The sequence below is a fragment of the Streptomyces sp. KL116D genome (assembly GCF_030766975.1).
GTDB classification, from domain to species: domain Bacteria; phylum Actinomycetota; class Actinomycetes; order Streptomycetales; family Streptomycetaceae; genus Streptomyces; species Streptomyces longispororuber_A.
Genome location: NZ_JASERH010000064.1, coordinates 56,006 through 110,502, shown reverse-complemented (window position 1 = coordinate 110,502; position 54,497 = coordinate 56,006). Strand labels below are relative to the sequence as shown.

Below are 54,497 nucleotides of genomic sequence, written 5' to 3'. Positions count from 1 at the left end.
ATCCGGTCGGTCACCCGCACCGCACCCCACAGCCCGGAGAAGACGAGCAGCGAGCGCGCCGCCCGCTTCTTCGCGGCCGCGTCCAGCGAGGCCAGGTCCAGGGCGTCGTACAGGACGCCCGTGTAGATCTCCCCGGCGGGCCGGGCGCCCGCCGTCCGCAGGTCCAGGTTCTTCGCGACCTCGCCGCGCAGGCCCTCGCTCAGGCCGAGCACCTCGCGCGCCTTCTCCTCGTCGGCGGCGCACAGCTCGACCAGCTCGTCCAGGACCGCGGCCCGCGCCTGCGCGAGCCCGGGCAGCGAGAGGCCCTCCGGCTTCAGCGGCGCCCCGCGTCCGGAAGCGGCCTTACCCTCCGACGGCGGCAGCAGCACAAGCACGGGGCTCTCCTCAAACACGTACGGGACGACAGTCGATCGTTGGCCAGCGTACGGCGTGCCGACCCCGCCACCGCGACCTACGCTGCTGCCATGCCCCGCCGCCACCTCCGCGTGACCGGCGCAGCGCAGGTGCCGCTCGGTGCCGTGCTGCGCGACCTGCGTACGAAACTGGACGTGCCCGGCGCGTTCCCGGCCGAGGTGCTCGCGGAGGCCGAGCGGGTCGCCGCCGCCCCGCCGCGGCTGCCGGACCGGGACGAGACGGCGGTGCCGTTCTTCACGATCGACCCGCCCACCTCGACCGACCTCGACCAGGCCATGCACCTGTCCCGGCGCCCCGGCGGCGGCTACCGCGTGCGGTACGCGATCGCCGACGTCGCCGCGTACGTGACGCCCGGCGGCGCCCTGGACGCCGAGGCGCACCGCCGCGTCACCACCCTGTACTTCCCCGACGAGAAGGTCCCGCTGCACCCCGCCGTGCTCAGCGAGGGCGCCGCCAGCCTGCTGCCGGACCAGACCTGCCCGGCCGTCCTGTGGACGATCGACCTGGACGCGGACGGCCGCCCCGAGACCACCGACGTCGTCCGCGCCCTCGTCCGCAGCCGCGCCAAACTCGACTACGAAGGCGTGCAGAAGGCCATCGACGACGGGACCGCCGAGGAGCCGGTCGCGCTGCTCAGGGACATCGGGCTGCTGCGCGAGCGGCTGGAGGTGGAGCGCGGCGGCATCTCCCTCGACGTGCCCGAGCAGGAGATCGTCGCGAGCGACGGCACGTACGAGCTCGCCTACCGCGCCCCGCTGCCCGCCGACGCGTGGAACGCCCAGGTCTCGCTGCTGACCGGCATGGCCGCCGCCGAGCTGATGCTCACCACGGGCACCGGCATCCTGCGCACGCTGCCCGCCGCCCCCGACGGCGCCGTCGGCCGGCTGCGCCGCACCGCGAAGGCGCTGCGCATCGAGTGGCCGCACCACGTCCCCTACTCCGACCTGGTCCGCTCCCTCGACCCGCACGTCCCGCACCACGCGGCGTTCCTCCAGGAGTGCACGACGCTGCTGCGCGGCGCGGGCTACACCGCCTTCAGCGGTGGCGAGACCCCGGCCCTCGCCACGCACGCCGCCGTCGCCGCGCCCTACACGCACTGCACCGCCCCGCTGCGCCGCCTCGTCGACCGCTACGCGTCCGAGCTGTGCCTGGCCGCCTGTGCGGGGCAGGACCCGCCGGACTGGGTGCTGACGGCGCTGCCCGGACTGCCGAAGGAGATGGCGGAGGGCACCCGGCGGGCCAACTCCGTGGAGCGCGAGAGCGTCGACGTCGTCGAGGCGGCGCTCCTCCGGCACCGGGTCGGCGAGATGTTCGACGCCGTGGTGGTCGACGTGAAGGAACGCGAACCGGCCGTCGGGACCGTGCAGTTGACCGAGCCCGCCGTCGTCGCCCGGATCGAGGGCGGCGCCGCGGCGCTGCCGCTGGGGGAGCGGCTGCGGGTCCGGCTCACGCAGGCCGACCCGGGCTCGGCGAAGGTGCTGTTCGCGCCTGCGTGAGCCGCTGCGTCAGGGTGCGCGCGAGCCGGTCGGGCTCCTCGGCGTGCAGCCGCACGAGGCGGATCTCCTGCGGACGGCCCAGGAACGTGAAGTGCCGTACGGGACCGGTGAGTTCGAGGACGATGCTGGTCTGCGCCCCGATGTCGAGGTTCAGCTCGCCCTCGCGCGGCGTGTGCGTGTACTTGTTCTCGCGGCGCACCGACGCGATCCGCTCCAGCGGTATCCGCAGGTCGACGTGGGCGGCGCGGCGCACCCGCAGCGCGTCGGCGGTGACCACGTGCGGCCGGGTCACGGACGCGGCGTGCAGCCCGAGCACCATCAGCACCGTGTACACGTCGAGGAACAGGACGACGTGGTGCAGCGTGGGCCAGTTCCGCAGCAGCGCCCACATCCCGAAGGACTCGACGACGCAGACGAACGCGAAGGAGTACATCATCACGGCCTGCCCGCGCGCGTACGGAAAGGCGCTGGCGCCCGCCGGGACCCCGTGCCGCCGCCGCGCGACCCACCGGCCGAGACTGGTGAACACCCGCAGTTCGTGCCCGGCGATCCGGCGCACCCCGGCCGGGACCACCTCCCGGACGGCGGCCCGGCCGCCGCGCCGGTACAGCACGGCGAGCCCGCAGAGCTCGACGACGAGCACCGCGACGACCGCGGCCCCGATCGCGGGCGGCGGCCTGCGACCGGACAACAGGTAGCAGATGACGGTGAGTTCGGCGGCCAGCGCCGCGTAGGCGAGGCCCCGGAGCAGGGTCCGCGGTCTCATCGCCGGTCACCGCCCCCGCCGTCGGGGGCCAGTTCCATCACGCGTCGGACGACCGCGGCCTGGGCGGGGGAGAAGTCGGCGAGGAAGGCGTCGAGGAACGTGGTGCCGGTGTCGCCGCTCGTGTCGATCGTGGGCAGCCGGTCCGGCAGACAGGCGAGGATCGCCCGCGCCGTCTCGTCCACCCGGGGGTCGTCGGGGGCGGCGTCGGCCAGGGCGTCGAGGCGCGCGTAGACGTCGCGGGCCGCCGCCAGCGCCGCCGGGTCCGTCAGCGTCGGCAGCAGCGCCGCCATCAGCTGCTCACGGGCCTCGGGCGGTGCGGTCGTGTCGATGAGCGTGAGCAGCTCGCGATCCCGGACGGCCATCGGGGAGTCGACGTCCACCTCACCCAACTCGTGCAGGAAGGAAGCGAGTTGAGGCGAGACGGGTCCCTCGGCCGGCAGCCGTCCGTGCTCGGCCTCCGACAGCAGCGCCCGCAGCCGCGTCCGCCTCTCGTGGATCGCCGCCTCCTGGCGGGCCAGGTCCGCGTCGAGCTCGGCCAGCACCTCGGCCAGCTCGCGCCCGGCGTCGTCGGCCAGCACGTCGCGCACCTCGGGGAGGCCGAGGCCCAGCTCGGTGAGCCGCCGGATCCGGGCCAGCTCGACGGCGTGCCGCAGCCCGTACTCCCGGTATCCGTTGCCCAGCCGTTCGGGCTCGGGCAGCAGTCCGAGGTGGTGGTAGTGCCTGATGGCACGCGTGGTCACGCCGACGATGCCGGCCAGCTCTCCGATCCGCATGCCCTCAGTAGAAACGTTGACGCTACGGAAGGGTCAAGCGAGCCGCGCGGAGAGGACTTGACGGCTAATACTGTTAGCCGTACGGTTCTCCCATGGTTCGGCTAACGGTGTTAGCCGCTTGTGGCGGCGACGTCACCGACTCCCAGGGAGGCACCCGATGAGCACGACAGCACCCACCACCCGCACCGCCACCACCAAGCCGCTCACGGTCGTCCGCCGCACCGCCTGGCTGGTGAACGCACTCTTCTGGTCGGCCTTCGCGGTCCTGGAGGCCGTGAACCACGGCTGGCTCGCGGGCCTCGTCTCCGTCGTGTTCTTCATCGCGCCCGACCTCACGTTCCTGGTCGGCGCCGGCGAGGCGAAGGACCTCCGCAAGGGGCAGCTCCAGCCCCGCGCCGTGCCCTTCTACAACACGGCCCACCGCGCCCTGATCCCGCTCGCGCTCATCGTCGCGTACCCGCTGCAGCCCATCATCGACTGGGCGCCGCTCTTCGCGGGCTTCTGCGGCTGGCTCGCCCACATCTCGTACGATCGCGCCTTCGGCTACGGACTGCGGACCAAGGAGGGCTTCCAGCGTGCCTGAGGCCACTGACCTGCGGCGGCTCACGCCCCGCGCCACCGAGATCGCGGCCGAGGCCCGGACGCTCCTGGAGGAGTCCGGGCCCGACGCCCTGACGATGCGCGCCCTGGCCCACCGGCTCGGCATCAAGGCCCCCTCGCTCTACAAGCACTTCCCCGACAAGCAGGCCGTCGAGGTGGAGCTGATCGCACAGATGCTCACCGAGTCCGGCGAGGCCTGCGAGGAGGCGGAGCGCCGGGCCCCCGGCTCCCTCCCGGCCCTGACCGACGCCTACCGTGCCTACGCCCTCGCCCACCCCCACCTCTACCGCCTCGCCACCGAGCGCCCGCTGCCCCGGCACGCGCTGCCCGAGGGCCTGGAGGACCGGGCGGCGGCCCCGCTGGTGCGGGCCTGCGGAGGCGACGAGGACCTGGCCCGCGCCGCCTGGGCGTTCGCCCACGGCATGGTGATCCTGGAGATCCACGGCCGGTTTCCGGACGGCGCCGACCTGGCGGGCGCGTGGCGGACGGGGGCGGAGGCGCTGCGGTCCTAGGAACGGACGGTGAGCCCGACCCTGTGCCACGATCGGGGGAACGGTCCCCGATCTCGACGGCAGGAGATCTCCCGATGCCCCAGCGTGGCGAGCGACCGAAGGAGGAGCGTGACATGACCGCCATGGCACACGAGTCGCTCACGCAGGCAGACGTCCTGCTGGAGGGTTTCCTCGCGCTGGACACCCCGGAGGGATTCCGGGCGGAGCTGATCGAGGGGGAGATCGTCGTGACGCCACCGCCGGACGGGGACCACGAGGACTACATCGAACTGGTCGTCAGCCAGGTGTACCGGCGTTCCCGGGCCGACATGCAGTTCTCCGGGAACAAGGGCCTGAAACTGACGAGTGGGGGTGCCTGCCCCAAGAACCACGCGATCCCGGACGGCACTTTCGCACCCAGGGAACGCCGCCTGTTCCGGGGCGCCGACCCCTGGATGCCCTGTGAGGGCGTCGCCCTGGTGGTCGAGGTGACCTCCAGCAAACCCCAGTCCGACCGGGAGGCCAAGCGCCGCTGCTACGCCCACGGTGGCATCCCGCTCTATCTGCTCATCGACCGGGACGCCTCCTCGGTGACCCTCTTCAGCGACCCGAAGGGTGACGACTACCGGGAGCACTGCACCCGCCCCTTCGGCAAGGCCGTCGCGTTGCCCGAGCCGTTCGCCTTCGATCTGGAGACGGCCGAGTTCCTCTGAACCGGCAGGTAGGATGGCCGGACGGCAGACGAGCCGGGCGGGCGGCCGCGTGGGGTTCTTCGGAACCTCCCGAGGAACGTCCGGGCTCCACAGGGCAAGGTGGTGGCTAACGGCCACCCGGGGTGACCCGCGGGACAGTGCCACAGAAAACAGACCGCCGGGGACCGCAAGGCCCTCGGTAAGGGTGAAACGGTGGTGTAAGAGACCACCAGCGCCTGAGGTGACTCAGGCGGCTAGGTAAACCCCACCTGGAGCAAGGTCAAGAGGGACCGCCTCTTCGGAGACGGTCCTGCGCGGACGTTCGAGGGCTGCCCGCCCGAGTCCGCGGGTAGACCGCACGAGGCCGGTGGCAACGCCGGCCCTAGATGGATGGCCGTCGCCCCGACGACCGCGAGGTCCCGGGGAACAGAACCCGGCGTACAGCCCGACTCGTCTGCCGCTCACCTCACCGCCGCGCCGGCGGTGCCCCCAGCCCCGGTACGTGCCGCCGGGACGCCGCGATGAAGTCCTGGATCCCGGCGCGGGACGTGTGCCGCACCGTCTGCAGGGCGTCGCGGTCGGTGGCCGTCGGAATGCGGGCCACCGCGCCGAGCGCCTCCCGGCCCTGCGCGATCAGCGCCGCGTCGTCGGTGAGCAGCTCGACCCGGAACAACGCCTCCATCGCCGCCGCACGCAACCGCTGCGCCTCGCGCCGGAGTTCGTGCAGGTCGGCCGTGTCGTCGCTGCGGTCGTCGTGCAGCGGGAACCAGTAGTCGAGCTGCCCCCGGCGGTAGTTGGCCAGCGCGCCGCCGAACGCGCAGTACGCGTCGATCCGTTCCTGTCTGAGCCGCTCGCGCAGCGTGAACTCCTCGGCGCGGGTCGCCGTGCGCGACTGCAGCAGATGGCTCAGGCCCGCGCCCAGCAGGGTGCCCAGGACCGCGATGACGCTCGTGACGACGACAACCATGCGGTCAGGGAAGCACCTACGGGCGCACCGGCACCACCAGTGGGGCCCCGGTGCGCGGATGCGGGAGGACCTCGACCGGGTGCTGGTAGACGTCCGTGAGCAGCGCCGCGTCGAAGACCTCGGGCGGTGGTCCGACCGCCCGGACGCGGCCGCCGTGCAGCACCGCGGCCCGGTCCGCGTGCGCGGCGGCCAGACCCAGGTCGTGCAGGACGACGACCACCGCGTCACCGGCGGCGGCGCGCTCCCGGCAGATGCGCAGGACCAGTTCCTGGTGGCGCAGGTCGAGCGCGGCGGTCGGTTCGTCCAGGAGCAGCAGCGGCGCCGACTGGGCGAGGACCCGCGCCAGGGCCACCCGGGCGCGCTCGCCGCCGGACAGCGCGGAGAACGGGCGGTCCGTGAACGCCGTCGTGTCCGTCGCCGCCAGCGCCGCCGCGACCGCCTCGTCGTCCCGCTCCTCGTGCGCGGTGCCCGCCCACGGCGCCCGGCCCATCCGGACGACGTCGCCCACCGCGAACGGGAAGGAGAGCGTCGCCGACTGGGGCAACAGGGCGCGGCGCAGGGCCAGTTCGGCGGCCGACCAGGCCGACGCGGCGCGGCCGGCGATGCGGATCCCCCCGGCCGACGGCGCCAGGTCCGCCGAGAGAGCCGCCAACAGGGTTGATTTCCCCGCACCGTTGGGGCCGACCAGAGCGAGCACCTCGCCCGCGCGGACCGTCAGGTCGACACCGGACAGGACGGCGCGGCCGCCGAGTTCCAGGTGCAGGCCGCGGGCCTCGGCGACCGTGTCGCCGGGCGCGTACGGGGTGGGCAGCGTGCGGGAGCGCGGCCCCCGCAGGAGTGTGGTCCAGCGGGCCGTCATGCCCAGCCTCCCTGCTTGCGGCGGGTGCGGCGCAGCAGCCAGAAGAAGAACGGGCTGCCGGTCAGCGCCGTCAGGACGCCGATGGGGAGTTCGGCGGGCGACGCGACCGTACGGGCCGCGAGGTCGGCGCCGACGAGGACGACCGCGCCGCCGAGCGCGCTGCCCGGCACCAGGAAGCGGTGCCCGGGGCCGGCGAGCATCCGCAGCAGGTGCGGGATCACCAGGCCCACGAAACCGATCACCCCGGAGACCGCGACGGCCGCCGCCGTCAGGAGGGCGATGACGAGGATGAGGGTGATCCGGAGCTTCTCGACGTCGACGCCGAGGTGGCGGGCCGGGCGTTCGCCGAGCGCGAGCAGGTCGAGCCGGCGCGAGTACAGCGGGGCGACCAGCAGGCCGGCCGCCGCGCACGGCAGCACCGCGAGCACCTTCGGCCAGGTCGCCTGGGCCAGCGAGCCCAGCTGCCAGAACGTGATCTGGTTGACCGCGGCGGAGTCCGCGTAGGAGAGGAACAGGCCGATCAGGGCGCCCGCGAACGCGTTCACGGCGATGCCCGTGAGGATCAGGGTGACCACTTCGGTGCGGCCGGCCGAGCGGGACATGACGTAGACGATCAGGACCGTCGCCAGGCCCGAGACGAACGCGCAGACCGTGATCGTCCACGTGCCGAGGAAGTTCAGGCCGAGCGCGATGCAGGCGACCGCGCCGACCGCCGCGCCCGACGAGATGCCGATGACGCCGGGTTCGGCGAGCGGATTGCCGAACACGCCCTGCATCAGGGCGCCCGCGCAGCCCAGCGAGGCGCCGATGAGGAGGGCGAGGACGACGCGGGGGAGGCGGACGTTCCACAGCACCGACTCGCCGACCCGGTCGAGCGCCGTGCCGCCCAGGCCGATCCGGTGCTGCACCGAGGAGAGCACGTCGCCCGGCGGGATGTCGTAGGCGCCGATCCCCGCCGAGAGCAGCGCGAGGGCGGTCAGGGCCACGGCCAGGACCACCGTCAGCAGCCAGGCACGGCCCCGGCGCCGGCGTCCGGCGGGTGCGGGCGGGGCCTCGGGGGCCGTCGCCTCGGGTACGGTCGCCGTCACCTCACGCACCGTCCGTTCCGTAGAGCTGGTCGACGAGGGAGCGCAGCACCTGGTCGGTCCGCGGCCCGTAGTTGAGCAGGACCCCGTCCTCGACGGAGACGACCCTGCGGTCGACGCCCGCCGGGGTCTCGGCCACGCCCGGGATCCTGACGAGTCCGTCGACGCCGCCGACCGAGTCGAGTCCCTTGGTCATCACGAGGACGGCGTCCGGCGCGGCCTTCGCCAGCGCCTCGCTGGTGATCGCCGTGAAGTCCTTCCTCAGGCCCGACGCCGCGCCCGCGTCGACCGCCCCGGCCGCTTCCAGCAGCGACCGTGCGCCGGACTCGGCGCCGCCGATGAGGTACACGGAGGCCGAGCCGCGCAGGTAGAGGAAGGCGACGCGGGGCTTGCGGCCCTGGTGGGGCACGTCCTCGCGCACCTTGGTGATCCGGTCCTCGGACCGCTGCGTCAACTCCCGCCCCGCGGCCGGGACTCCGAGGGTGTCGGCGACGGCCTGGATGCGGGTGCCGACGTCGTCGAGTCCCTTCGCCGGGTCGATCACGACGACCGGGACGCCCGCGTCGCGGATCTGCCGCATCGCCTCGACCGGACCGGTCGTCGTCTCGGCCAGGATCAGGTCCGGCTTCAGGGCCAGGGCGCTCTCGGCGGACACGTCGTGGTTGCGGGTGACCACCGGCAGCTTCTTCGCCTGGTCGAACGTGGCGGTGATGTCGCGGGCGACGACGTGCTCGCCGAGGCCGAGCGTGAAGACGATCTCGCTGAGGCTGCCGGACAGCGGCAGGATCCGGTCCGCCTTGCGCACGGTGACCTCGTGCCCGTCGGCCGAGTCGACCGTGACGGGCAGTGCGGGCCGTGGGGTCGTGGCGAGCGGTTCGAGCCGGTTCGCCGTCGTGGCCGCCCCGGCCCCGGACGTCGCGGTGGCCTTGGTGGTGCCGCTCCCCGAGCAGGCGGTGGCGACCAGCGCGCAGGCCAGTACGAGTACGGAGATCAGCACGCCCGGGCGCCGGGAGCGGCGCCGGGGGTGCGCGGGGGCGTCGTGCGTCGGCACGCGGACACCGTCCTGTCGTGGTGAGAGGGGCTGTTGACGGAAGCGAGCATAGTTTAGGTTAGCCTTACCTAAGTCGCCAGGGTCCCTGTGGTGACGACTGGTGTTGGAGACCCGGAGGAACCGCCATGCCCCGACGCGCCCGGATACGCGTCCTCACCGTCGCCCTGTTCACCGCACTGCTCGCCACCCTGCTCCCGGTCACGGGAGCGCACGCCGCGGCCCGCACCGTGCAGGGCGGCCGGCTCGACTGGGGCGTGAAGTCCTCGTTCCAGAGCTACATCACCGGGCCCATCGCGCAAGGGGGTTACTCCCTGACGGGCGGCGCGGCCACCGTCGGCGCGAGCCAGTTCCGGTTCCACTCGGCACGCGGCGCGTACGACGGATCGACCGGCGCCTTCTCGTCCGCCTTCTCCGGCGGCGTGCACTTCGTCGGACACGAGAAGGACGACGGGACGTACGAACTCGACATGACGCTCAGCAACCCGTCCGTCCGCATCACGGGCGGCAGCGGGACGCTGTACGTCGATGTCGTGAGCCGGGCGAAGGGCACCGGGGCGGTCACGTCGTCCCACCAGGTGCCCTTCGCCACCCTCACCCTCGGCGGCATCGACATGAAGGGCGACGGCGACGCCGTGACCCTCAACAACCTGCCCGCCACGCTCACTTCACAGGGCGCCCGGTCCTTCGCCGGCTACTACACCGCGGGCACCGCCCTCGACCCGGTGAGCCTGTCCGCGGACGTCGCGCCCAAGAAGACCGCCGGACAGCCGAAGCCCTCGGCGTCCGCCACGAAGAAGAAGACGAAGGACGCCTCCGGCACGCTCCGGGACGGCGCCGTCGACTGGGGCGTGCGGCGCACCTTCCGCGAGTACGTCACCGGCGACATCGCCCAGGGCGGCTGGAAACTCGCCGACGGCGCGCGGGACGGCGGCGCACTGTTCCGCTTCCCCGACGGCGAAGGCTCCTACGACCGCGAGAAGCAGTCCCTGGACGCCGAGTTCACCGGATCCGTGCGGTTCACCGGCGAGCACGGGCTCGACCTGGAGCTGGCCGACGTGTCCGTCGCCGTCACCGGCGGCAAGGGCACCCTGCGCGCCGACGTGACCAGCGACGGACGGACCACGAAGGACACCGCGCTCGTCACCTTCGCCGCGAAGTCCCTCGCCGTGCGGGACGGGCTCGTACGCGTCGACGAGGCACCCACGGAACTCACCGCCGCCGGAGCGAAGGCGTTCGGCGGGATGTACCGGGCGGGCACCGCCATGGACCCGGTCTCCCTCGCCGTCGCCCTCGACGCGGACGCGAAGCTGCCCGCGCTGCCCGACCTCGGCAGCTCGGCGAGCCCCTCCCCGGGCCCGTCGGACACCCCGAAGACCACCACGCAGGACGCCAAGTCCGCCGCGGCGGCTCCGAGTTCGGGTCTGCCGGGCGGCGCGGTCGCCGCGATCGCCGCCGCCGCGGTGCTCGTCCTCGCGGGAGCCGGCGCCCTGCTGCTCCGCAAGCGGCGCCGCCCGTAACCCCCCTCCCACCCATCAAGGAGAACCACCCCATGGCCCTGACCACCAGACACCCCATAGCCCTCGCCGCCGCCACCGCCGTCGCCCTCGGCACCGGCGCGCTGAGCCTGCCCGCGTTCGCCGCCGACAAGCCGACCGCCGTCGAGCTGAAGGACGGCACCCTCGACTGGGGCGTGAAGGAGTCCTTCCGCAAGTACGTCACCGGCATCGCCGCCGGGACGATCGAGGCGACCGACGGGGCGAAGCAGGCCGCCGGCAACGGGCCCTTCACGTTCACCGACGGGACGGGCAGCTACGACACCACCACCCACGGCACGGACACGGCCTTCAAGGGCGCCGTCCGGTTCGCGTCCACCGCGCACGGCTTCGACATCAGGATCAGCGACGTACAGGTGGTGACCTCCGGCACGAGCGGGCACATCGACGCCGACGTCACCCTCAACGGCACCACGCAGAACGACATCGAGTTCGCCACGCTCGACCTGTCCGCGGTCAAGCCGGGCCAGGGCGCGGGCGGCGCCATGACCTTCAAGGACATCCCGGCCACGCTCACCGCCGCCGGCGCCCAGGCGTTCAACGGCATGTACAAGGAGGGCACGGCCCTCGACCCGGCGACGCTGACCGTCACCGCCGCCGCGTCCTCCCCGTCCCCGTCGCCCTCGACGTCGGCCCCGGCCTCCCCGTCGCCCACGGCGAGCGCCACCCCGTCGGGCAGGCCCAGCACCTCCGCCCCCGCGACCACCGCGCCCTCCGCGACCGGCTCCACCGGTTCCGAGGCGGCCTCCGGCGACATCGCCGACGGCACCCTGGACTGGGGCGTCAAGGAGTCCTTCCGTACGTACATCACGGGACCCATCGCGCACGGCAAGGTCGAACTGAGCGGCGGCGCCGCGAAGAACGGGGCGGTCTACCGGTTCGGCGACGCGAGCGGCAGCTACGACGCCGACGCCAAGTCCCTCGACGCGAAGTTCGCCGGCAAGGTCCGCTTCCTCGGCCACGAGACGGACGGCACGTACACCCTCGACCTGCAGTTCAGCGATCTGCACGTGACGGCGAAGGGCACCGGCGGCAAGCTCCTCGCCGACGTGTCCAGCAAGGACCAGAAGACCGGCAAGGTCGCCACCTACGACGACCTGACCGTCGCCACCCTCAAGCTCGGCTCCGGCGCCCTCACCGCGAAGAACGACATCGTGGAACTCGACGGCGCCGCCGCCACCCTCACCGCCGACGGCGCCAAGGCGTTCGGCGGGTTCTACCAGGCCGGTGCCGCGCTCGACCCGGTCACGGTCGCCGTCTCCCTCGACGAGAACGCCGAACTGCCCGCCGGCACCGGCGGCTCCGGCTCCGGCTCCGGTTCCACGGGCGGCGCCTCGGGCGGCACCACCGCCAACGGCTCGACCGGCACCGGCTCCACGACGGGCGGCGCCGGCGCGCTCGCCAGCACCGGCTCCGACGTCCCGGCGGGCCCGCTCGCCGCGGCCGCCGCGCTGGTCGTCGCCGCGGGCGCCGGCACGGTGTTCGCCACGCGCAGGCGCCGTACGCAGTCCTGACGACCCCGCCCGGCCGTCCGTCGCGTCAGATCAGCGGCGGGCGGCCGAGCCGCGTCATCCGCCACACCGTCCGCCACCGCATCGGACGCCGCTCGCCCGCCGGGGCGCGCACCCCCTCCACGAAACCGCCCGCCCACGCGCGCAGCCCGCCCAGCGACCGCGTGCGCAGCAGGGTCAGCAGCGTCCACGTCGTCAGGTACAGCGGGACGAGCGGGACCGGCAGCCGGCGGCGGGCCAGCCACACCCGGTTGCGCGCGGTCATCCGGTGGTAGACCGCGTGCCGGGCCGGCGACGTCTTCGGGTGCTGGAGCAGCAGCGACGGCTCGTACAGCACCTTCCACCCGGCATCCAGTGCCCGCCAGGCCAGGTCCGTCTCCTCGTGCGTGAAGAAGAAGTCGGCCGGCCAGTCGCCGGTCTCGGCGAGCATCTCCATCGAGAAGGCGTGCCCGCCGCCGAGGAACGCGGTGACGAGGCCGCGCCGCATCGGGTCCTTCGCGCGCAGCCGCGGCACGTGGCGGCGCTGCGTCTCCCCGTGCTCGTCGGCGATCCGGAACCCGACGATGCCGAGCCGGGGATCGGCCGCGTACAGGCCCTGGATCGTGGCGAGGACGTCGGCGTCGACGAGCAGTCCGTCGTCGTCCAGCTCGACCGCCACGTCCACGTCGCCGAACTCCCGCAGCCGGGCGAGCGCCACGTTGCGGCCGCCCGGGCAGCCGAGGTTGTCGTCGAGCTCGACCGTCGTGACCTCGAACGGGTAGCCGGTGTAGGCCGGCAGCACCGTGCCGTTGCCGATCAGGACGACCCGGGCCGGCGCCACGTCCTGCATGGCCACCGAAGCCAGCAGCGCGTCCACGTCCTTGGGCCGGTTGCCCATGGTGACGATGGCCACGCCCAAGCGGGGATGTTCGGTGGTTCGGCGCCTGTCTGTCATGGCGGCGATGGTAGTCGTTCACCTGACGGTCGTTGTCAGTGCGGGCGCCAGCCCGTCTCCGCCGCCCACCGCTCGGCGACGACCGCGATCAGATCGACCACCGGGTCCTTCACGTCCGCGTACGTGCCCGTGTCGTCGACGGCGCCGGCGAGGACGTACTTGAAGCGGGCGTACGCGGCGACGGCCTCCGGGGTGGCGCTCAGCCAGTCGCGGAACAGCAGGGCGAGCCGCTCGTTCGGTGAACCCGCCCCGCGCACGTGGAGGTTGACCGGGTGCGCGTCCCCCGTCCGGCGCGACCAGTACCGCTTGGCCCAGTCGGCGGGATCCTCGCGGTCCTCCCGCCCGGCCGGGACGTGGTCGCGCAGGAACGGCCTGCGCACGAACCCGAGCGCGGCCAGCGGCGCGTCGAACGCGGCGGCCGCGGCGTCCAGATCGGCGACGCTGATCTGCACGTCGTAGATGTCCTTGGCGGCCATCCCCGGCACGGCCGTGGAGCCGATGTGGTCGACGTGCAGCGCCAACGGCCCGAGGGCCGACCGCAGTTGGTCACAGAGCCGTCTGCCGCCCGCCGCCCACCCCGGGTCGTGCGGGACGACGACGGGCTTCTCCCGGTCGGACATTCAGACCTTCTCCAGCGGCCGGTGCGGCTCGGCGGGCAGCTCCACCCGGATCGCGTCCCCGGCCCTGACCGTCCCGCCCGACCGCACGACGCTCATGACCCCCGCCTTGCGGACGACGGCCCCGGTCTCCGGGTCCAGGCCCACGACCCGCTTGAGGAGCCCGTCCTGGAAGTGGTTGATCTGCCGGCACGGATTGCGCAGCCCGGTGACCTCGACCACGGCGCCGCCCCCGCCGAGGTGCAGGAGGGTGCCGGTGGGCAGGGCCAGCAGGTCGACGCCGCTCGTGGTGACGTTCTCGCCGAGCTCGCCCGGCCGGACCTCGTGCCCGTCCGCCGCGAGCTCCGCGAACAACTCCTCGTGCATCAGGTGGACCTGGCGCAGGTTCGGCTGCGTCGGGTCCTGCGCCATCCGCGAGCGGTGCTTCACCGTGACCCCCGCGTGCACGTCGCCCTCGACCCCGAGCCCCGCGAGCAGCGTGATGCCGTCCCGGTTCGGCTTGGTGAAGGAGTACGTGCCGTTGCTGCTGACCGCCGTGACGACCCCGCCGTCCGGAGCGGCGGGCGGGGTCAGGGAGCGCTCCGCGACCCTGGCCACGTGCGCGGTGAGCGCGCCGCGGGCGTCGGGGGTGAGGGTGCCGAGGGCCACCAGGGCCGTGACCACCACGTCGCACAGCTCAGACTCGACGTCCTGCCAGGTGTGGCTGACGCCCTTGCGCGGATTCTGGCCGACCGCGCCGATGACGGCCTCGGCGACCTCGCCCACCTCCTCCGAAAGTTTCAGCATCCGCAGGAGGAGGGCCTCCCGGCCGGGTCGCTCGTTGCTCCCGTCGAGCCAGGCGCGGAGCCGGTCGATGGTGGTCCAGAGATCGTCATCGCTCGTCACGTTCGGCGAGCCTATGCGCTGTCCTCCTCCTCGTTCACCCCCTTTTCCCGCGAGGTGTCCCGCGAGGCGACCACGGCGAGCGCCGCCGCGCCCGCCCCGACCAGCGCCGCCGGCACCATCCAGTGCCGGTCGAGGGCGTGCCCCAGCGCGTGGTCGAGGGAGTAGCGGCCGGCGCCGGTCACCGCGAGGCCCGCGGCGACGAAGCCGAGGAACGCCGGGTACTCGTAGCCGCCGTTCATGGCGAAGAACCCGTTCGGCGCGTGCACGGCCGCCGCACCCGCCATCGTCCCGGCCGCGGCCGCCCCGCCCACCGGCGTCGCGAGCCCGAGCGCGAGCAGCGCGCCGCCGCCCGCCTCGCCGAGCCCGGCCGCGAGCGCGCTCGCCTTGGGCGGGCGGTACCCCATGGCGTCCATGGCGGCCGTCGTCCCGGAGACGCCACCGCCGCCGAACCAGCCGAGCAGCTTCTGCGACCCGTGGGCCGCGAGGACCGCGCCGGTGCCCAGCCGCAACGCGAGCAGCCCCAGGTCACGGCGGTTCCAGCAGGACGTACGTGCCGTACGAAATCGTGTGCAGGTCATGTCTCCACCGTCCGGCAGATGCCCGGCCCGCACGCGGCGCACGGGCCCGTTCGGGTGGCGGGTGCCCGGGCCCGGTGCAAGTGTGGGCAGCATGCCTATCCAGACCGCGAAGCTCAGCGATCCGGCGGTCCGCGCCTTCGTCACGGCGCTGAACGCCCACGACCAGGAAGCCTTCCACGCCGTCCTCGCGCCCGGCGCGACCATGGCGGACGACGGCAGCGAACGGGACCTCGACGACTGGACGGCCCGCGAGATCTTCGACTCGAACGGCCACATGGAGGTCGAGAAGGAGACCGCGGCGGGCCGCGGCCTCGTCGCCCGCTACCGCAACGACGCCTGGGGCGAGATGCGCACCCAGTGGAAGTTCGACGTGGAGGGCGGCAAGGTCGTCCGGTTCGAGACCGGCCAGGCCTGAACACCCCGCTCGCCGCCGCCTGTTGACCTCGCGTGCGCTCCAACTCCTAGCGTCCTGCGGCATGGACACAGCGACAGGTACGTTCACCAGGACGCTCGGCAGGAGCGGCATCGAGGTCAGCGCCGTCGGCTTCGGCTGCTGGGCCATCGGCGGCGAGTGGCAGGACCCGGACGGCAATCCGCTCGGCTGGGGCAAGGTCGACGACGACGAGTCGGTGCGCGCCGTGCGGCGCGCCCTCGACCTCGGCGTCACCTTCTTCGACACGGCCGACGCCTACGGCACGGGACACAGCGAGCGGATCCTCGGCCGCGCGCTGGGCCGCCGCCGCGACGACGTCGTCATCGCCACCAAGTGGGGCAACGTCTTCGACGAGGCGACCAGGACCCTCACCGGCAGCGACGACTCACCCGAGCACGCCCGCCGCGCCCTGACGGCCTCCCTCGGCCGGCTCGGCACGGACCACGTCGACCTCTACCAGCTGCACATCTCCGAGGCCGACCCGGAGCGCGCCGCCCGGCTCCGCGACACCTGCGAGGAGTTCGTCCGCGAGGGGCTCGTGCGCGCCTACGCGTGGAGCACCGACGACCCCGACCGGGCCCGGGTCTTCGCCGCGGGCCCGCACTGCGCCGCCGTCCAGCACCGCCTCAACGTCCTCCAGGACGCCCCCGAACTCCTCGCCCTCTGCGAGGAGTCGGGGCTCGCCAGCATCAACCGCAGCCCGCTCGCCATGGGCCTGCTCGGCGGCGGCTACGGCGCCGGGCGGGCGCCCGCGGCCGGTGACATCCGCAGCGCCCCGCCCGCCTGGCTGCCCGGCTTCGCCGCGGGCGGCGGCGCCGAACCGGACTGGCTGGCCCGCGTCGACTCGCTGCGCTCCGTGCTCACCAGCGGCGGCCGCACCCCGGCGCAGGGCGCGCTCGCCTGGCTGTGGGCCCGCAGCCCGCGGACCGTGCCGATCCCCGGCTTCCGCACGGTGGCGCAGGCCGAGGAGAACGCGGGCGCGCTCGCCCACGGCCCGCTGACCCCGGCCGAGCTGGCCCAGGTGGAGGTCATCCTGGGCCGCGCCTAGGGCCTCCCGGCTAGGGGATCGGTACGGCCGTCCCGCTCACCCGCACCCGGGCGTCGCCCTCCCGCAGCGTCACCGTCAGGGTGCCGGGGCGGCCCATGTCGGCGCCCTGGTGCAGGGTGATCGCGGCCTCGGCCGGCACCAGGCCGAGCTCCCGCAGATACGCCCCGAACGCGGCGGCCGCCGCACCCGTCGCCGGGTCCTCGACCACCCCGCCGACCGGGAACGGATCCCGGACGTGGAAGGTGAAGTCGGCCTCCCGCCACACCAGTTGGACCGTGGTGAGGTCGAGCCTGCACATGAGCGCGAGCAGCCGGTCGAAGTCGTACGACAGGTCGGCGAGGCGCTCACGGGTGGCCGCCGCCAGCACGAGGTGGCGGGCGCCCGCGTAGCCGATGCGGGGCGGCAGGGCGGGGTCGAGGTCGGCCGCGGGCCAGCGCAGCGCCTCCAGCGCCTCGGCGAGGTCGGCGTCCGCCACGTCCTCGACGTGCGGTGCGACGCTGGTGAGGGTGGCGCGGAGCAGGCCGTCGGCGTCCTCGACGGTGACCGGGACCTCGCCGGCCGGGGTGTGGAACAGGTAGTCCCCGGTGCCGTCGCGCTCCGCGAGGGCCACGGCCGTGGCGACGGTGGCGTGCCCGCAGAACGGGACCTCGGCCTTGGGGCTGAAGTAGCGCACGGTGTAGGCGCGGTCGCCTCCGGCGGGGGGTGGGGTCACGAACGCGGATTCGCTGTATCCCAGGTCGGCGGCGATCTTGAGCATGTCGTCGTCGCTCAGCGCGGAGGCGTCGAGCACGATCCCTGCCGGGTTGCCTCCGGCGGGGTGGGCGGCGAAAGCGGTGTAGCGCAGCACGTTGGTCATGCTGCGCATTCTCTCTGTCCGCGCGCCCCGCGGTACCGATCGCGTCTGCCACGCGGGCCTTTCGTCGCGGACTCCGCCCCGGTGGGGCTTCTCGCGCAGTTCCCCGCGCCCCTGAAGGCATGCGCTACGCGCACCCTTCTCCCCGGGGGAGAAGCCGCACCGCAGGTGCGCATCCCAGGGGCGCGGGGAACGGCGCGAGAAGCCCCACGCACCCGCACCCCGCGACGAAACACCAACCCGGCAGACGCGGTCGGCCTTTCAGGGGCGCGGGGAACTGCGCGAGAAGCCCCACGCACCCGCAGACGACCCGGCACATCCGCCGGAACGGTCAACCGCGGCCGACGTACGGCATGTTCGTGGCGAGGACCGTCGCGAACTGGACGTTCGCGTCGAGCGGGAGTTCCGCCATGTGCCGCACCGTCCGCGCCACGTCCCCCACGTCCATCACCGGCTCCGCCGCCAGCTCCCCGTTCGCCTGGAGGATCCCGGACCGCATGCGCTCCGTCATGTCGGTCGCCGCGTTGCCGATGTCGATCTGGCCGCAGGCGATCCGGTACGGACGCCCGTCCAGGGAGAGCGACTTGGTCAGCCCCGTCAGGGCGTGCTTCGTCGCCGTGTACGCGATCGAGCGCGGCCGCGGCGTGTGCGCCGAGATGGAGCCGTTGTTGATGATCCGCCCACCCTGCGGCTCCTGCTCCTTCATCTGCCGGAACGCGGCCTGCGCGCACAGGAACGCCCCGTTGAGGTTGGTGTCGACGACGTGCCGCCACGCGTCGTACTCCAGGTCCTCCACCGGCACCCCGCCGGGACCGAACGTACCCGCGTTGTTGAACAGCAGGTCCAGCCGCCCGAACCGGCCCCGCACGGCGCCGAAGAGGGCCGCCACGTCGTCCGGGCTCGACACGTCCGCCCGGACGGCGAACGCGTCCGTGCCCGGGGCGAGGGCCACCGTCTCCTCCAGCGTCGCCGGGCGCCGCCCCGCGAGCGCCACCCGCCAGCCGGCGCGCAGCAGTTCCAGCGCGACGGCCCGGCCGATGCCGGAGCCCGCGCCCGTGACCACGGCGGTTCTCGTCTCTTCGGTTCGCGATGCGTCCATGAGGCCGCAGGGTACGGGGGCCGCGGCCACCTGGAGATCACCGATCCGCCATGTGGCTGTTGTGTACGTGACAGTCGGCCGTCGTCCCGGCCCACTCGAATTCCCCTGGCAACTACAGACATCAGCAGTCAGGGGAGGGGCTCCATGTCGAACGTACCGCAGCACGCACCCGAACTCCGCGTCGCCGCCCAGCACTTGGGCCGCCGTCGCTTCCTCACCGTCACCGGCGCCGCCGCCGCGCTCGCCTTCGCGACCAATCTGCCGACCGCCGGCACCGCGGCCGCCGCCGAACTCGACGCCCGCAAGATAACCAACGATCCGTTCACCCTCGGCGTCGCCTCCGGCGACCCGCTGCCCGAGTCCGTGCTGCTGTGGACGCGGCTCGCCCCGACGCCGTACGAGACCGGCAGCGGCCTGCCCGCCGAGCGCGTCGAGGTGAAGTGGGAGCTCGCCCACGACGAGCGGTTCAAGCGCGTCGTCAGACGCGGCACGACCACCGCGCACCCGGAGTTCAACCACTCCGTGCACGTCGAGGTCGACCACCTCGCGCCCGGCCGCGTCTACTACTACCGCTTCCGCACCGGCAGCTGGGTCAGCGAGACGGGCCGCACCCGCACCGCGCCCGCCGCCGGCCGCCACGTCTCGGACCTGACGCTCGCCGCGGTCTCCTGCCAGGCGTACCACGACGGCTACTTCACCGCGTACCGGCACCTCGCCCAGGACGACGTCGACGTCGTCTTCCACCTCGGCGACTACCTCTACGAGTACGCGGTCACGTCCGTCGGCGGCGCCCGCAAGTACACGGACCGCGTCCTGCCCGACGTGTTCAACCGCGAGACCGTGACCCTCGACGACTACCGGCTGCGCTACGCCCTCTACAAGTCCGACCCGGACCTGCGGGCCGCGCACGCCGCCCACCCCTTCGTCGTCACCTGGGACGACCACGAGACCGAGAACAACTACGCCGACGACACCTCCGAGAACGACGACCCGCCGGCCGAGTTCCTGCTGCGCCGCGCCTCCGCGTACCGCGCGTACTGGGAGAACCAGCCGCTGCGCCGCCCCCAGCTCCCGCACGGCCCCGACGCCCAGCTCTACCGCCGGCTCGGCTGGGGCCGCCTGGCCCAGTTCGACATCCTCGACACCCGCCAGTACCGCACCAACCAGGCCAACGGCGACGGCTGGAAGTCGCCCACGCCCGAGTCCGAGGCCGCGTCCCAGACGCTGCCCGGCTTCACCCAGGAGCGCTGGCTGACCGACGGCTGGCGGCGCTCGCACGCCCTGTGGAACGTGGTCCCGCAGCAGGTCACCTTCTCCCGCCGCAACAACCCCGCGGCAGGCGACACCACGCTCTCCATGGATTCCTGGGACGGCTACCCGGCGTCCCGCGAGCGCCTGCTCAAGGGCGCGGACGCGGCCCGCGTGGAGAACCTCATGGTGCTCACCGGTGACGTCCACGTCTCCTACGCCATGGACATCAAGCGGGACTTCGACGACCCGGCGTCGCGCACGGTCGGCACGGAGATCGTCACCACGTCGATCACCAGCGGCAAGGACGGTTCGGCGAAGCCGTCCAACTGGGCCGGCTACCTGGCCCGCAACCCGCACATGAAGCACTACAACGGCCAGCGGGGTTACGTCACCGTGGCCCTCGGTGAGCGCGAGGCCCGCGCCGACTTCAAGACGGTCTCCGCGGTCACGGTCCCCGGCGCCCCGCTCACCACGGCCGCATCCTTCGTCACCGCCGTGGGCGACCAGGGTCTCCGCCCGGCGTAAGGCCGGTGGGGGCTGGTCGCGCAGTTCCCCGCGCCCCTGAGATGCGCACTCCGTGCGCCATCTCAGGGGCGCCGCCCGATGGGGCTGCGGCGGAGCCGCATGCTCCAGGGGCGCGGGGAACTGCGCGAGAAGCCCCACGGGCCCGCAGCCGCCGACGCGACCCGAACCCGCGGCAGACGGGAATCCTCACCGCTCCCCGGGGTACCGCACCCCGACGGCCGCCCGCACCCGGTCCAGCGTCCGCATCACACCCAGCGACCCGTCCAACGGCACCAGCGGAGACTCCGTGTCACCCGCCCGCAGCCGACGCATGACCTCGACCGCCTCGTGCCGCATGGAACTCCGCGGCCCGTCCTCCGGCGCCGCCACGAACTCCTCCGGCTCCCGCCCGTCCCGGTGCAGCACGAACCGCTCCGGGTAGAAGAACCCGTCCGGCACGTCGATCCGCCCGGCGGACCCGGTGACGGACGCCGTGACGCCCGTACCGGCGTTGATCGCACAGTGCAGCAGCCCCCGCGCCCCGCCCGCCCACGACAGCAGCATCCCGGTCTGCAGGTCGACGCCCTCCTCGGAGAGCTCCGCGGACGCGGTGACCGTCTCCGGCTCGCCGAGCAGCAGATGCGCGAACGACACCGGGTACACACCGAGGTCGAGCGTCGCGCCACCGCCCTGCGCGGGGTCCCGCAGCCGGTGCGAGGGCGGGAACGGGCCGGCCAGCCCGAAGTCGGCCTGCACCGTGCGGACCTCACCGATCGCACCGTCGTCGACCAGCGCCTTGAGCCGCCGGACCAGCGGATTGCAGTACATCCACATGGCCTCCATCAGGAACAGGCCACGCGAGCGCGCCAGCGTCACCAGCTCCTCGGCCTCCCGCACGTTCAGCGTGAACGCCTTCTCGCAGAGCACCGCCCGTCCCGCCTCCAGGCAGAGCCCGGCGGCCTCCCGGTGCGCCGAGTGCGGCGTGGCCACGTACACCACGTCGATGTCCTCGTCGGCGGCGAGCGACGCCCAGTCGCCGTACGCCCGATCGATCCCGAACCGCTCGGCGAACGCCTTCGCCGAGGCGTCCGACCGGGAGGCCACGGCCACCACCTCCGCGTCCGGCAGATCGAGGAGATCCGCCGTGAACGACGCGGCGATCCCGCCCGTCGCGAGAATGCCCCATCGCACGCGCCCTTCGGCCATGCCTGCCACCCCTGTCCGTCTGGTGCTCACCGGTGCTCATCATCTGGTCTCGACCACACCGCCGAGCTGAGAGCATAGGTAATCGCACGTACGCGCGGGAGAGACGAAAGGGAACGAGGGACATCGGAATGGCGGAGAGCGGGAGCACTGCCGAGCAGACCAAGGCGGTCCGGGGCCGGGGCGGCGGACCAACCCCCGTACCGCGGGCGACCGTTCGCACCGGCTTCCTCGTCACCCTCGTGCTCGGCGGTCTCACCGCCGTGCCGGCGCTGTCGATGGACATGTACCTCCCGGCCCTGCCGGAGGTCACCGACGTCCTGCACACCTCGGCGGCCACCGCCCAGCTGACCCTCACCGCCTGCCTCACCGGCATGGCGCTCGGCCAGCTCGTGGTCGGCCCGATGAGCGACAAGTGGGGCCGGCGCAGACCGCTCATGGCCGGCCTGCTCGTGTACGTCGTCGCCACCGCCATCTGCGCCTTCGCACCGAACGCCGCCCTCCTCATCGCCTTCCGGCTGCTCCAGGGACTCGCGGGAGCAGCCGGCATCGTGATCGCCCGGGCCGTCGTCCGCGACCTCTACGACGGCGTCGCGATGGCCCGGTTCTTCTCCACCCTGATGCTGATCTCCGGCGTCGCCCCGATCGTCGCGCCCCTGATCGGCGGCCAGGTGCTGCGGATCACCGACTGGCGCGGCGTCTTCGTCGTCCTCACCGTCATCGGCGTCGGACTCACCGCACTGGTGTGGAAGTGCCTGCCGGAGACCCTCGAACCGGAGCGGCGGCACGGCGGCGGCACCGTCGAGGCGCTGCGCACCATGCGCTCCCTGCTCGCCGACCGGGTCTTCGCCGGGTACATGATCGCGGGCGGCTTCGCGTTCGCCGCGCTGTTCGCGTACATATCGGCGTCCCCGTTCGTCATCCAGGAGATCTACGGGGCCTCGCCGCAGACCTTCAGCCTCCTGTTCGGGCTCAACTCGGTCGGCCTGATCGCGACCGGCCAGCTCAACGGCAAGGTCCTCGTCGGCCGCGTCGACCTCGACAAGGTGCTCGCCACCGGCATCGCCCTGATCGTCCTCGCCGCCACCTTCCTGCTCCTGGTCGCCACCGGCGCCTTCGGCGCACCGGAGGACCTGGGCCTCGCCCCCATCGCCACCGGCCTGTTCGTCCTCATGGCGTCGATGGCCCTCGCCACCCCGAACACGAACGCGCTCGCGCTCATGCGCACCCCGCACGCCGCGGGCTCCGCGTCCGCCCTGCTCGGCACGTCCTCGTTCCTGATCGGCGCCGTCGCGTCGCCGCTGGTCGGCGTCGCGGGCGAGCACACCGCCGTCCCGATGGCCGTCGTCCAGCTCGCCTGCGGCCTGGCGGCGGCGGTCTCCTTCATGGCACTGTGCCGCCCTTGGCAGCGCACGGCGACCGCGCCGGCGGCAGGGGAGACGGGGGAGGTGGCGGACCGCTGAGCTCGCCACGACTGCGCCACGGCACACCGGAGCGGGCCGGCCTCGACGCCGACCTGCTGGCCGGTCTCGTACGGGACGTACGACTGCTCTCCGAAGGGTTCAGGCCCTGGTGCTCGGGGGCCGTCATGCTCGCCGGGCGCGGCCCGGTGATCGCCGCCGAGGCCGTCTGCGGCTGGGCGGTGCGCTACGCGGGGTACGACGCGGCGGCCGACCGCGGCGTCGAACTGCCGCCCGCCGCCCGCGTCCCGATGACCCTCGACACCCCCTTCGACCTGGCGTCCCTCACCAAGCTCTTCACGTCGATCGCCGCCGTGCAGCAGATCGAGCGCGGCACGCTCGGCATCGACGCGAAGGTCGGCGCGTACGTCCCCGAGTTCACGGCCGCGGCCCGGCACGGCATCACCGTCCGCCAGCTGCTCACCCACACCTCGGGCCTGCGCCCCGAACTCCCGCTGTTCGACGCCCCCGACCTGCCCGCCCGGCTCGCGCTGCTGCGCGCCGAGGCACCCTCGTCAGCGCCCGGCACGTACCTCTACTCCGACCTGAACATGCTGCTGCTCCAGCACGTCCTGGAGCGCCTCACCGGCCGACCGCTCGACGCCCTGATCCGCGAGGGCATCACCCGCCCCCTCGGCATGACCGCCACCTCGTACGGGCCACGGACCGGCGCCGCCGCCACCGAGGACCAGCGCCGCCCCTGGGGCAAGGCCGACCGGGGCATGCTGCGCGGCGAGGTGCACGACGAGAACGCCTGGGCGCTCGGCGGCGTCGCCGGGCACGCGGGCCTGTTCGCCCCCGCCCACGACCTCGCCGTGCTCTGCCGCACCCTCCTCAACGGCGGCTCGTACGGCACCGCCCGCATCCTCGGCCCCGACTTCGTCGACCTGATGCTGACGGCACCGGGGCTCGGCTTCCGGATCGACCAGCCCTCGTTCATGGGCGAGCTGGCGGGCCACGGCGCGGCCGGCCACACCGGGTTCACCGGCACGTCCCTGGTCCTCGACCCGACCACGGACACGTTCCTGGTGCTCCTCGCGAACACCGTCCACCCGCGCCGCCGCCCGGCGGACAGCACCCCGCGCGCCTCCGCCGCCACCCGCCTCGCCCGTGCGGTCGTCCCGCTCGGCTCCCTTTAAAATCTCCGGGTGAACGCCCCCACCCAGTCGCCCGCCGACACGCTCCGCTCGGCCCTCGCCGGCCTCCTCGACGGCCTGCCGCCCACCCAGGCGGCCCGCGCCGTGGACCGGCTCATCGCGAACTACCGGGGCACCACCCCCACCGACGCGCCGATCCTGCGCGACCGGGCCGACGTCGCGGCGTACGCGGCGTACCGGATGCCGGCCACGTTCGAGGCGGTCCGTGCCGCGCTGGCGGAGCTCGCCGAGGCGGCCGACTGGACGCCCGCCGGTCACCTCGACATCGGCGGCGGCACCGGTGCGGCGGTCTGGGCGGCGCACGACGTGTGGCCGGGGGAGCGGCCCACGACGGTCCTCGACTGGTCGGAGCCGGCCCTCGCGCTGGGCCGTGAACTGGCTTCGCGGGACGCCGGGTTGGCGACGTCGGTGAGCTGGGAGCGGGCCCGCATCGGCACCGGCACGCCGCCGGCGGCCGACCTCGTCACCATCTCGTACGTCCTGAAGGAGCTGACCGAGGCCGACCGTGCGACCGTGGTGGACGCGGCGGCCGGGGCGGCGACCGGTGCCGTGGTCGTCATCGAACCCGGCACCCCCGACGGCTACGCCCGGATCATCGAGGCCCGGGACCGGCTGATCGGGGCCGGCTTCCACATCGCCGCCCCCTGCCCGCACGGCGCGGCCTGCCCGATCGTCCCCGGCACGGACTGGTGCCACTTCTCGGCCCGGGTGGCCCGGTCCTCCCTGCACCGGCAGGTCAAGGGCGGGTCGCTGGCCTACGAGGACGAGAAGTTCGCGTACGTCGCCGCGTCCCGCTTCCAACCCGTCCCCGCCGCGGCCCGCATCGTCCGCCGCCCCCAGATCCGCAAGGGGCAGGTCCTGCTCGACCTCTGCGAGGCGGAGGGGGGTCTGGCGCGGGTGACCGTGACCAAGAAGCACGGCGCCCGCTACCGGGAGGCCCGCGACGCAACCTGGGGCGCCCCGTGGAACCCGCCGACCTGACGCCCCCTGTCCGCCGTCTGCGACCCCGGCGGGGGCATCTCGCGCAGTTCCCCGCACCCCGGATCACTTTCGTCTGCGGCCCGGTGGGGGCTGGTCGCGCAGTTCCCCGCGCCCCTGAGCGTCTGCCATGTGGCGGCCGGATCTTCGAGCGCGGGTCTCGTCGTGCTTGCTCGCGCAGTTCCCCGCGCCCCTGGAAGGCATGCGCTGACGCGCAGCCTTCCCCCACGGGGGAGAGCCCGCCCGAAAGGCGCACCGCTCAGGGGCGCGAGGAACTGCGCGCCCAGCCACGACGCACCTGCAGACAGCGACGGCAGATCAGCCCGTCGGCCCCCAGGGGCGCGGGGAACTGCGCGACGAGCCACGATGCACCTGCACCCCGAGACGAAAGCCCCGCCCGGCAGACGCAGTCGGCACTTCAGGGGCGCGGGGAACTGCGCGAGCAGCCCCCACGCACCCGCACTCACCGATGAACGGGTCCCCCACGGCGAGATGCCCCCCGTTCAGCGGAGCTCAAGCGTGCAGCACTTCACGCTTCCGCCCCCCTTCAACAACTCGCCCAGATCCATCCCCACGGGCACGAACCCCCGCTCCCGCAACGGCTCGAACACCCCCACCGCGGCCTGCGGCAGAAGCACGTTCCGCCCGTCCGACACCGCGTTCAGGCCGAAGGCCATCGCATCGGCCTCGGCCACCACGAGCGCGCCGGGAAACATCCGCCGCAACACCTCCCGGCTCCCCGCGGAGAACGCCCCGGGGTAATACATGACCTCGTCCGCCGCGTCGTCGAGGACGGCCAGCGCCGTGTCCAGGTGGTAGAAGCGCGGGTCGACCAGGTCGAGCCCGATCACCGGCCGCCCGAAGAACTCCTGCGCCTCCCCGTGCGACAGCGGAGACGCCCGGAACCCGCGCCCCGCCAGCACGTACGACGCGGTGACGGCGAAGTCTCCCTCGCCCTCGTTCACGTGCACCGGCTCGCAGACGTCGGCGTACCCGTGCGCCCGGAACCACTCCAGGTGCGCGACCGCCTCCGGCTCCCGCTCGCGATGGGCGAACCGGGCCCCGAGGACCCGCCCGTCGACCACGGTCGCCCCGTTCGCGGCGAACACCATGTCGGGCAGACCGGGGCGCGGGTCGAGCACGTCGACGCCGTGGCCGAGGGCGCGGTACCGGTCGCGCAGGTCTTCCCACTGCGCGACGGCGAGGGGGACGTCGACGGGTTTCGTCGGGTCCATCCAGGGATTGATCGAGTACGTGACCTTGAAGTGCGCCGGTGGGCACATCAGATAGCGCCGGGGTGTGGCGCGCCGTTCCACAGAACGCGGCTTACGCAATGAGGGCTCCTCACGACCGCAGGGGCTGTTGTCGCCCATGGTGCGGTCGGAGGAGCCCTCAAGGCTGTGAACCGAACGGGTGGTTCACCGTGGTACCCGGTCACGAGACGTCGGCCGAGCCGCGCTTCTCCTGCAACTTCCGCAACAACTCGCGCTTCTGTGCCACGGGATCGACCCCGCCGCCGACCTGCCCGCCCCGGCCGCCGCCCCGCAACGCCTTGCGGGAGAGATTGCTGCGGGTACCGCCGACGCCCAGCATTCCGCCTGCTCCACCTCGGGACATGTGCACTCCTCTTCAGCATCCTTGAACGAGACGTCTCGTCTTGTTCGGTATTGCGTCCACTCTGGACGAGACGGAGCGTCTTGTCAACCTTTTACGAGACGGGACGTCTCGGTTCGCCCGCTGCTACATTCGAACCATGTCAGCCACGACAGGCAGCACCGCCGCCAAGAAGACGCCCCCGGACTCCGCCCGCCGCAGCGAACGCTCGCGCCGCGCGATCTACGACGCCGCCCTCGCCCTCATCGGAGAGATCGGGTACGCCCGGACCACCATCGAGGGCATCGCCGCCCGCGCCGGGGTCGGCAAGCAGACGATCTACCGCTGGTGGGGCTCGAAGGCCGAGGTCCTGATGGAGGCCTTCATCGACCTCAACGAGCAGAACGCGCGCGCCGCCGCCGAGAAGCACCCCGGCGCACCGGTCGACGCGAACGGCTTCCCCGACACCGGTGACCTGGAGGCCGACCTCAAGCTCGTGCTGCGCGCCACCGTCGACGAGCTCAAGGACCCCCGCTTCGAGGCCCCGGCCCGCGCGCTCGCCGCCGAGGGCGTCGCCGACCCGCAGTTCGCCGCGGACTTCATCGAGAAGCTGCTCATGCCCGGCCTCGACCAGTACGCCACCCGGCTGCGCACCGCCCAGGACGCGGGCCAGGTCCGCGTCGACGTGGACCCCGAGATCGCCCGGGACCTCTTCGCCGCACCGCTCGCCCAGCGCTGGCTCCAGCTCACCGGCCCGCTCGACCACGCGTACGCGGACAAGCTCGTCGAGTACGCCCTCTACGGGATCAGCGCCCGCCCGAAGAAGTAGCCGCCGTCGCGGCCAGCAGCCCCGGCGCGTCCGAGATGACCCCGTCGCAGCCGAGCCGCAGCACCCGGTCCCGGTCCGCGGGCGTGTTCACGGTGTGCGCCCACACCCGCGGGACGCCCGACCTGACCGCCCGTACGAGATCCGCGTCGCGCGCCTTGTGGTCCATGTCCAGCACGTCGACGTACGGGGCCCAGGCCGCCGGACGGTCGCTCCGCATCTGCCGCGCCGAGCGCCAGAGCTGGGAGATCAGGCCGAGCCGGTGCGCGCGCTCGGCGACGGCCGGGTGGTTGGAGTTCACCAGGACCGAGCGGGTCAGGCCGCGCGAGCGGATCAGCCGCGCGAGCCCCTCCAGGCTGTCCGGGTCCTTGGCCTCCAGCATCAGCACGATCCGGCCGCCGAACCGGTCGAGCACCTCCGCGACCGTCGGCGGCCGCTCGGACCGCCAGCCGCCCGGCAGCGACGCCTCCGGCCGCAGCCGCACGCCCTCCCAGTCCCGCCGGTCCAGATCGCGCACCAGGCCGCCCGAGTAGGTCGTCCGGTCCAGGGTCGCGTCGTGCATCACGACGAGGGTGCCGTCGCGCAGCATCCGGGTGTCGAAGTCGAGGACCTGCGCGGTGCCGCGGTCGAAGGCCGCCGCGAGCCCGGACATGCTGTTCTCCGGCACCTCCAGGGCGCCGCCGCGGTGCGCCGTGTACGTGACGCGGGGGAGGGCGTCCACGGTCAGCGGGCCGCTGCCCCACTCCAGCGGGGGCGCGAACGCCAGACCGGTGAGGGAGAGGGCGCCCGCGAGGCCCATGATCGGTACGGTCCTGCTCACCAAAGTGACCATGGCGACCAAGGTAGGGGTACAAATACCCGCAAATACGGCAATGACACCCTGTGGCCTCTGGCGGCGCTCGATGGTGGGACCATGGTGGTCCGGGACCCACCGGCACTCGGCACGACGGCGATGGTGAGGGGATTTATGGGCGCGGAGCACAACGGCGGCAAACGCACCGGTCTGGGCAGGATCTCCCAGTGGCTGCAGGCCGCCCGGAGCCCGAAGGACACCGGAGCCGACGCCGACCGCGAGTCACTGCTGCTCGCCGCTGCCGCCGCCGGACTGCCCCTCGCCCCCGCCGCGCACCCCGCCGACTACCGATGTTCGTGCAACCGGATCGGCTGTCCCACGCCCGGCAGGCACCCCGTCTCGTTCGCCTGGCAGACCCAGTCCACGACGGACCGCTCCCAGATCGAGCGCTGGGCCAGGCACCAGCCGCTGGCCAACTTCATCACCGCGACGGGCATGGTCCACGACGTCCTCGACGTCCCCCTGGAAGCCGGCCGCGAGGCTCTGGAGCGGCTCCTGTCCACCGGCGTCGAGGTCGGCCCCGTGGCGGAGTCCGGCGGCGACCGGATGCTCTTCTTCACGGCGACGCGCGGCACGCCGGAGGACGAGGACGAGTGGTGGCCCTGCGAGCTGGACTGCCACCCCGAGACGATGGACGAACACCCCGGCATGCGCTGGCACTGCCGCGGCTCGTACGTCCTGGTCCCGCCGGCCCGACTGCCGGGCGACCGGGCGGTGGAGTGGGTGCGCGGGCCCGAGTATCCGCTGCCCGACCCGCTCACCCTCCTGGAGGCCCTGACGGACGCCTGCTCGCGCTACGCGGGAGCGGAGCCCGACTTCACGTCCGCCTGGCCGTAGGCACTCGCGGGCCGTAGGGACTCGTAGGCCGGCAGGACTCGTAAGGCCGTCGGGATCCGTCGGCCGTCACGACCCCTCGGCCGTCACGACCCCTCGGCCGTCACGACCCCTCGGCCGTCGTGATGCCCTCGACCCGGGCCAGCACGTCCACGTCCCCTGACCCCGGCGGGTCGAACGCCGCCTGGTTCGACACGTACCCGTACGTCGCGGACTGCTTGGGCTCGCCCGTCATCAGCGCCTTCACGCTCGCGCCGATCGCCGGCAGGTCCGAACCCGGCGACGCCGTCTGCTTCTCGTAGCGCCGCGTCGCGAAGAACACCAGCGCCCCGCCGTCCTCGGTGCGCAGCGCGACCGGTGCGTAGTCGCCGGAGACCAGCGGCTCGTCGATGTACTGCGTGGAGAGCCCGGGCCGGGTGCCGTTCTTCTTGCGGGACGCGCGCCACTGCGTGGTGTGCTGCCCGTCCGCGAACCCGTCGGCCGCCTCGCTCCTCGGGTCCAGGTAGTCCGCGTACTTCTTGCTGAGGTCGGCCGGCGGCACCGCCAGCCCGCCCGCGTCCGGGGTGACGGCCTCGCCCCAGCCGTCCCCGTCCGTCTTGAACTTCGGCACCTTGCCGTCGCGGAACAGCGTCAGGTACGACACCGCGAACGGCTCGCTGACGTCGTCGCGGGTGAAGACCATGACCCAGCGGTAGCCGGCCAGCCGGTTGTTGTCGGAGTCCGCGACGAACCAGCGGGGCCAGCCCGCCTTCTTGGGGACCGTGAAGCGGGTGTCGGTGAGCTTCAGCTCCGTGTGCTTCGGGTTGCCGTCCGGGTGGAGCGTGCGGCCCGCCTTCAGCTTGGCGGCGTCGATCGCGCCGAGCGCCCCGGTGACGTACTTGGCGTCGGCGGAGCTGTCGTAGGACTTCTCCGCCTTGTTGTACGCCGTCACGAAGGTGTCCAGAGCGCGCGCGGCCTCCGCCTTCGTGGACGTCGGGACGATCTCCAGCTCCCCGTGCACGGTCACGCACCCGCTCGCCGTGAGGGACAGCACGACCGCCGCGGCCGCCGTCACGGCGGGCCTGCCGAGCCTGTTCATGACCTTGCTCATGACGATGACTTCACCTTCCCCTTCCCGGGGGCGAACCCTACCGGGAAGAGGAAGCGCGCACTGCCTCGGCCCTGCGGGACAGCAGCCCGGCCGGCAGGAAGAACAGCGTCAGCGTCGGCACCAAGTACACGAACCAGACGACGACTTGGAGGACCGTCGGGTCGGGCTGGAAGTTGAAGACGCCCTTGAGGAGCGTGCCCAGCCAGCCGTCGGGGGCGATCGTCGAGCTGATGTCGAAGGCCAGCTCGTTCAGACCGCCGATGAAGTCGGCCTCCTGGAGGTCGTGCACGCCGTACGCGAGCACGCCCGCGGCCACGACGACCAGCATGCCGCCGGTCCACGTGAAGAACTTCGCCAGGTTGATGCGGAGCGCGCCCCGGTAGAACAGCCAGCCGAGGACCACCGCGGTGGCCAGGCCGAGCAGGGCGCCGGCCACCGGCTCCGTCGTGCCGTTGCTGGTCGCGTGCACCGCCGTCCACACGAACAGGGACGTCTCCAGGCCCTCGCGCCCGACGGCGAGGAAGGCCGTCACGACCAGGGCCGCCGTGCCCATCTGCAGGGCGGTGTCCAGCTTGCCGTGCAGTTCCGTCTTCAGGTGCCGGGCGGTGCGCCGCATCCAGAACACCATCCACGTCACCAGGCCCACCGCGACGATCGACAGCGAACCGCCGAGCGCCTCCTGCGCCTTGAACGTCATCTCCTGCGAGCCGAACTCCAGGCCCGCGCCGAACGCGAGCGCCACGAACACGGCGACCGCGATGCCCAGCCACACCGGCTTCAGGGCGTCCCTGCGCCCGGTCTTCACCAGGTACGCGACGAGGATGCAGACGATGAGGCTGGCTTCCAGTCCTTCGCGCAGCCCGATCAGATAGTTCGCGAACATCGCTCAGCTCGCCTTCCCGTCGAAGAGCCCGCGGCCCCACCAGTCCTTGTCGTCCCGCACTCCCGGCGGGACCGCGAACACCGCCGAACCCACGTGCTGGATGTACTCGTTGAGGGCGTCCGTCGCCAGGTTCCGCTGCACCGTGATGAACCCCTTGCGCACGTCCTTCTGGTACGCGAGGAAGAACAGGCCCGCGTCGAGACGGCCGAGGCCGTCCGTGCCGTCGGTGAACGAGTAGCCGCGGCGCAGGATCGTCGCCCCGTGGTTGGCGTCCGGGTGCGCGAGCCGCACGTGCGCGTCCGGCTTCATCGCCTTCAGGAACGGCTCGTCGCGCTCCTTCGCCTTGCCGACCGGCGCGCCCTCGCCCTTGTCCCGGCCGAAGACGTCCTCCTGCTCCTGCAGCGAGGTGCGGTCCCAGGTCTCGATGTTCATCCGGATCCGCCGGGCGACGAGGTACGAGCCGCCGCTCATCCAGTCGGGGCCGTCGGCCCACACGTGCCGGTCGAGGCGGTCCGTCTCGGTGCCCGCGATGTTGCGGGTGCCGTCCTTGAAGCCCATCAGGTTACGAGGGGTCAGCGCGTCCGGCGTGGTCGACGACGTCTTGCCGAAGCCGAGCTGCGACCAGCGGATGGCGACCTTGCCGAAGCCGATCCGGGCCAGATTGCGGATGGCGTGCACCGCGACCTGCGGGTCGTCGGCGCAGGCCTGCACGCACAGGTCGCCGCCGCTGCGCGCCTTGTCGAGGTTGTCGCCGGGGAACTTGGGCAGCTCCACCAGCGCCTCGGGCCGGCGGCCGGATATCCCGAACGCCTTCCCGTACTTCTCGAAGAGGGAGGGGCCGAAGCCGATGGTCAGCGTCAGCCGCGACGGCTTGAGGCCGAGCGCCTCACCGGTGTCGTCCGGCGGTGCCTCGGCGAGCCCGCCGTACGCGCCCTCGCCGACCGCGCGCCCCTCCGTCATCAGGGCGGCGGCCTTCGTCCAGTCCTTGAGCAGCTGGACGAACTCCTCGCGGTCCTCGGTCCTCACGTCGAACGCCGCGAAGTGCAGCCGGTCCTGCACCGCCGTCGCGATGCCGGCCTGGTGCGCGCCGTGGAACGGCACCGCGCCGCCCGACTCGGCGGCCGGCGCCATGTCGTCACCGCTGTCGGAGCGGGTCAGCGCGACCGCGCCGCCCGCCGCCGCCGCGCCGAGCGCGAGCCCGGCACCGCCGACGGCGAGCAGGGAACGCCGGGAACGCCCGGGCGCGGCGGGTGAGTTGGAGGTCTCGTCCGGCATGGCGGCCCTCTCCTCGTGGTTCGTGCTCACGGCTGCGGACTACTTGACGACCGCGGCGGCCAGCTTCGACAGCGGCTCCGCCAGCGCGTTGACCGCGTCCGACAGTTCCTTCTGGTCCGCCTTGCCGACCTTGTCGTAGGAGGTGAACTCGTAGCCGCTCTTGTCCTCGCGGTACTTGTCGAGCAGCGTGTCCAGGGCCGCGAACTGCTTGTCGAGCTCCTTGGTCAGCGCGGCGTCGTTCTCCGACGCGACCGGCTTGAGCAGCGTGTACGCCTTCTCGGCGCCCTCGACGTTGGCCTTGAAGTCGACGAGGTCGGTGTGCGAGTAGCGCTCCTCCTCGCCGGTGACCTTGCCGGTCGCGACCTCGTCGAGCAGCTCCTTGGCGCCGTTGGCCATCGAGGTCGGCGTGATCTCGGCCTTGCCGACCCGCTGCTGCCAGTCCTGGAGGTCCTTGTCGAGCAGATCGGCCAGCTCCTTCTCCCGCGAGCCGATCTTCTTGTCCGCCCACAGCGCCTTCTCCAGGCGGTGCCAGCCGGTCCAGTCCGTCTTCACGTCCTGGCCCTCCTCGAGACCGTCCTCGCGGACGTCGACCTTCGGGTCGATGTCGCCGAACGACTCGGCGACGGGCTCGGTGCGCTCCCAGCCGATCCGGGAGGTGGCGTACGCCTTCTTCGCGGCGTCCAGGTCGCCCTTGCGGACGGCGTCCGTGAAGTCCTTCACCTTCGGCAGCGTCTCGTCGGCCTGCGCCTGCACGTACTGCCGGTAGGCGGCGACGGCGGCGTCCAGGCGCGGGTCGCGCTTGGCCGCGGCCTTGCCGCCGGTGGCGGTGACGTCCTGGCGGTGGCCCTTGCCCTTCATGCCGGGGATGCAGGCGATGCGGTAGTCGCCGCTCTTCACCTCGGCGGTCAGGGTGTGCTTGGTGCCGGGGCCGATGTTCTCGCGCTCGGAGACGATCCGGTCGTCCGGGAAGAGGATCTCCACCTCGGTGACCCGGGACCCCTTGTTCTCGACGGCCAGCTCGACGTGCCCGGCCGGGAACTCGGTCTTCGACACCTTGCAGCTGTCGTCGGTGGCGGTCACCTTGATGGCACCGGAGCCGCCGGCTTTGGCGTCGCTCTTCTCGGTGCAGCCCGTGACGACGGTCAGGGCCGCCACCGTGGCGACGGCGGTGGCGACGGAGAAGCGGACGGCTCGCATGCGGGCTCCAAGGAAGTACACAGCTTGATCTGCTACGGCTCGGTGTTAGGCGGCCCTAACTTATATGAGGCTTACCTCAGTGCTACCCGTCCGATCCGTGATTCACCTCTCATGAAAACCGCCTGGTCGCGACCCGGATACGAGCGACCCTCGGACGACCCAGGGGTTGGTCAAAGGACGGTCAAGCGGCGCCTCGGGCGTGGTTCACTGCCCCCGTGAACGACATGAGTGGCTACGACGTACTGCGCGTCTTCTGCGGCCCCGACGGCCGTCACGGCAACGAGCTCGGCGTCGTACGCGACGGAACCCGGCTGCCCGGCCGCGAGCAACGGCAGGCGTTCGCGGGCAAGCTCGGCTTCAGCGAGACCGTCTTCGTCGACGACCCCGAGCGGGGCGTCATCGACATCTACACGCCGACCCTGCGGCTGCCCTTCGCCGGGCACCCCTGCGTCGGCTCGGCCTGGCTGCTCGACGTGCCCGAACTGGTCGTCCCCGCGGGCGTCGTCGCGACGCGCCTCGACGGCGAGTTCAGCTGGATCGAGGCGCGCGCCGAGTGGGCCCCGCCGCGCACGCTGCGCCAGTACGCGTCCGTCGCCGACGTGGACGCCCTGCCGGTGCCGCCGCCGGGGGAGTGGATCTACGCGTGGGCCTGGGAGGACGAGGCGGCGGGCCGGGTCCGGGCCCGGGCCTTTCCCGGCCGCGACGACGGGATCACCGAGGACGAGGCGACCGGAGCGGCGGCCCTGCTGCTGACGGACCGCCTCGGCCGGGCGCTCAACATCCGCCAGGGCCGCGGCTCCCAGATCCTGACGGCGCCGCAGCCGGAGGGCTTCGTGGAGGTCGGCGGGCGAGTCCGCCTTTCGAGCCCCTCCGCCCCGTGAGCCCCTCCGCCCCGTGAGCCCCTCCGGCGATTGAGGAGCGGGGTCCGGGGCGGAGCCCCGCGGCCCCGGCCCCGGCCCCGGCACGGCTCAAGACCTACGCGGCCGAGGAGAACTCCTCACCCAACGCCCTGAACACCCCCGTGTTCAGGGCGAAAGCCCGCTTGCACTCGGCCACCACCCGCTGCTTCTCCAGCTCGTCCACGCCGATCCGGTCGAGCAGCTCGCGATACCCCCGCTTGAACGCCGCCGGGTTCCCCACCCGCTCGAACACGTAGAACCGCACCCCGTCGCCCTTGCGCGCGAAGCCCCAGGTCTTCTCCGCCTTGTCGCGGATGATCTGGCCGCCCGACAGGTCGCCCAGGTAACGGGTGTAGTGGTGCGCCACGTATCCGGCGGGCCAGCTCCGGACGCACTCCTCGACCCGCGCCGCGTACGCCGCCGTGGCCGGCAGCGCCGTGGCCCGCTCGCGCCAGTCCGCGCCCCGCAGATGTGCCAGATCGCGCTCCAGCTCCGGCACGCGCAGCAGTTCCGCCTGGAGGAACGGGCCCGCGACCGGGTCGTCCGCGAGTCGCTCCGTGCCGTCCTCAAGTGCCTTGTAGACGAACCACAGTTGCTCCGTGTACCGCGCGTAGGCGTCCACGCCCAGCGCCCCGCCCAGCAGGTCGCTCATGAACGTCGACGTCTCCGCCTCGGTGTGCTGCTCGTGCGAGGCAGTGCGGATCAGAGTGGAGAACGGGGTGTCCATGGGGCCTCCGCCGGCGAGTTCTAGGTAGGTTAGGCTTACCTAACATAACAGCTTCCCGACATCCTGTCGGTAAAAACGTACCCGGATTCCCGATCAAGGGAACGTAAAGAGGAACGCAAAGAGAAAGCCCGCCCCTCGAAGGGGGCGGGCTGTGTCGGCGGGCGGGCCGGGACCAGGGACTGTCGGCCCTAGGGCAGCGTGAGGATCTCCGCGCCGGTCTCCGTGACCACCAGCGTGTGCTCGAACTGGGCCGTGCGCTTGCGGTCCTTGGTCACGACGGTCCAGCCGTCGGCCCACATGTCGTACTCGTACGTGCCGAGCGTCAGCATCGGCTCGATCGTGAACGTCATCCCCGGCTGGATCACGGTCGTCGCGTGCGGGCTGTCGTAGTGCGGGACGATCAGGCCGCTGTGGAACGAGGAGTTGATGCCGTGGCCCGTGAAGTCACGCACGACCCCGTAGCCGAAGCGCTTGGCGTACGACTCGATGACCCGGCCGATGATGTTGATCTGGCGGCCCGGCTTGACGGCCTTGATGGCGCGGTTCAGCGACTCGCGCGTCCGCTCGACGAGCAGCGTCGACTCCTCGTCGACGTCGCCGACCAGGTACGTGGCGTTGTTGTCGCCGTGCACGCCGCCGATGTACGCCGTCACGTCGAGGTTGATGATGTCGCCGTCGCGCAGCACCGTGGAGTCGGGGATGCCGTGGCAGATGACCTCGTTGACGCTCGTGCACAGCGACTTGGGGAAGCCGCGGTAGCCGAGGGTGGAGGGGTAGGCGCCGTGGTCGCACATGTACGCGTGGGCGATCCGGTCCAGTTCGTCCGTGGTCACGCCCGGCGCGATGGCCTTGGCCGCCTCGGCCATGGCCTGCGCCGCGATCCGCCCGGCGATCCGCATCGCCTCGATCGTCTCCGGGGTCTGCACCTCGGGGCCCTTGTAAGGAGTCGGCGCGGGCTTGCCGACGTACTCGGGGCGCCGGATGTTCCCGGGCACGGTGCGGAGGGGGGACTGTTCCCCCGGTACGAGGAGCGCGGGCGACGACTGCGACTGGCCAGACATGCCAGCGAGTGTAACGAGCGGCAGTGGGGGACCATGGCCATGAGCGTTCTGAGGAGAGGAGTCGGTCGTGGCCCTGTTCAAGAAGCGGACCGTCGGGAAGCCGGGCGAGTGGTACTACTGCCTGGAGCACCAGAAGGTCGAGGAGGGGCCCGAGTGCCCCGCCAAGGACCGGTTCGGACCGTACGCGTCCCGTGAGGAGGCGGAGCACGCGATGGCCACCGCCCACGAGCGCAACCTCAAGTGGGAGAACGACCCGCGGTGGCACGACGTCGCCGCGCGCGGCGAGGACGACGACGCCCGGGACTAGACAGGACGCGGGGGCGGCCGGCGCGAAGCCGGCCGCCCCCGCGGCACGGGTGCCTCAGGCCGCGGACCGACCGCCGGCCGCCCGCAGGGCCGCCGCGTGCTCGTCGCGCCGGCCTCGGCGTGCTCGTCGGTCCTGGCGTCGTACGTGAGGATCTTCGGGAGCACGGCCGCCAGCGCCGCCACCGAGGCGACACAGGCCACGCCGCCCGACCAGATCGCCGATCGGGTGCCGGTCCAGCCGGCCGCGGCGCCCGCGCGGAGCTGACCCAGCTGCGGGCCGACGCTGTACGAGAGGACCTCGATGCCGGCGAGACGGCCGCGCAGCGCGTCCGGGATCGTCTGGTTCCAGATCGTGGAGCGGCCCAGGCCGCTGACCATGTCGCCCGCCCCGGCGGCCGCGAGGCAGAGCAGCACCAGCCAGACGTTCGAGAACCAGCCGGCCGCCGCGACGGCCAGGCCCCACGCGGCGGCGCCGCCCACCACGAGCAGTCCGTGCCGGTGCACGCGGGACGTCCAGCCGCTGGTGAGCGAGCACAGCAGCGAACCGACCGCGCCCGCCGCGTACATGAGCCCGAGCGACCAGTCCGCGTCCAGCTCGTCCGCGAGGAACGGGAAGACCGTGTTCGGGAACGCGAAGAACATCGCCGCCATGTCGATCGCGTACGTGCCCAGCAGCACCGGCCGCGACCACGCGTACCGCGCCCCCTCGGCCAGCGAGCGCAGGGACGGCTTCGTCGCGTCGTGCGAGGCGGGGGCGGGCGCCAGGCGCGTGCACAGGGACACCGAGACGGCGAAGCCGACGACCGTCACGGCGTACGCACAGGCGTGGGCCGCGTAGGCGACGACGACACCGGCGAGGGCCGGGCCCGCGATCGCTCCCACGTTCCAGCGCAGCGAGTTGAGGGCCGCGGCCGCGGGCAGCTGGTCGTGCGGGACGATCCGGGCGATCAGCGAGTCGAGCGCCGGGCGTTGCAGGCCCGCGAGTCCGGAGACCGCGGCCGCCACGACGTACAGCGGCCACAGCAGCGGGTCCGGCAGCAGGGCGTTCACCAGCAGGACGAGCGCGAGACAGCCGAGGCCCGCCTCCGTCCACAGGATCACCCGGCGGCGGTCGACGGCGTCGGCGAGCGCCCCGCCGTACAGCCCGCACACCACCAGCGGCACCAGCTCCACCGCGCCCATCGCGCCGACCGCGAGCGGCGAGTCGGTCAGGTCCTTGATCTGGAGCGGCAGGGCGACCATCGCCATGAAACTGCCGAAGTACGTGACGAGGCCCTGCACCCAGAGCAGCCGGAAGTCCCGGACGGATCGCCAGGGAGTCAGGTCGGGGAGCAGCGCGGAGAGCTTTCGGGACACAAGCGCCCATGCTCGGTCGGCCGGGACGGCCCTGTCGAGCGGATTTGTCTCACCAGCGGGCCGGCGGCGGCGCCGTCAGCTGGTCCGCGAGGCGGGACAGACGGTCGCGGAACCGGCGCCGGCTGCGCGGCGCCGGCATCGCGTTCTCCCCGGCCGCCGCGCTGACCAGGTGCTGCACGGTGTCGAGATCGAGGTCGGTGTCACCGGGCACGGTCAGCGCGTCGTGGGCCAGCGCGTGCAGATCGGAGTTGTCGGCGGGGCCCGCGTCCAGGGCGAGCACGGTCGCCCCCGACCGGCGGGCGTCGTGCACCCGCTCCAGCAGCGGAGCGCCCACCGCGTCGGGCGTCACCACCAGGAGCGTCTCGCCGCGCCGGGCCGCCGCGAGCCGGCCGAGACCGACCGCGAGGTGCGCCGGATCGCCGGGCCGCGCCGCGTGGCGCACCAGCGTCGGCGACAGCTCGGGCGTACCGGACCAGGCCGCCTCGTCGACCAGGTGCGCCGCCAGGTGCCAGGGCTCGTACTCCTCGGTGCCCACCAGCAGGAGCCCGCCGCCGTGCGCACCCACCGAGGAGCGCAGCGCCCCCGCGAGACGACGGGTGGCGGCGGGCCACTCCGTACCGGCGAGGACCTCGCGCAGCAGCGCTACTCGTACGGCGTCCATGGCGCGCATGGTGCCCCACGCACCGTCCCCGGAGGCTGCGTTCGCCGGAAGACCGCCCGTACGAGTGCGGGCGGCGGCGGTTCGGTGTGCGGAACGGCCGTGTGGACAACCGGAGTTCACCCCGAGTTCTCTTCGGTGGGAAGCATGGCGGGCATGTTCGTCACCGCAGAGCACCCCGAGCGTTCCGAGCCGCCAGAGACCTCCGTGCCGTTCCGCGCGGGGGACGACGGCTACGCCAGCTTCCGCATCCCCGCCGTCGTACGGACGACCGACGGCACCCTCCTCGCCTTCTGCGAGGGGCGCGTCGGCTCCCGCGAGGACTTCGGCGACATCGACGTGGTGGTGCGCCGCTCCGTCGACGGCGGGCGCACCTGGGGACCGCTGCGCGTCGCCGCCGCCAACGGCCGTGACCTGGCGGGCAATCCGGCCCCCGTCGTGCTGCCCTCCGGCCGCGTCCTGCTCGTCCACGTCCGCAACGCGGCCGCCGCGACCGAGGACGCCATCCGGCGCGGACGGGTCCCCGCCGCCGACGGCCGCCGGGTCTGGGTCACCCACAGCGACGACTCCGGGCTCACCTGGGCACCGGCCCGCGAGATCACCGACCGGGTGAAGCGGCCGGACTGGCGCTGGTACGCCACGACCCCCGGCCACGCGCTGCTCACCCGCGAGGGCCGGATCGTCGTCCCCGCCAACCACTCGCTGCCCCCGGCCGGCACCGACAACGGCACCGAGGGCCGCTACAACGGCGGCCACTGCCTCCTCAGCGACGACGACGGCGCGACGTGGCGGATCGGCTACGTCGACGACAACACCGACGGCTACGTGAACGCGAACGAGACCACCGCCGCCCAACTCCCCGACGGGCGGCTCTACTTCAACACCCGCAACGACTCGCCGGCACCCGGCACCCGCGCCGACGCCCACTCCGTCGACGGCGGCGAGCACCTGGTGAAGCCCTTCCGGCCGCAGGCGGGCCTCGTCGGCCCCGTCGTCGAGGGCAGCCTGCTCCAGCTCGACGAACCCGGCGACCCGGACGTGCTGCTCTACGCGGGCCCCGCCGACCCCGGCTTCCGCGCCCTGATGACCGTCCGCCGCAGCCTCGACGGCGGCGTCACCTGGCAGCCCGCGCACACCGTCGACGGCCTGCCCGCCGCCTACTCCGACCTGGTCCGCGTCGACCCCGCCACCGTCGGTCTGCTCCACGAGACCGGGGACTTCTCCGCGTACGAGACGATCACGTTCCGGCGGATCCCGGTGGCCTCGCTCACCCGCCCGTACGCCTGAGTAAGGTCACAGCATGACTACCAGCGACAGCGCACAGAACGCCGCGCCGAAGGCACCGGCCAAGGACCCCTGGGAGCTGCCCGACGTGTCCGGGCTCGTCGTCGGCGTGCTCGGCGGCACCGGCCCGCAGGGCAAGGGCCTCGCCTACCGGCTGGCCCGCGCCGGCCAGAAGGTGATCCTCGGCTCCCGCGCCGCCGAGCGCGCGCAGGCCGCCGCCGACGAACTCAACGAGCACGGCCTGGGCATCGAGGGCGCCGACAACGCCGAGTGCGCGCGGCGCAGCGACGTCGTCATCGTCGCCGTGCCGTGGGACGGCCACGGCGCCACCCTCGAAGCCCTGCGCGAGGACCTCGCGGGCAAGATCGTCGTCGACTGCGTCAACCCGCTCGGCTTCGACAAGAAGGGCGCCTACGCGCTGAAGCCCGAGGAGGGCAGTGCGGCCGAGCAGGCCGCCGCGCTGCTGCCGGACTCCCGGGTCACGGCCGCCTTCCACCACCTCTCCGCGGTGCTGCTCGCCGACCCCGAGATCGACGAGATCGACACGGACGTGATGGTGCTGGGCGAGAACCGCGCCGACACGGACCTGGTCCAGGCGCTGGCCGCCCGCATCCCCGGCATGCGCGGCGTCTTCGCGGGCCGGCTGCGCAACGCCCACCAGGTCGAGTCCCTCGTCGCCAACCTGATCTCGGTGAACCGCCGCTACAAGGCTCACGCGGGGCTGCGCGTCACGGACATCTAGGGCGCGTTCCGGCGCGGCCGGGGCATGGGGGACACTGGTCGGCGAAACACCGCCGTGCCGTACGTGTCCGTATTGGAGCCGACCCCATGCCCCGCATCGCCCTCTTCGCTTCCCTCGTCTGCGTCCTCGCCGTCGTCGCCGCGGTGGTCTCCTTCGTCCAGGGCAGCTTCCTCGGGGTCGTGTGGGTGCTGATCGCCGGGATCACGTCGAACATGGCGTGGTTCTACGTGCGCAAGGCGCGGGCCGAGAAGCGCGCCGCGGGTTCGACTACGGCTGTGTGAACGTCGGGATCTCCGGCGTCCCTTCCCAGAAGCGGTAGAAGCGCTGGCCCCAGTACGTGTCCCAGTCGTGCACGCCCAGCGAGCGCAGCACGGCGTCGATCACGTCGAAGAACCACTGGTTCACCTCCGGGATCCACAGCACGGCGAACACCGCGAGCAGCCCGAACGGTGCGAACGGCTCCACCTGGCGCTTGATCTTGTACGAGAGCCAGGGCTCGATCACGCCGTACCCGTCCAGGCCCGGCACCGGCAGGAAGTTCAGGATCGCCGCGGTCACCTGGAGCAGCGCCAGGAACGCCAGCGCGTAGCGGAACGTGTCGGGCACTCCGTCCAGCGCGTCCAGCCAGAACGGGGCCGTGCAGACCACCGCGAACAGCACGTTCGTCAGCGGGCCCGCCGCCGAGATCAGGCTGTGCTTCCAGCGCCCCTGGATGCGCCCGCGCTCGATGAAGACGGCGCCACCGGGCAGACCGATCCCGCCCATGATCACGAAGAGGACCGGCAGCACGATGCTGAGCAGCGCGTGGGTGTACTTCAGCGGGTTCAGGGTCAGATAGCCCTTCGCGCCGATCGAGATGTCGCCGCTGTGCAGGGCGGTGCGCGCGTGCGCGTACTCGTGCAGGCAGAGCGAGACGATCCAGGCCGCCGTCACGAACAGGAAGACGGCGAAGCCGGGCTGCGAGGCGTAGTCCGTCCACACCGCCCAGCCGGACACGGCCGTGACCGCGACGATGCCGAGGAAGACGGGGCTGATCCGGCTGTCGCCGCGCCGGGATGTGGCGGTGGTCATGGGGTGGGACTCCCGGATTCGCTGGGTCGGTGGTCGGTCGGTGGTCGGTCGGTGGCGTCACCGAACGTACCCGTCGCACGACGAGAACGTGCCACGACGGCGTTCCGGTTCCGCTCCCGGCGCACCCGGCGTCCGCCGCGCACGGGACCGGGGACAATGGGGCGCGTGCGCTACCGCATCCTCGGCACCACCCAGGCAATCCGCGACGACGGCACGGCCGTCCCGGTCGGCGGGGCGCGGCTGCGCGCCCTGCTCACGGTGCTCGCCCTGCGGCCCGGGCGGACCGTGCCCGCGGCGGTGCTCGTCGACGAGGTGTGGGGCGCCGAGCCGCCCGCGGACGCGCCGGGCGCACTGCAGGCGCTGATCGGCCGGCTGCGCCGGGCCCTGGGCAGCGGGGCGATCGCCTCCGCCGACGGCGGGTACCGGCTGACCGCGGCGCCCGACGACATCGACCTGTTCCGCTTCGAGCGGCTCACCGGCGACGGCGCCCGCGCCCACGCCGACGGCAACGCCGCCAAGGCCGCCGACCTGCTCGACGACGCGCTCGCCCTGTGGCACGGGCCCGCCCTCGCCGATCTGCCCGACCGCACGGCGGAGGCGGCCCGCTGGGACGCCCGGCAGCTCGACGCGCGCCGCACCCGGCTCGCGGCCCGGCTCGCGCTCGGCCTCGCCGACACCGTGGTGCCGGAACTCACCGCGCTGTGCGACGCGCACCCCCTGGACGAGCCGCTCCAGGCGCTCCGGCTGCGCGCCCTGCGCGACGCGGGCCGCCCGGCGGAGGCCCTCGCCGCCTACGACCACGTCCGCCGCGACCTGGCGGACCGCCTGGGCGCGGACCCCGGGCCCGAACTGCGCGCGCTGCACACCGAGTTGCTGACCGCGCCCCCGGCCCCGCCCCGACACCCGGCTGCCACCCGCCCCGCCCCGGACACCCGGGGCCCGGGGCCCGGCTCCCCGTCCGTGGCGGGCGGCCCGCGGCGTCCGGCTCCCGGGAACCTGCGGGCCCGCCTCACCTCGTTCGTGGGACGGTCCGCCGACATCGATGCCATCCGCGCCGACCTGGACCGCGTACGGCTGGTGACCCTGCTCGGGCCCGGCGGGGCCGGCAAGACGCGGCTGTCCCAGGAGGCCGCCGAAGGGCTCGCCGGCACCGCGCCGGACGGCGTGTGGCTGGCCGAACTCGCCCCGGTCAGCGATCCGGACTCCGTACCCGAAGCCGTCGTCAGCGCGCTCGGCGCCCGCGAGACGGTGCTGCGCGGCGCCGGCGCCGAAGAGCTGCGGGCCGCCTCCGAACGGCAGGGCGACGACCCCCTCGTCCGCCTCGTGGAACACTGCGCCGACCGCAGGATCGTCCTCATCCTCGACAACTGCGAGCACGTCATCGACGCCGCGGCCACCCTCGCGGAGCAGCTCCTCGCCCGCTGCCCCGGCGTCACCGTCCTCGCCACGAGCCGCGAACCCCTCGGCGTACCGGGGGAGTTGCTGTACCCCGTCGAACCGCTCCCCGAGCCGTACGCGCTCCGACTGTTCGGCGAGCGCGGCGCCGCCGTGCGCCCCGGCTTCACCGTCGACCAGTCCGCCGAGACGACCGCGGCCGTCGCCGAGATCTGCCGCCGCCTCGACGGCCTGCCGCTCGCCATCGAGCTCGCCGCCGCCCGGCTGCGGATGCTCACCCCGCGCCAGATCGCCGACCGCCTCGACGACCGGTTCCGGCTGCTCACCTCCGGCGCCCGCACCGCCCTGCCCCGCCAGCAGACCCTGCGCGCGGTCGTCGACTGGTCCTGGGACCTGCTCGACGACCCCGAACGCGCCGTCCTGGCCCGGCTGTCCGTCTTCAGCGGCGGCTGCGACCTGCCCGCCGCCGAGGCGGTCTGCGGCCCCGACGCCCTGGACACCCTCGGCTCCCTCGTCGACAAGTCACTCGTCGTCGCCGCCCCCGACGACAGCGGCGACGCGGGCGAAGGCATGCGGTACCGGCTCCTGGAGACCGTCGCCGAGTACGCGGGCGACCGCCTCGACGAGGCCGGTGACCGCACCGCCGCCGAGCGCGCCCACCTCACCCACTACCGCGAACTCGCCCGCACCACCGACCCGTTGCTGCGCGGCGCGGGGCAGCGCGCGGCCATCGCCCGGTTCGAGCGCGACTACGAGAACCTGCGCACCGCCCTGCGGCACGCCGTCGCCGCCCGCGACGAGCAGGAGGCGATCGCCCTCGTCCTGTCGCTGTCCTGGTTCTGGCAGATGCGGGACCTGCGCACCGACGCCCGCACCTGGTCGGGGGAGGCGGCCGCGCTCGGCCCCGATCCGTTCGCGGGCCCGGTCCGCCCCGCCCCGCCGCTGCACCAGCGCTGCACCGACACGCCCCCGCCGCTCACCGGCGAACTCCTGGACGAGGCGCGCCGCGAGGTCCATCTCTCCCGGCTCTCCTTCATGGACATGGAGATGGACCGCTGGCAGAGCGAGGAGGGCCAGGCCAGGCTGCGTACCATCCGCGAGACCTACCGCGCGGACCTGCCGCAGGCCTGCCGCCCGCCGGGCAACGTCTGGTACTTCGCCGTCCTGCTCACCGGCGAGGTGGAGCGGATGCACGACCTCGCCGACGAGACGGTCCGCACCTGCCGCGAGCTCGGCTACGACTGGGAACTCGCCCTCGTCCTCCAACTGCGCGCCAACATCTTCGCCAACCGCAGCGAATGGGCCGCCCGCGGCCTCCCGGACGCCGACGAGGCGCTCGCCCTGTTCACCCGGCTCGGCGACGAATGGGGCGTCGCCGAGGCGCTCTCCGCGCGCGGCGAGGCGCACGAGCGGCTCGGCCGGTGGGCCGACGCCGCCGCCGACTACGCCCGTGCGCGGGAGGTCGCCGAGAGCATGGGGGCGCACGCACAGGCCGCGATCCTCCAGGTCAGGCTCGGCCAGGCGTACATCGAGCAGGGCCAGGGCGAGCGCGGCGAGAGCATGCTGTGGGAGGCCGTCGACGCGGCCCGCCGGCACACGAACGAGGCCAGGCCCGCCGCCCGGATGTTCCTCGTCGGCCGGCTCGCCACCACCGGCCGCACCGCCGAGGCACGCGAGCAACTGGACTTCCTGATGGAGGAGTTCAGGGTGACGGAGATCGAGTTCTTCGCCGCCATGCACATCGGGATGGCGGCCATGCTCGACGTCCTCGACGGGCACGTCGAACCGGCCGTGGCGGGCGCCCTGCGGGCCCTGGAGACGGCGCGGCTGCCGCTGGCCCAGCTGATCATGCCGCACATGTCGGGGCTGCACCTGCTCACGGCGGCCCGGGCGCTCGCCCTGCGTGCCCGGCCGGGCGACGCGGAGACGGCCGCGCGGATGATCGGCGCGGCCGACGCGGTGCTGCCCCCCGAGCACGTGCCGTCCGGGATGGAGCGCGAGTGGCGGGCCGACGCCGAGGCCGACGTGCGGGCGCTGCTCGACGACGCGGCGTACACCCGCGCACACGCCGAGGGCGGCGGCCTCTCCGTGGAGGAGGCCACCGCCCTGCTGGGACGCGAACCGGGAGACAGGCCCTAGGCCCGCGGTCCTCAGCTCTGCTTGGTGAACTTGCGGATCGCGATCGGCGCCATCACCAGCGTCAGACCCGCGGTCCAGGCCAGCGTCACCCACAGGCCGTGCGCGACCGGGCCGCCGACCATCAGGCCGCGGGCCGCGTCCGCGAGACCGGACATCGGGTTGTACTCGGTGAAGTTCTGCAGCCAGCCCGGCATCGACTGGGTCGGCGCGAAGATCGACGAGCCGAACTGCAGCGGCATCATCACCAGGAAGCCCATCGCCTGCACGGACTGGGCGTTCTTCATGGTCACGCCGAGGACCAGGAAGATCCACATGATGGCCGAGCCGAACAGCGCCGAGAGGCCGATGGCGCCGAACAGGCCCGCCCAGTTGTTGATGTCGAAGCCGACGAGCACCGCCACGACCATCAGGACCGTGGTCGCGACGAGCAGACGCAGCAGCTCGACGGAGACCTTCGCGATCAGCACGGAGGCCCGTCCGATGGGCAGGGACCGGAACCGGTCCATGATCCCCTTGTGGAAGTCCTCGTTGAAGCCGGTGCCGACGCCCTGCGCGATGTTCATGCTCATCATCGCGACCATGCCGGGGATCACGTACTGCACGTACGCGTCCTGGCCGCCGCCGAGCGACTGGCCGATCGAGCCGCCGAAGACGTACACGAACAGCAGGGTGAAGACGATCGGCATCAGGACCGCGTCGAACATCGACTCCGGGTCCTGCTTGATCCACAGCAGGTTGCGGCGGACGAGGGCGCCGGTGTGGCGCAGATGGCCGCGCAGTCCGATCCGTGGATCGGCCTCGACCTTGATGGTGGGCGCCGCGGGCGCCGTCACGGTGGTGGCGCTCATACGGCGACCTCCTCGAGCTCGGGCCTGGCGTCCTGCGGGGCGGACGCCTTCTGGCCGGTGATGGAGAGGAACACCTCGTCCAGGCTGGGCAGTTCGGTGGCGATCGAGCCGATCGTGATGCCGCGCGCGGTGACCGCGCCGACCACGGCCGTCAGCTGCTCGTCGCTGAGGATCGGCACGAGGACGGTGCCGGACTCGGCGTCCACGGCGGACGTGGCGAGACCGGTGAGCCCCATGTCGTCGAGGGCGTGCGCCAGCGGGCGCAGCTCCAGCGGGTCGGCCGGGCGGATCCGCAGGGTGCGGCCGCCGACCTTCGCCTTCAGCTCCTCGATGCCGCCCTCCGCGATGACCTTGCCGCGGTCGATGACGGTGAGCTCGGAGGCCAGCTGCTCGGCCTCCTCCATGTACTGGGTGGTGAGCAGCACGGTCACGCCGTCCCGCACCATGCTCTTGACCTCGTCCCACACCTCGTTGCGGGTACGGGGGTCGAGGCCGGTCGTCGGCTCGTCCAGGTAGAGGACGTGCGGGCGGCCGATCATCGACGCCGCGAGGTCGAGGCGGCGGCGCATGCCGCCGGAGTAGGTCTTGGCGGGCCGGGTCGCGGCGTCCGTCAGGGAGAACCGCTCCAGGAGGGCGTCGGCGCGGGACCGCGCCTCCTTCTTGGACAGGTCGAGCAGGCGCCCGATCATGTACAGGTTCTCCCGGCCGGAGAGCTTCTCGTCGACCGAGGCGTACTGGCCGGTGAGCCCTATCACGCGGCGGAGCTGACGGGGCTGCTTCACCGCGTCGTAGCCCGCCACGATCGCCGTGCCGGCGTCGGGGGTGATGAGGGTGGACAAGCAGCGGACGAGGGTCGTCTTGCCGGCGCCGTTCGGCCCGAGGACACCCATCACGGTGCCCTCGTGCACGTCCAGGTCCACGCCGTCCAGAGCCTTGGTCTCGCCGTAGTGCTTGACCAGTCCCCGTACGGACACGGCCACGGGGCGGCTGCCCGTGCTGTTGTCGGGGGTCTTGTCGATTCGCGTCATGTCCACCAAGGTGCCAGCCGCCACCGACAACTCACCGACATCCGACCGACAGCGAGCGATCGACCGCCGATATATCGCCGACAGGTTGCGAAACCGCTGGCCGCACGTGACCGACCCGCCCTCCGACCCGCCCTCCGACCCGCCCTCCGGCCGGGCCCCGCAGAGCGTGACGCAGCCCGTCGACGGGGGAAGATCGACGGGCTGCGTGTGGTGCCGCTATGGCTCAGTGGACGGAGTGTTCCTCCAGAGGGAACGTTCCGCCGACAACGTCCTCCGCAAACGCCTTGGCCGCATCGGACATGACCGACCGCAGATTCGCGTACTGCTTCACGAAGCGCGGCATCTTGCCGCCGGTCAGCCCGAGCGCGTCGGTCCAGACGAGGACCTGCGCGTCCGTGTCGGGACCCGCGCCGATGCCGACCGTCGGAATGTGCAGGACCCGGGTGACCTCGGCGGCCAGCTCGGCCGGAACCAGCTCCAGGACGACGGCGAACGCACCCGCGTCCTGGACCGCCTTCGCGTCGCGCAGCAGCTGCTGCGCCGCCTCCTCGCCACGGCCCTGCACGCGGTAGCCCTGCGTGTTCACGGACTGCGGGGTCAGACCGATGTGCGCCATGACGGGGATGCCCGCCTCGACGAGCAGCTTGATCTGGGCGTGCGAGCGCTCGCCGCCCTCCAGCTTGACCGCGCCGACCCCGGCCTCCTTCACCATCCGCATCGCCGACCGCAGGGCCTGCGTGGGGCCCTCCTGGTACGAGCCGAAGGGCAGGTCGCCCACGATCAGGGCGCGGGACGTGCCCCGTACGACCGCGGCGGAGAGCATGGTCAGCTGGTCGAGCGTGACCGGCACGGTGGTCTCGTACCCGAGGTGACAGTTGCCCGCCGAGTCGCCGACCAGCATCACGGGGATGCCGGCCTCGTCGAAGACGGACGCGGTCATCGCGTCGTAGGCGGTGAGCATGGGCCACTTCTCGCCCCGCTCCTTGGCGAGACCGATGTCCCGCACGGTGATGCGGCGCGACCCCTTCCCGCCGTACAGCGCCTTGGGGTTGCTGCTGTCGGCGGACTGCGTCTGGGCAGCCGAAACTTGTTGCGTCATCGCAACGGCTCCTTCAGTTCAGTCGTCTCGAGGCGCCCTGACGGCGTCCCCGGATCACCTCCATGGTGGCACCGCGTGCCGCCTGAGCGCCAGGGCACCTCGGTACTCGGCTCACGTAAAGCCTCGGTAAGGGATTGCCCCGGCACTTCCAATACGAGACGGTTCCGTATCGAAATGGGGCTAGCCTCGTACACATGACCAGTCCTGCTGTCCCCGCGGCCCCCCGCATACCGGAGGCCGTGCATCGCCGTCGTTGGGTGATCCTCGGCGTGCTCATGCTGAGCCTGCTGATCGTCGTCCTCGACAACTCCATCCTGAACGTCGCGATCAAGACGATCTCGACGCCCGCGCCCACCGGCCTCGGCGCCACCCAGAGCGAGCTCGAGTGGGCCATCAACTCCTACACGCTCGTCTTCGCGGGCCTGCTGTTCACCGCCGGTCTGCTCGGCGACCGCGTCGGCCGCAAGAAGGTGCTGATCGGCGGACTCGTCGTGTTCGGCATCGGCTCCGCCCTGGCCGCCGAGTCCGGCTCGCCGGTCCAGCTCATCGCGTTCCGCGCGCTGATGGGCCTCGGCGCCGCCTTCGTCATGCCGGCCACGCTCGCCGTGCTCATGAACGTCTTCGAGCGCGAGGAGCAGCCGAAGGCCATCGGCATCTGGGCCGGCGGCGTCGGCCTGGCCATCGCCATCGGCCCGATCACCGGCGGACTGCTGCTCGACCACTTCTGGTGGGGCTCGGTGTTCCTGGTGAACGTGCCGATCGTGATCCTCGCCGTCGTGCTGATGATCGCGCTCGTGCCCGACTCGAAGGACCCGAAGCCGGGCCGCATCGACCTCGTCGGCGTCGTCCTGTCCATCGTCGGTCTCGTGCTGCTCGTCTACGGGATCATCAAGGGCGGCGACGAGGGCGACTTCACCAGCCCCCAGGTCATCGCCACGATCGTGGCCGGCCTCGTCGTCCTCGTCGGGTTCGTCGTCTACGAGAAGCGCAGCGACCACCCGTCGATCGACATCGACTACTTCAAGAACAAGGTGTTCTCGGCCGCGATCGCCGCCATCGCGCTGGTCTTCTTCGCGCTGATGGGCGTCACCTTCTTCTCGGTCTTCTACACGCAGAGCGTGCGCGGGTACTCGCCGCTGCAGACCGGCGCCCTGATGCTGCCGCTCGCCGTGGCGCAGCTGATCTTCGCGCCGCGCGCCCGGCTCGTCGTCGACCGGTTCGGGGTGCGGGCCACCACGACCGGCGGGCTCGTGCTGCTCGCGGCCATGCTCGCCGCGTTCACCGTCCTCGACGCGGACACCCCGATCTGGCTCCTGGAAGTCATGTTCTTCCTGATGGGCACGGGCATGGCCCACGTGATGACGCCGACCAGCGTCGTCATCATGCAGGCGCTGCCGCGGGAGAAGGCCGGTTCCGCGTCCGCCCTGTCCAACACCTTCCGGCAGGTCGGCGGCGCCCTCGGCATCGCCGTGCTCGGCTCCGTGCTGTCCACGGCGTACCGCGGCGGCATCGAGGACAAGCTGGGTCTCCTGCCGGCCGGGGCCAGGGATGCCGCGGGCGGGTCCATCGAGGCCACCCTCGGCATCGCCGAGAAGCTCGGCCCGCGCGGCGAGGCGCTGGTCGGCGCCGCCAACGACTCGTTCCTGCACGCCATGCACGTCACCGCCCTGTGGGGCGCGGCGGTCGCGCTGGCCAGTGCCGTCGTGACGGCCCTGTTCCTGCCGGGCAAGCCGCCGGCGGCGCCCGCCGGGCAGCAGGGCGAGCCGGAGCGGATCGGCGCGGGCCGCTGAGCCCCGCACGGCGGGCCGGACGACGCTGAGAGAATCGCCCCGGAACCCGGCGGTCCGCCGGGTTCCGGGGTCGTGGAGGAAAGGCGGAGGCGTGGACGCGGAACGGGCCGGGCGGCAGGCGCGGCAGTACGGACTCGAGAGCGCGCCCCCGTCGACGGCCGCTGGACCGGCGCCCGTCCCCGTCCGCGGCCGGCCCCGCAGCGAGGCCGTCGAACAGGCCATCGTCGAGGGCGTCATCAGCCTCATCGAGGAGGGCGTGCCGCTCACCGAGCTGTCCATCGAGCGCATCGCCCGCACCGCCGGCGTCGGCAAGGCCACCATCTACCGGCGGTGGGCCGGCAAGGAGGAGCTCTTCGTCGACGTGGTGGCGTCGATCGAGGAGCCGGATCCCGAACTCCCGGGCACCTCGATGCGCGACGACCTGGTCCGGCTCCTGGAACACATGCGCAGGCGCGGTCTGAACATGCGGAACTCGGCGCTGCTGCACAACGTCATCGGGCAGATGAAGACGCTGCCCAAGCTCTGGAACGCGTACCACGAGGTCGTCGTCGAACCCCGGCGCCGGGCGATGGCCGACGTGCTGCGGCGCGGCGTCGCCGGGGGCGAACTGCCCGCCGACACCGACATCGAGTTCGCCGCGGACCTGTTCACCGGGCCGATGCTGCTGCGCACCGTCATGCGGCCCGACGCGCCGCTGGCCGACGGCCTCTCCGAGCGCGTCGTCGACACGGTGCTGACCGCCCTCAAACCGCAGGTACCGCCCGCCCGCTGAACGATCCGGCGAATGTGCGGGTTTCGTCACAGAGGGCCCCCGTGACCGCCGCATTCGGAACTTCGCGCACCACCCCGCTCGTCCTCGTGGCCGTACGGGCGTCACGCCCCGGCAGGCCGTGGGCGTGACGGAACAGAAAGCCGCTGGACATCGCCTAGGGTTTCGGGCGGGGACAGCGGGCACGGCAGGCAGTGAGGCGACGAGGGTATGGCGCAGGCGTACGGCAGCTCAGGATCCGGGCAGCACGGGCCGGGCGCCCGGCTGCGACGTCTGGGGCACCGGCTGCGCAGCGACCGCGGCCTGTGGCGCCGCGGCATCGTCCTCGCGGCGTTCGCGGTGCTGCTCGCCCTGGTCATGCTGCTGCACGCGCAGATCCCCAACACCGTCGGCAACCTCGGCTCCCTGACCGAGACGTTCCTGCCGTGGCTCGGTCTGTTCGTCCCGGTGCTGCTCGTCCTCGGTCTCGTCCGGAAGTCGGCGACCGCGGTGCTCGCCGTCCTGATCCCGGCGATCGTCTGGCTCAACCTGTTCGGCGGACTGCTCACCGACAAGCAGCACGGCGGCGGCGACCTCACCGTCGCCACCCACAACGTGAACGCGGACAACCCCGACCCGGCCACCACCGCCCAGGACGTCGCCGCGTCCGGCGCGCAGGTCGTCGCCCTGGAGGAGCTGACGACCGAGGCGCTGCCGACGTACGAGAAGGCGCTCGCGGGCACCTACCCGTACCACTCGGTCCAGGGCACCGTCGGACTGTGGAGCAAGTACCCGCTGTCCGCCACCCGGCCCGTCGACATCAAGCTGGGCTGGACGCGGGCCATGCGCTCGACGGTCGCCACGCCCGAGGGCGCCGTCGCCGTCTACGTGGCACACATGCCGTCGGTGCGGGTGAAGGTCGACTCCGGGTTCACCGCCAGCCAGCGCGACGAGAGCGCGGACGCGCTGGGCGAGGCGATCGCCGACGAGCCGCTCGGCAAGGTCATCCTGCTCGGCGACCTGAACGGCACGATGAACGACCGCGCCCTGAACGCCGTCACGTCCCAGATGCGCTCCACCCAGGGCGCGGCGGGCAGCGGCTTCGGGTTCAGCTGGCCGGCCGCGTTCCCGATGGCGCGCATCGACCAGATCATGGTCAAGGGCGTCGAACCGGTCTCGTCGTGGACCCTGCCGAAGACCAACAGCGACCATCTGCCGATCGCGGCGCGCGTTCAGCTGTGATGTGCCCAACGGTCACCCGTGGGTGTGCGGGCGTCTTTGTTCCGTAAGTAAACTTATGGATTCCGCCCACCCACGTTCTTTGGAAGACGCTTCATGCCCCTCGCCCTGCTCGCCCTCGCTGTGGGCGCCTTCGGCATCGGCACCACCGAGTTCGTGATGATGGGCCTGCTGCCCGACGTCGCGGACGACCTGCACGTATCCATCCCCACCGCGGGCCACCTCGTCTCCGCGTACGCGCTCGGCGTCGTCATCGGCGCCCCGCTGCTCGCCGCGCTCACCGCGCGCATGCCGCGCCGCCGGGTCCTGATCGGGCTCATGGTCCTGTTCGTCGCCGGCAACGCCGTGTCGGCCGCCGCCCCCGACCACCACTGGCTGCTGGCCGCCCGCTTCGTCAGCGGGCTGCCGCACGGCGCCTTCTTCGGCGTCGGCGCCGTCGTCGCCACCTCGCTGGTCGCGCCCGAGCGCAAGGCCCGCTCGGTCTCCCTGATGTTCCTCGGGCTGACCGTCGCCAACATCGTCGGCGTGCCCGTCGCCACCGCCGTGGGGCAGCACCTGGGCTGGCGCGCCACCTTCCTCGCCGTCAGCGCCATCGGGCTCGCCGCCATCGCGTCGCTGGTCGCGCTCGTCCCCGCCGACCACGGGCACGGCCGGCCCGTCGCCGGTCTGCGCGGCGAAGTCCGCGCCCTGAAGTCGGTCCCCGTCTGGCTCGCCCTCGGCACGACCGTCGCCGGATTCGGCGCCCTGTTCTCCGCGTACAGCTACATCACCCCGATGCTGACGGACGCCGCCGGGTACGCCGCGGGCAGCGTGACCCTGCTGCTCGCCCTCTTCGGCGTCGGCGCCACCGTCGGCAACCTGCTGGGCGGGCGCCTCGCGGACCACTCGCTGCGCGGCACGCTCTTCGGCGGACTGGTCTCGCTGGTCGTGGTCCTCGCCGCCTTCCCGCTCCTCATGCGCACCGAGTGGAGCGCCGCGCTCGCCGTGCTGCTGCTCGGCGTCGCGGCCTTCACCACCGGCTCCCCGCTGCAGCTGATGGTGATGGAGAAGGCGTCCGCCGCCCCCGCCCTCGCCTCCTCCGCGAACCAGGCCGCGTTCAACCTGGCCAACGCGGGCGGCGCCTGGATCGGCGGCCTCACCCTCGCCGCCGGCTTCGGCGTGACCTCCCCGGCGGTGGCCGGGGCGGCGCTGGCGGTGCTGGGCCTCGGCGTCGCCGCCGTCGCCTACACCGTGGACCTGCGGCGCGGTCCCGCTCCGGCGGAGGGCCGACTGGTGGCCTCGCACCGGCCCGAGGCCGCGCAGCCCGTACGGCACTGACGGCACTGACGGCACTGACGGCACCGACCGCACGGACGGCGCGGGCGGGCGGGGCGGCACCTCACTCCGGGGTGCCGCCCTGCCCCACCCCGTGCCGGGCGTCAGTCCCGGCGGTAACCCAGGACCGTCATCATCCCCGCCTCCGAGTGGTACACGTTGTGGCAGTGGACCATCCACAGGCCCGGGTTGTCCGCGTCGAAGTCGACCGTCAGCGTCCCGTTCGGCAGCACGATCGCCGTGTCCTTGCGGGGGCCGCCCGCCACGCTCGCCAACGAGAACGTGTGGCCGTGCAGATGGACCGGGTGCCACATCGATGTCGAGTTGGCGAAGACCAGGCGCACCCGCTCACCCGCCTTGACCGCGTACCGCTGGTCCGCCGTGTACGGCTTCTTGTTGAACGCCCAGTCGTACGCGGCCATCCCGCCCGTCAGCTGGAGCCTGACCGTGCGGTCCGGCTCCCGGGACGGCAGGGCCACCGCGTCGGCCGCCCGGAGCTTGTCCGCCGTCAGGAGCCGGCCGTCCAGCTCCCGGGGCCGCGTCGTGGCCGACGGCGCCGCGCCGGGACCGGTCCGCAGCACCGCCAGCGCCGACGCCTTCTTGCCCTCCGCGAGCGCCGTCAGCGGGAAGACCCCGTCGCCCGCGGTGACCAGCACGTCGTACCGCTCGCCCATGCCGAGCAGCAGCGCGTCCGTCTTGGCGTGCCGCACCGGGGAGCCGTCCGTGTGCGTCACCGTCATCTCGTGGCCGCCGAGCGCGACCCGGAACGCCGTGTCCCCGCCCGCGTTCACGAACCGGATCCGGATGCGGTCGCCGGGGCGGGCCCGGAAGGACGAAGGGGACTTCGCCGTCCGCCCGTTGACCAGATAGTGCGGGTACTGCACGTCGCCCGCGTCGCCGCCCAGCAGCTCGCTCGTCGCGCCCATCATCATCCGGGACGGGCCCGACGCGGTGGCGGACGGCGAGGCGTCCCGCTTCATCGAC

The 54,497-nt window shown here is 72.9% G+C and carries 54 protein-coding genes, 1 other RNA gene and 1 pseudogene (2 of these 56 running past the window's edge); 25 read left to right on the top strand and 31 right to left on the bottom strand.

What is annotated here, in order from left to right:
* A protein-coding gene (gene yaaA, locus RBJ77_RS26505) for a peroxide stress protein YaaA (RefSeq protein ID WP_372347339.1) crosses the window boundary here: on the bottom strand, window positions 1-374 show its start. 409 nt of this gene lie to the left of the window's left edge; the window shows 374 of its 783 coding nt (coding positions 1-374); the start codon lies at window positions 372-374; its stop codon lies beyond the left edge, outside the window.
* Window positions 375-464: 90 nt separating this feature from the next.
* Between yaaA and RBJ77_RS26500 the strand changes: the two genes are divergently transcribed.
* Window positions 465-1,910: an RNB domain-containing ribonuclease gene (locus RBJ77_RS26500; protein ID WP_372347338.1), complete on the top strand. Its 1,446-nt coding sequence runs from the start codon at window positions 465-467 to the stop codon at window positions 1,908-1,910.
* Here RBJ77_RS26500 and RBJ77_RS26495 read toward each other — a convergent pair.
* Together RBJ77_RS26495 and RBJ77_RS26490 are read right to left on the bottom strand one after the other, a co-directional pair.
* Complete coding sequence (locus RBJ77_RS26495; protein ID WP_372347337.1) at window positions 1,861-2,676, bottom strand: hypothetical protein; 816 nt, start codon at window positions 2,674-2,676, stop codon at window positions 1,861-1,863. The two genes, RBJ77_RS26500 and RBJ77_RS26495, sit on opposite strands and share 50 nt — an antisense overlap.
* Window positions 2,673-3,449, bottom strand: coding sequence for a MerR family transcriptional regulator (locus RBJ77_RS26490; RefSeq protein ID WP_372347336.1), 777 nt, complete (start codon window positions 3,447-3,449; stop codon window positions 2,673-2,675). The genes RBJ77_RS26495 and RBJ77_RS26490 overlap by 4 nt, the downstream gene beginning before the upstream one ends.
* A gap of 157 nt (window positions 3,450-3,606) precedes the next feature.
* Here RBJ77_RS26490 and RBJ77_RS26485 point away from each other — a divergent pair, with 157 nt between their 5' ends.
* The 4 genes from RBJ77_RS26485 to rnpB all read left to right on the top strand — a co-directional run bounded on the left by RBJ77_RS26485 (window position 3,607) and on the right by rnpB (window position 5,689).
* Window positions 3,607-4,032, top strand: a complete 426-nt coding sequence (locus RBJ77_RS26485; protein ID WP_372347335.1) for a DUF4260 family protein — start codon at window positions 3,607-3,609, stop codon at window positions 4,030-4,032.
* Complete coding sequence (locus RBJ77_RS26480) at window positions 4,025-4,561, top strand: TetR/AcrR family transcriptional regulator (RefSeq protein ID WP_372347334.1); 537 nt, start codon at window positions 4,025-4,027, stop codon at window positions 4,559-4,561. Before RBJ77_RS26485 ends, RBJ77_RS26480 begins: the two co-directional genes overlap by 8 nt.
* Window positions 4,562-4,683: 122 nt before the next feature.
* Window positions 4,684-5,253: a Uma2 family endonuclease gene (locus RBJ77_RS26475; RefSeq protein WP_372347420.1), complete on the top strand. Its 570-nt coding sequence runs from the start codon at window positions 4,684-4,686 to the stop codon at window positions 5,251-5,253.
* 29 nt (window positions 5,254-5,282) lie between these two features.
* Window positions 5,283-5,689: RNase P RNA component class A (rnpB, locus tag RBJ77_RS26470), an RNA gene on the top strand.
* Between the two features lie 9 nt (window positions 5,690-5,698).
* Here the strand turns inward: rnpB and RBJ77_RS26465 are convergent.
* From RBJ77_RS26465 to RBJ77_RS26450, 4 genes are read right to left on the bottom strand one after another with little or no spacing between them, the layout of a single operon-like run.
* Window positions 5,699-6,199 carry a hypothetical protein gene (locus RBJ77_RS26465; protein WP_372347333.1) on the bottom strand — a complete coding sequence of 167 codons (501 nt, stop codon included), beginning with the start codon at window positions 6,197-6,199 and terminating at the stop codon, window positions 5,699-5,701.
* Window positions 6,200-6,215: 16 nt separating this feature from the next.
* Window positions 6,216-7,058 carry a heme ABC transporter ATP-binding protein gene (locus RBJ77_RS26460; protein WP_372347332.1) on the bottom strand — a complete coding sequence of 281 codons (843 nt, stop codon included), beginning with the start codon at window positions 7,056-7,058 and terminating at the stop codon, window positions 6,216-6,218.
* Window positions 7,055-8,146 carry a FecCD family ABC transporter permease gene (locus tag RBJ77_RS26455; RefSeq protein ID WP_372347331.1) on the bottom strand — a complete coding sequence of 364 codons (1,092 nt, stop codon included), beginning with the start codon at window positions 8,144-8,146 and terminating at the stop codon, window positions 7,055-7,057. Before RBJ77_RS26455 ends, RBJ77_RS26460 begins: the two co-directional genes overlap by 4 nt.
* 1 nt (window position 8,147) lies before the next feature.
* Window positions 8,148-9,194, bottom strand: coding sequence for a hemin ABC transporter substrate-binding protein (locus RBJ77_RS26450; protein WP_372347330.1), 1,047 nt, complete (start codon window positions 9,192-9,194; stop codon window positions 8,148-8,150).
* 125 nt (window positions 9,195-9,319) lie between these two features.
* Here RBJ77_RS26450 and RBJ77_RS26445 point away from each other — a divergent pair, with 125 nt between their 5' ends.
* Both RBJ77_RS26445 and RBJ77_RS26440 read left to right on the top strand, forming a co-directional pair.
* A complete protein-coding gene (locus tag RBJ77_RS26445; protein WP_372347329.1) occupies window positions 9,320-10,711 on the top strand; it encodes an HtaA domain-containing protein in 1,392 nt (463 codons plus the stop codon).
* A 32-nt stretch (window positions 10,712-10,743) separates the two neighbouring features.
* On the top strand, window positions 10,744-12,261 hold the full coding sequence (locus tag RBJ77_RS26440; protein ID WP_372347328.1) for an HtaA domain-containing protein: 1,518 nt from the start codon (window positions 10,744-10,746) through the stop codon (window positions 12,259-12,261).
* A 25-nt stretch (window positions 12,262-12,286) separates the two neighbouring features.
* On the opposite strand, the gene RBJ77_RS26435 is transcribed toward RBJ77_RS26440, so the two are convergent.
* The 5 genes and pseudogenes from RBJ77_RS26435 to RBJ77_RS26415 all read right to left on the bottom strand — a co-directional run bounded on the left by RBJ77_RS26435 (window position 12,287) and on the right by RBJ77_RS26415 (window position 15,272).
* A complete protein-coding gene (locus tag RBJ77_RS26435; RefSeq protein WP_372347327.1) occupies window positions 12,287-13,192 on the bottom strand; it encodes a glycosyltransferase family 2 protein in 906 nt (301 codons plus the stop codon).
* A 35-nt stretch (window positions 13,193-13,227) separates the two neighbouring features.
* Entirely contained in the window at window positions 13,228-13,812 is a 585-nt protein-coding gene (locus RBJ77_RS26430; protein WP_372347326.1) for a GrpB family protein, read from the bottom strand.
* Window positions 13,813-14,382: an MOSC domain-containing protein gene (locus RBJ77_RS26425; protein ID WP_372347419.1), complete on the bottom strand. Its 570-nt coding sequence runs from the start codon at window positions 14,380-14,382 to the stop codon at window positions 13,813-13,815.
* Window positions 14,380-14,709 (bottom strand): annotated as a pseudogene (locus RBJ77_RS26420) (MazG-like family protein); the annotation flags it as partial. The gene RBJ77_RS26425 and the pseudogene RBJ77_RS26420, both read right to left, overlap by 3 nt.
* Window positions 14,706-15,272, bottom strand: coding sequence for a DoxX family protein (locus RBJ77_RS26415; protein WP_372347325.1), 567 nt, complete (start codon window positions 15,270-15,272; stop codon window positions 14,706-14,708). The pseudogene RBJ77_RS26420 and the gene RBJ77_RS26415, both read right to left, overlap by 4 nt.
* 91 nt (window positions 15,273-15,363) lie before the next feature.
* Here RBJ77_RS26415 and RBJ77_RS26410 point away from each other — a divergent pair, with 91 nt between their 5' ends.
* On the top strand, window positions 15,364-15,687 hold the full coding sequence (locus tag RBJ77_RS26410; RefSeq protein WP_372347324.1) for a nuclear transport factor 2 family protein: 324 nt from the start codon (window positions 15,364-15,366) through the stop codon (window positions 15,685-15,687).
* A 61-nt stretch (window positions 15,688-15,748) separates the two neighbouring features.
* Window positions 15,749-16,753, top strand: coding sequence for an aldo/keto reductase (locus tag RBJ77_RS26405; protein ID WP_372347323.1), 1,005 nt, complete (start codon window positions 15,749-15,751; stop codon window positions 16,751-16,753).
* Between the two features lie 10 nt (window positions 16,754-16,763).
* Here the strand turns inward: RBJ77_RS26405 and RBJ77_RS26400 are convergent, their stop codons facing one another.
* Window positions 16,764-17,609, bottom strand: a complete 846-nt coding sequence (locus tag RBJ77_RS26400; RefSeq protein ID WP_372347322.1) for a PhzF family phenazine biosynthesis protein — start codon at window positions 17,607-17,609, stop codon at window positions 16,764-16,766.
* A gap of 328 nt (window positions 17,610-17,937) precedes the next feature.
* Window positions 17,938-18,705, bottom strand: coding sequence for an SDR family oxidoreductase (locus RBJ77_RS26395; protein ID WP_372347321.1), 768 nt, complete (start codon window positions 18,703-18,705; stop codon window positions 17,938-17,940).
* Between the two features lie 144 nt (window positions 18,706-18,849).
* On the opposite strand from RBJ77_RS26395, the gene RBJ77_RS26390 reads away from it, so the two are divergent.
* Window positions 18,850-20,481, top strand: a complete 1,632-nt coding sequence (locus tag RBJ77_RS26390) for an alkaline phosphatase (protein ID WP_372347320.1) — start codon at window positions 18,850-18,852, stop codon at window positions 20,479-20,481.
* A gap of 186 nt (window positions 20,482-20,667) precedes the next feature.
* On the opposite strand, the gene RBJ77_RS26385 is transcribed toward RBJ77_RS26390, so the two are convergent.
* Window positions 20,668-21,666: a Gfo/Idh/MocA family protein gene (locus RBJ77_RS26385; RefSeq protein WP_372347319.1), complete on the bottom strand. Its 999-nt coding sequence runs from the start codon at window positions 21,664-21,666 to the stop codon at window positions 20,668-20,670.
* 128 nt (window positions 21,667-21,794) lie between these two features.
* Between RBJ77_RS26385 and RBJ77_RS26380 the strand changes: the two genes are divergently transcribed.
* The 3 genes from RBJ77_RS26380 to RBJ77_RS26370 are packed head-to-tail and all read left to right on the top strand — an operon-like array spanning window position 21,795 to window position 25,261.
* Window positions 21,795-23,126: a multidrug effflux MFS transporter gene (locus RBJ77_RS26380; protein WP_372347318.1), complete on the top strand. Its 1,332-nt coding sequence runs from the start codon at window positions 21,795-21,797 to the stop codon at window positions 23,124-23,126.
* Complete coding sequence (locus RBJ77_RS26375; protein ID WP_372347317.1) at window positions 23,066-24,262, top strand: serine hydrolase domain-containing protein; 1,197 nt, start codon at window positions 23,066-23,068, stop codon at window positions 24,260-24,262. The genes RBJ77_RS26380 and RBJ77_RS26375 overlap by 61 nt, the downstream gene beginning before the upstream one ends.
* Before the next feature lie 9 nt (window positions 24,263-24,271).
* Window positions 24,272-25,261, top strand: coding sequence for a small ribosomal subunit Rsm22 family protein (locus RBJ77_RS26370; protein WP_372347316.1), 990 nt, complete (start codon window positions 24,272-24,274; stop codon window positions 25,259-25,261).
* A gap of 500 nt (window positions 25,262-25,761) precedes the next feature.
* Here the strand turns inward: RBJ77_RS26370 and ddaH are convergent, their stop codons facing one another.
* Both ddaH and RBJ77_RS26360 read right to left on the bottom strand, forming a co-directional pair.
* The gene (ddaH, locus tag RBJ77_RS26365) at window positions 25,762-26,574 is read right to left on the bottom strand and encodes a dimethylargininase (protein WP_372347315.1); all 813 of its coding nucleotides are present in this window, start codon (window positions 26,572-26,574) and stop codon (window positions 25,762-25,764) included.
* A gap of 118 nt (window positions 26,575-26,692) precedes the next feature.
* Window positions 26,693-26,875 (bottom strand): DUF6243 family protein, encoded by a 183-nt coding sequence (locus RBJ77_RS26360; protein WP_372347314.1) that lies wholly within the window; start codon window positions 26,873-26,875, stop codon window positions 26,693-26,695.
* Between the two features lie 136 nt (window positions 26,876-27,011).
* On the opposite strand from RBJ77_RS26360, the gene RBJ77_RS26355 reads away from it, so the two are divergent.
* Complete coding sequence (locus RBJ77_RS26355; RefSeq protein WP_372347313.1) at window positions 27,012-27,680, top strand: TetR/AcrR family transcriptional regulator; 669 nt, start codon at window positions 27,012-27,014, stop codon at window positions 27,678-27,680.
* On the opposite strand, the gene RBJ77_RS26350 is transcribed toward RBJ77_RS26355, so the two are convergent.
* Window positions 27,658-28,509 carry a glycerophosphodiester phosphodiesterase gene (locus tag RBJ77_RS26350; protein ID WP_372347312.1) on the bottom strand — a complete coding sequence of 284 codons (852 nt, stop codon included), beginning with the start codon at window positions 28,507-28,509 and terminating at the stop codon, window positions 27,658-27,660. The genes RBJ77_RS26355 and RBJ77_RS26350 overlap by 23 nt on opposite strands.
* Window positions 28,510-28,644: 135 nt before the next feature.
* Here RBJ77_RS26350 and RBJ77_RS26345 point away from each other — a divergent pair, with 135 nt between their 5' ends.
* A complete protein-coding gene (locus RBJ77_RS26345) occupies window positions 28,645-29,367 on the top strand; it encodes a bifunctional DNA primase/polymerase (RefSeq protein WP_372347418.1) in 723 nt (240 codons plus the stop codon).
* 100 nt (window positions 29,368-29,467) lie between these two features.
* Here RBJ77_RS26345 and RBJ77_RS26340 read toward each other — a convergent pair whose 3' ends face one another.
* Genes RBJ77_RS26340 through efeO form a run of 4 tightly spaced genes read right to left on the bottom strand, consistent with a single transcriptional unit; the run spans window position 29,468 to window position 33,809 of the window.
* Window positions 29,468-30,454: a hypothetical protein gene (locus tag RBJ77_RS26340; RefSeq protein WP_372347311.1), complete on the bottom strand. Its 987-nt coding sequence runs from the start codon at window positions 30,452-30,454 to the stop codon at window positions 29,468-29,470.
* Window positions 30,455-30,491: 37 nt separating this feature from the next.
* Window positions 30,492-31,337: an iron uptake transporter permease EfeU gene (gene efeU / locus RBJ77_RS26335; protein WP_372347310.1), complete on the bottom strand. Its 846-nt coding sequence runs from the start codon at window positions 31,335-31,337 to the stop codon at window positions 30,492-30,494.
* Window positions 31,338-31,340: 3 nt separating this feature from the next.
* Window positions 31,341-32,612, bottom strand: a complete 1,272-nt coding sequence (efeB, locus tag RBJ77_RS26330) for an iron uptake transporter deferrochelatase/peroxidase subunit (RefSeq protein WP_372347309.1) — start codon at window positions 32,610-32,612, stop codon at window positions 31,341-31,343.
* Window positions 32,613-32,651: 39 nt separating this feature from the next.
* Entirely contained in the window at window positions 32,652-33,809 is a 1,158-nt protein-coding gene (gene efeO, locus RBJ77_RS26325) for an iron uptake system protein EfeO (RefSeq protein ID WP_372347308.1), read from the bottom strand.
* Window positions 33,810-34,033: 224 nt separating this feature from the next.
* Between efeO and RBJ77_RS26320 the strand changes: the two genes are divergently transcribed.
* A complete protein-coding gene (locus tag RBJ77_RS26320) occupies window positions 34,034-34,690 on the top strand; it encodes a PhzF family phenazine biosynthesis protein (RefSeq protein WP_372347417.1) in 657 nt (218 codons plus the stop codon).
* 94 nt (window positions 34,691-34,784) lie between these two features.
* On the opposite strand, the gene RBJ77_RS26315 is transcribed toward RBJ77_RS26320, so the two are convergent.
* Both RBJ77_RS26315 and map read right to left on the bottom strand, forming a co-directional pair.
* On the bottom strand, window positions 34,785-35,435 hold the full coding sequence (locus tag RBJ77_RS26315; RefSeq protein ID WP_372347307.1) for a heme oxygenase (biliverdin-producing): 651 nt from the start codon (window positions 35,433-35,435) through the stop codon (window positions 34,785-34,787).
* A gap of 188 nt (window positions 35,436-35,623) precedes the next feature.
* On the bottom strand, window positions 35,624-36,496 hold the full coding sequence (gene map, locus RBJ77_RS26310) for a type I methionyl aminopeptidase (RefSeq protein ID WP_372347306.1): 873 nt from the start codon (window positions 36,494-36,496) through the stop codon (window positions 35,624-35,626).
* Window positions 36,497-36,563: 67 nt separating this feature from the next.
* Here map and RBJ77_RS26305 point away from each other — a divergent pair, with 67 nt between their 5' ends.
* A complete protein-coding gene (locus RBJ77_RS26305; RefSeq protein ID WP_372347305.1) occupies window positions 36,564-36,803 on the top strand; it encodes a hypothetical protein in 240 nt (79 codons plus the stop codon).
* Here the strand turns inward: RBJ77_RS26305 and RBJ77_RS26300 are convergent.
* Both RBJ77_RS26300 and RBJ77_RS26295 read right to left on the bottom strand, forming a co-directional pair.
* Window positions 36,800-38,158 (bottom strand): MFS transporter, encoded by a 1,359-nt coding sequence (locus tag RBJ77_RS26300; protein ID WP_372347304.1) that lies wholly within the window; start codon window positions 38,156-38,158, stop codon window positions 36,800-36,802. The two genes, RBJ77_RS26305 and RBJ77_RS26300, sit on opposite strands and share 4 nt — an antisense overlap.
* Before the next feature lie 49 nt (window positions 38,159-38,207).
* Window positions 38,208-38,819: a hypothetical protein gene (locus tag RBJ77_RS26295; protein WP_372347303.1), complete on the bottom strand. Its 612-nt coding sequence runs from the start codon at window positions 38,817-38,819 to the stop codon at window positions 38,208-38,210.
* A gap of 153 nt (window positions 38,820-38,972) precedes the next feature.
* On the opposite strand from RBJ77_RS26295, the gene RBJ77_RS26290 reads away from it, so the two are divergent.
* The 3 genes from RBJ77_RS26290 to RBJ77_RS26280 all read left to right on the top strand — a co-directional run bounded on the left by RBJ77_RS26290 (window position 38,973) and on the right by RBJ77_RS26280 (window position 41,123).
* The gene (locus tag RBJ77_RS26290; RefSeq protein WP_372347302.1) at window positions 38,973-40,103 is read left to right on the top strand and encodes an exo-alpha-sialidase; all 1,131 of its coding nucleotides are present in this window, start codon (window positions 38,973-38,975) and stop codon (window positions 40,101-40,103) included.
* A gap of 13 nt (window positions 40,104-40,116) precedes the next feature.
* A complete protein-coding gene (npdG, locus tag RBJ77_RS26285; protein ID WP_372347301.1) occupies window positions 40,117-40,842 on the top strand; it encodes an NADPH-dependent F420 reductase in 726 nt (241 codons plus the stop codon).
* Window positions 40,843-40,928: 86 nt separating this feature from the next.
* Complete coding sequence (locus tag RBJ77_RS26280; protein WP_372347300.1) at window positions 40,929-41,123, top strand: hypothetical protein; 195 nt, start codon at window positions 40,929-40,931, stop codon at window positions 41,121-41,123.
* Here RBJ77_RS26280 and RBJ77_RS26275 read toward each other — a convergent pair.
* A complete protein-coding gene (locus RBJ77_RS26275) occupies window positions 41,110-41,913 on the bottom strand; it encodes a site-2 protease family protein (protein ID WP_372347299.1) in 804 nt (267 codons plus the stop codon). The genes RBJ77_RS26280 and RBJ77_RS26275 overlap by 14 nt on opposite strands.
* Window positions 41,914-42,069: 156 nt before the next feature.
* On the opposite strand from RBJ77_RS26275, the gene RBJ77_RS26270 reads away from it, so the two are divergent.
* The gene (locus RBJ77_RS26270) at window positions 42,070-45,447 is read left to right on the top strand and encodes a BTAD domain-containing putative transcriptional regulator (RefSeq protein WP_372347298.1); all 3,378 of its coding nucleotides are present in this window, start codon (window positions 42,070-42,072) and stop codon (window positions 45,445-45,447) included.
* 11 nt (window positions 45,448-45,458) lie between these two features.
* Here the strand turns inward: RBJ77_RS26270 and RBJ77_RS26265 are convergent, their stop codons facing one another.
* The 3 genes from RBJ77_RS26265 to panB form a co-directional block, all read right to left on the bottom strand.
* Complete coding sequence (locus RBJ77_RS26265; protein WP_372347297.1) at window positions 45,459-46,295, bottom strand: ABC transporter permease; 837 nt, start codon at window positions 46,293-46,295, stop codon at window positions 45,459-45,461.
* Entirely contained in the window at window positions 46,292-47,323 is a 1,032-nt protein-coding gene (locus RBJ77_RS26260) for an ATP-binding cassette domain-containing protein (protein ID WP_372347296.1), read from the bottom strand. The genes RBJ77_RS26265 and RBJ77_RS26260 overlap by 4 nt, the downstream gene beginning before the upstream one ends.
* 223 nt (window positions 47,324-47,546) lie before the next feature.
* Window positions 47,547-48,422: a 3-methyl-2-oxobutanoate hydroxymethyltransferase gene (gene panB, locus RBJ77_RS26255; protein ID WP_372347295.1), complete on the bottom strand. Its 876-nt coding sequence runs from the start codon at window positions 48,420-48,422 to the stop codon at window positions 47,547-47,549.
* A gap of 194 nt (window positions 48,423-48,616) precedes the next feature.
* On the opposite strand from panB, the gene RBJ77_RS26250 reads away from it, so the two are divergent.
* The 4 genes from RBJ77_RS26250 (at window position 48,617) to RBJ77_RS26235 (ending at window position 53,516) form a co-directional block, all read left to right on the top strand.
* A complete protein-coding gene (locus RBJ77_RS26250; RefSeq protein ID WP_372347294.1) occupies window positions 48,617-50,212 on the top strand; it encodes an MFS transporter in 1,596 nt (531 codons plus the stop codon).
* Window positions 50,213-50,303: 91 nt separating this feature from the next.
* On the top strand, window positions 50,304-50,984 hold the full coding sequence (locus tag RBJ77_RS26245) for a TetR/AcrR family transcriptional regulator (RefSeq protein ID WP_372347293.1): 681 nt from the start codon (window positions 50,304-50,306) through the stop codon (window positions 50,982-50,984).
* Between the two features lie 207 nt (window positions 50,985-51,191).
* Window positions 51,192-52,202 (top strand): endonuclease/exonuclease/phosphatase family protein, encoded by a 1,011-nt coding sequence (locus tag RBJ77_RS26240; RefSeq protein WP_372347292.1) that lies wholly within the window; start codon window positions 51,192-51,194, stop codon window positions 52,200-52,202.
* Window positions 52,203-52,295: 93 nt separating this feature from the next.
* The gene (locus RBJ77_RS26235; RefSeq protein WP_372347291.1) at window positions 52,296-53,516 is read left to right on the top strand and encodes an MFS transporter; all 1,221 of its coding nucleotides are present in this window, start codon (window positions 52,296-52,298) and stop codon (window positions 53,514-53,516) included.
* 101 nt (window positions 53,517-53,617) lie between these two features.
* On the opposite strand, the gene RBJ77_RS26230 is transcribed toward RBJ77_RS26235, so the two are convergent.
* Window positions 53,618-54,497: the 3' portion of a multicopper oxidase family protein gene (locus RBJ77_RS26230; RefSeq protein ID WP_372347416.1), read on the bottom strand. It continues 746 nt past the right edge of the window; only the last 880 of its 1,626 coding nucleotides appear in the window; its start codon lies off the right edge, out of view; its stop codon occupies window positions 53,618-53,620.

Excerpts from the sequence above, each read along its gene's own strand:
- RBJ77_RS26500 (WP_372347338.1), top strand. The coding sequence starts at position 465 with ATGCCCCGCCGCCACCTCCGCGTGACCGGCGCAGCGCAGGTGCCGCTC.
- RBJ77_RS26495 (WP_372347337.1), bottom strand. The coding sequence starts at position 2,676 with ATGAGACCGCGGACCCTGCTCCGGGGCCTCGCCTACGCGGCGCTGGCC.
- RBJ77_RS26490 (WP_372347336.1), bottom strand. The coding sequence starts at position 3,449 with ATGCGGATCGGAGAGCTGGCCGGCATCGTCGGCGTGACCACGCGTGCC.
- RBJ77_RS26485 (WP_372347335.1), top strand. The coding sequence starts at position 3,607 with ATGAGCACGACAGCACCCACCACCCGCACCGCCACCACCAAGCCGCTC.
- RBJ77_RS26475 (WP_372347420.1), top strand. The coding sequence starts at position 4,684 with ATGGCACACGAGTCGCTCACGCAGGCAGACGTCCTGCTGGAGGGTTTC.
- RBJ77_RS26465 (WP_372347333.1), bottom strand. The coding sequence starts at position 6,199 with ATGGTTGTCGTCGTCACGAGCGTCATCGCGGTCCTGGGCACCCTGCTG.
- RBJ77_RS26460 (WP_372347332.1), bottom strand. The coding sequence starts at position 7,058 with ATGACGGCCCGCTGGACCACACTCCTGCGGGGGCCGCGCTCCCGCACG.
- RBJ77_RS26445 (WP_372347329.1), top strand. The coding sequence starts at position 9,320 with ATGCCCCGACGCGCCCGGATACGCGTCCTCACCGTCGCCCTGTTCACC.
- RBJ77_RS26440 (WP_372347328.1), top strand. The coding sequence starts at position 10,744 with ATGGCCCTGACCACCAGACACCCCATAGCCCTCGCCGCCGCCACCGCC.
- RBJ77_RS26435 (WP_372347327.1), bottom strand. The coding sequence starts at position 13,192 with ATGACAGACAGGCGCCGAACCACCGAACATCCCCGCTTGGGCGTGGCC.
- RBJ77_RS26430 (WP_372347326.1), bottom strand. The coding sequence starts at position 13,812 with ATGTCCGACCGGGAGAAGCCCGTCGTCGTCCCGCACGACCCGGGGTGG.
- RBJ77_RS26415 (WP_372347325.1), bottom strand. The coding sequence starts at position 15,272 with ATGACCTGCACACGATTTCGTACGGCACGTACGTCCTGCTGGAACCGC.
- RBJ77_RS26410 (WP_372347324.1), top strand. The coding sequence starts at position 15,364 with ATGCCTATCCAGACCGCGAAGCTCAGCGATCCGGCGGTCCGCGCCTTC.
- RBJ77_RS26405 (WP_372347323.1), top strand. The coding sequence starts at position 15,749 with ATGGACACAGCGACAGGTACGTTCACCAGGACGCTCGGCAGGAGCGGC.
- RBJ77_RS26400 (WP_372347322.1), bottom strand. The coding sequence starts at position 17,609 with ATGACCAACGTGCTGCGCTACACCGCTTTCGCCGCCCACCCCGCCGGA.
- RBJ77_RS26395 (WP_372347321.1), bottom strand. The coding sequence starts at position 18,705 with ATGGACGCATCGCGAACCGAAGAGACGAGAACCGCCGTGGTCACGGGC.
- RBJ77_RS26390 (WP_372347320.1), top strand. The coding sequence starts at position 18,850 with ATGTCGAACGTACCGCAGCACGCACCCGAACTCCGCGTCGCCGCCCAG.
- RBJ77_RS26385 (WP_372347319.1), bottom strand. The coding sequence starts at position 21,666 with ATGGCCGAAGGGCGCGTGCGATGGGGCATTCTCGCGACGGGCGGGATC.
- RBJ77_RS26380 (WP_372347318.1), top strand. The coding sequence starts at position 21,795 with ATGGCGGAGAGCGGGAGCACTGCCGAGCAGACCAAGGCGGTCCGGGGC.
- RBJ77_RS26360 (WP_372347314.1), bottom strand. The coding sequence starts at position 26,875 with ATGTCCCGAGGTGGAGCAGGCGGAATGCTGGGCGTCGGCGGTACCCGC.
- RBJ77_RS26355 (WP_372347313.1), top strand. The coding sequence starts at position 27,012 with ATGTCAGCCACGACAGGCAGCACCGCCGCCAAGAAGACGCCCCCGGAC.
- RBJ77_RS26350 (WP_372347312.1), bottom strand. The coding sequence starts at position 28,509 with ATGGTCACTTTGGTGAGCAGGACCGTACCGATCATGGGCCTCGCGGGC.
- RBJ77_RS26345 (WP_372347418.1), top strand. The coding sequence starts at position 28,645 with ATGGGCGCGGAGCACAACGGCGGCAAACGCACCGGTCTGGGCAGGATC.
- RBJ77_RS26340 (WP_372347311.1), bottom strand. The coding sequence starts at position 30,454 with ATGAGCAAGGTCATGAACAGGCTCGGCAGGCCCGCCGTGACGGCGGCC.
- efeU (WP_372347310.1), bottom strand. The coding sequence starts at position 31,337 with ATGTTCGCGAACTATCTGATCGGGCTGCGCGAAGGACTGGAAGCCAGC.
- efeB (WP_372347309.1), bottom strand. The coding sequence starts at position 32,612 with ATGCCGGACGAGACCTCCAACTCACCCGCCGCGCCCGGGCGTTCCCGG.
- efeO (WP_372347308.1), bottom strand. The coding sequence starts at position 33,809 with ATGCGAGCCGTCCGCTTCTCCGTCGCCACCGCCGTCGCCACGGTGGCG.
- RBJ77_RS26320 (WP_372347417.1), top strand. The coding sequence starts at position 34,034 with ATGAGTGGCTACGACGTACTGCGCGTCTTCTGCGGCCCCGACGGCCGT.
- RBJ77_RS26315 (WP_372347307.1), bottom strand. The coding sequence starts at position 35,435 with ATGGACACCCCGTTCTCCACTCTGATCCGCACTGCCTCGCACGAGCAG.
- map (WP_372347306.1), bottom strand. The coding sequence starts at position 36,496 with ATGTCTGGCCAGTCGCAGTCGTCGCCCGCGCTCCTCGTACCGGGGGAA.
- RBJ77_RS26295 (WP_372347303.1), bottom strand. The coding sequence starts at position 38,819 with ATGGACGCCGTACGAGTAGCGCTGCTGCGCGAGGTCCTCGCCGGTACG.
- RBJ77_RS26290 (WP_372347302.1), top strand. The coding sequence starts at position 38,973 with ATGTTCGTCACCGCAGAGCACCCCGAGCGTTCCGAGCCGCCAGAGACC.
- npdG (WP_372347301.1), top strand. The coding sequence starts at position 40,117 with ATGACTACCAGCGACAGCGCACAGAACGCCGCGCCGAAGGCACCGGCC.
- RBJ77_RS26280 (WP_372347300.1), top strand. The coding sequence starts at position 40,929 with ATGCCCCGCATCGCCCTCTTCGCTTCCCTCGTCTGCGTCCTCGCCGTC.
- RBJ77_RS26275 (WP_372347299.1), bottom strand. The coding sequence starts at position 41,913 with ATGACCACCGCCACATCCCGGCGCGGCGACAGCCGGATCAGCCCCGTC.
- RBJ77_RS26270 (WP_372347298.1), top strand. The coding sequence starts at position 42,070 with ATGGGGCGCGTGCGCTACCGCATCCTCGGCACCACCCAGGCAATCCGC.
- RBJ77_RS26265 (WP_372347297.1), bottom strand. The coding sequence starts at position 46,295 with ATGAGCGCCACCACCGTGACGGCGCCCGCGGCGCCCACCATCAAGGTC.
- RBJ77_RS26260 (WP_372347296.1), bottom strand. The coding sequence starts at position 47,323 with ATGACGCGAATCGACAAGACCCCCGACAACAGCACGGGCAGCCGCCCC.
- panB (WP_372347295.1), bottom strand. The coding sequence starts at position 48,422 with ATGACGCAACAAGTTTCGGCTGCCCAGACGCAGTCCGCCGACAGCAGC.
- RBJ77_RS26250 (WP_372347294.1), top strand. The coding sequence starts at position 48,617 with ATGACCAGTCCTGCTGTCCCCGCGGCCCCCCGCATACCGGAGGCCGTG.
- RBJ77_RS26240 (WP_372347292.1), top strand. The coding sequence starts at position 51,192 with ATGGCGCAGGCGTACGGCAGCTCAGGATCCGGGCAGCACGGGCCGGGC.
- RBJ77_RS26235 (WP_372347291.1), top strand. The coding sequence starts at position 52,296 with ATGCCCCTCGCCCTGCTCGCCCTCGCTGTGGGCGCCTTCGGCATCGGC.